The following is a 57,671-nucleotide window of genomic DNA, read 5'->3' as shown; positions in this document are numbered from 1 at the left end:
GCGGGTGTTGGCGCCGGGCGGGGTATGCCGCATCGTCGTCCCCGACATGGAAAGGATCGTCGCGCTCTACGATCCGGCAGCGCCGCAGGCCTTCCTCAAGGGCGTGTTCGAGATCGAGCGCCGCAAGGAGGCCGCCTTCGCGCATCACTGGGGCTTTACGCGCGCCTCGCTCGCGGCGCTGTTCCGCGATGCCGGCTGTTCCGAGACCCACACCCGGGCCTATCGCGAGGGCATCTGCCCCGACATCGACCGGCTCGACAACCGGCCGGACGAGTCGATCTTCTTTGAGGCGATCAAATGAGCGGAAGCAGAGAGCCGATATGCCGTTGCGTGAACAATTGCGCGTGCCGTGCTAGACCGACGCAACCGGTAGCAGGAGACTGACATTGCTGGGCGCAATTCAAGCCCGATTTTCCGGTGCAGCACGCAAGCGGCGCGGCGAGTTCCTCGTCCGCACGGTAAACCTGCCGCTCGACGCAAAGATCCTCGATCTCGGCGGCGGCACCGGCCGGCACATTCGCGCGATTCTGCCGCGCCATACCGACATCACGGTTTGCGATATATCGGCCGACGATTTGAAGGCTGCGCGCGAACGCTTCGGGTTCAAGACCGTCCTGCTGCAGGAGACCGAGCGTCTGCCGTTCGAGGATCAGGCGTTCGACTTCTGTTTCTGCTCGTCGGTGATCGAACATGTTACCGGGCCCAAGCAGGACGTCGTGACGATCGAGGATGACACGGCATTCCGGACTATCGCGCGCGAGCACCAGAATCGCTTTGCCGGCGAGATATCGCGGGTCGCGAAGTCGTTTTACGTGCAGACGCCGCACCGGTACTTTCCGATCGAGAGCCATACCTGGCTGCCCGGAATCATCGTCCTGTTGCCGAGGCGACAGCAAATCGCACTGATCGAAAGGTTCAACCGTTTCTGGTTCAAGCGGACCGCGCCCGACTGGCATCTATTTGACTGGCGCGAGATGACGGAGACGTTCCCGGACGCGAAGATCTATCGCGAACGATATCTCGGCATGACCAAGTCGCTGATGGCGATCAAGGCCTGAGGCGGGCATCTGCCGCCGTATCAATCGTCGCGGCGGGCGAGGATGTTGATCAGCGTGCCGACCGCGGACCGGCGGTCGAGCGCCGGCGGGAGCGGCGAGCCGCCAAAGCCGACGCCGAGCATTGTGAGACCATGTTGTCGCAACAGGCCTTGCATGACGGCCGGCGTGGTGTCGAATTTGGAAAAGGCGAGGTAGCGGAACAGCGGCCGCGCCGACACGCGCGACGAAGCCGCGCGCGCGAGCTTGTAGCCCTGGCGCAGCAGCGATCCGCGGTTGGGGATCGAGACCAGGAGCAGCCCGCCGGGCCTGAGCACGCGATGGATCTGGGCGAGGCATTGCGCCACGTCGGGGACATATTCCAGCACGCTCGCGCAGAGCACGCCGTCGAAGGATCGATCCGCAAACGGCAGGTTTGCGATGGTCGGAATCTGCCGGAATGTGAGCCGGTCGGCCGGCGGGCCGTCGGCGGGGCGGTCGCGCGCGGCCGCAATCATCTCCGATGAGGCGTCGACGCCGGTGACGTCGCAGCCGCGCGCGGCGAGCAGGCGGGAGAGCGTTCCGGTGCCGCAACCTGCATCCAGCCAGCGTTGGCCATTGAGGTCCGCGTTCCCGAGCAGATCGAACATCGCTGCGGTGCGCGCCTTGAAGGTGCGGCTCTGATGCAGCCTCTCCCACTCCGACGAGATCTCGTCGTGAAAGCGGATTTCAGGTCGGTCGCGGGTCTGGGCCATGGGAGCCATGGTGTTCCCTACCAGTGGAAGCCGCTCACTTTGGCGCGCACCCCTCGGGGCAGTCCAATGTCCGACAGTTCGAGCACGACCTGGTCGGGCCGGGTTGCCTTCAACGCCGCAACGAAGCACGGATCGGCCGTCGTCAGCACGATGATGTCGGCCCATTCGATCGTCGATGTCACATCGTCATGCAGCAAGCCGACCAGCTCAGGGTTGCGCATCAAGAATTCCCGGTTGGCGCCGATCAGTTGCGACAGCTGCACGTTCGGGTCGTAGATCCGGATGTCGCGCTGCTCACCGCGCAAGCTTTTGACCAACTCGACGAAGGGGCTGTCGCGGACATCGTCGGTGCCGGCCTTGAAGCTGATGCCGAGGAACGCGATGCGGCGGCCGTCATGCGACAGGATCCAGTCGGCGCCGCGCGACATGATCATGTCGTTGCTCGGCAGGATGCTTTCGAGCACCGGCGTCGACAGTCCACGGCTGTGCGCGAGGTGCTTCAGCGCCTTGACGTCCTTCGGCAGGCAGGAGCCGCCGAAGGCAAAACCCGGCCGCAAATAAGCCGGCGAGATGTTGAGCCGGGTGTCCTGCAGGAAGATGTTCATGACGTCGCGGCCGTCGATGCCGAGCGTCTTTGCGATGGTGCCGATCTCGTTGGCAAAGCTGACCTTCAGCGCATGCCAGCTGTTGTCGACATATTTGACCAGTTCGGCGGTCTCGACCGGCGGGGTGATCTTGGCGCCCGGCAGATCCTTGTAGAGCGCCATGACGCGGTCGGCAGTTTCCTGATTGAAGGCGCCGACCACGGTCTTGGACGGCACGTTGAAGTCCGCAATGGCGCTGCCTTCGCGCAGGAACTCGGGATTGAAGGCGAGGTCGAAATCGCGTCCGATCTTGTTGCCGGAGGCTTCCTCGATCAGCGGCCCGACGGTGTCGCGGGTGGTGCCGGGCAGCACGGTGGAGCGGATCGTCACGGTATGCGGCGCGTTCTTCGCGCGCAACCCGCGGCCGATCTCGATGGCGACCTGCCGGATCGCGGTCAGGTCGAGGTTGCCGTTGCCGGACGACGGCGTGCCGACGCAGACCATCGATATGTCGCTGTTGACGATCGCCTCGGTGGCGTCGGTGGTTGCGGTCAACTGACCCGTTGCAACCGCGTGCGCCACCTTGTCCGAGATGCCCGGCTCGATGACCGGCGATCGGCCCTCACGGATCAGGTCCACCTTCGCGATGCTCTTGTCGACGCCGATGATCTGGTGGCCGAGCTCGGTGAAACAGGCCGCGCAGACCGTTCCGACATAGCCGAGGCCGAAAATGCTGACGTTCATGCTTCGACCTTCGACAATCCTGCGACCTGCGCGTGGCCGCGTCGCGTTTCGCGTGAGTGAGGCGGCGGGGCGTTCAACGCGATGCTCGCCCGGCAGCTGCATTGGCGTTGACGCCGGGCGCCTGCGAGGTCGACCGCTCCGCGGTGGCGATCGCGCGTGGGACGCGGCTCTGCCAGGGAAGCTTCCTGGCGAACAACGCCTCATAGGCGGCGAGCAGCTTCGGCTCCTCGTGCGTCCAGGACAATTCGCGCTCGACGCGGCTGCGGCCGAATGCTCCCATTGTCCGCCGCAGTGCCGGATCATCGATCAGCGTGATGATCTTGCCGGCGAAGTCGTGCGGGTCGTTCTTCGCCGCATAGAGCGAGGCGTCGAGCGCGGAGCGCCGGCCTTCGCGAACCTCGAACTGAACGATCGGCCGTCCGAGCGCCATGTACTCCATGATCTTGTTCATGGTGGAGATGTCGTTCATCGGTGTGACGCGATCCGGATTGACGCAGACGTCCGCGGTCGAGAGCATCGTGAACAACGCTTCGTCGGCGATAGCGCCGGTGAAGTTCACGTAGTCGGAGAGCTGCATCTCTTCGCAGAGTGTGACGACCGCATTCCACTCCGGCCCGGTGCCGGCGATGTTGAACTGGATGTCGGTACGCCCGAGATCGTGCACGATGTGGCCGATCGATTGCAGCAGGAGATCGATGCCTTCCGACTGGCCGATCACGCCGACATAGCCGACGCTGTGGCGCCGGCCGCGGCGCCAAGCCGGATCGGCCGGGCGGGAGCGCACCCGTTCGAGATTGGGGCCGGACCGGACCACGAAGACCCGGTTGGCCGGCATCCGGCCACGGGTGATCGCGATCTCGCGATAGGATTCGTTGGTCGCGATCGAGAGGTTCGCGGTCTTGAAGGTGAGATACTCGACCAGCCGCAGCAGATGCCAGAAAAAGTCCCTGCGGCCGAATTTTGCTTCGTAGAGCTCGGGATTGACGTCGTGATGATCGAACACGAAGCGCTTGCCGCCGAGCTTGAACAGCAGGCCGATCAGGAAGATCAGGTCGGGCGGATTGCAGCCATGGATCACGTCGAATCCGTGCTTGCACGCCACCTTGATCGCAAGCCACGTCTCCCAGAACAGCGCGACCGGATATTCTATGAGATAGGCGGCGATCCCGCGCGCTTCGAGCGGCATCGGATGACGGTAAATGTGAATGCCGTCGAGGCACTCGTAGGATTCGTTATGGCCGCGGCCCTTCGGGCAGATCACCGAAACTTCATAGCCGGCCTTGCGCAGCGACGTTGCCTCGCACCACACCCTGCGATCGAAAGGAACCGGAAGGTTCTCGACGATGATCAGGATCCGCCGCGGTGATGGTTCAGCTCTCGACATCTGCGATGATCTATACCATTGACCTAACAACATCGCAATCCGACTAACATTTGCATTAACATGCGCAGCTTCCATTTTGCAATCCCGCCGCGGATGTGACGGCGACGAGACACGGACATGGCAGGTAGAGTGAGGGATTGGGCACAAAGGGCGTCGATCGCGCTGGTTTTGAGTGCGCTGGCGCCGCTGGCTCACAAATGGCCGCTGCAGTGGGCCGGTGCGGCGGCAAACGATGTGCTCAATGTGAGCCATGTGAACGTGGTGATCCCGCCGACGCTTTTCGGCATGACGATCAATGCGATCGGGCAGTCACAGCCGTGGCCGGCGCTCAAATTTGACGGCGTCCGCCTGTGGGGCGCGATCTACTGGGCGCAGATCAACCCGGCGCCCGGCATCTACAATTGGGCGCGCTTCGACGCCATTCTTGCGGCGGCGGAGCGCGAGCACGTCGAGATCGTCTTCAATCTCGCCTTCACGCCGCGTTGGGCCGCGTCGGTGAAGGATGCGCCGCCGGCATTCACGCCGGGCGCAAGCTCGCCGCCCGCCGATCTCACATCGTGGGACGAATGGGTGCGTGCGGCCGTTACGCGCGCCGCCGGCCGCATCAAATACTGGGAAATCTGGAACGAGCCCGAGGATCCCAAATATTACTCGGGCGATATCGCGACCATGGTCCAGATGCAGAAGCGGGCCTACGAGATCATCAAGGCCAGCGATCCCGCGCTAACCGTGCTGACGCCGTCGTCCAACGGCACGCCGGACGGCTATCGCTGGCAACAGGCCTTCATGGCGCAAGGCGGCGGACAATTTGCCGACGTCTTCGCCTTCCACGGCTATACGAGCGAACCCGAAGCGGTGATCGGAATCATCGCCCGCTTCAAGCAGATCCTCGCCGCGCACGATCTCTCCACAAGACCGATCTGGGACACCGAGGCCGGCTGGTCGTCCCGCGAGGACAACCCGGATGGCTTTCTGGCGCGCGCATATATCCTGAAATGGATCAGCGGTGTCGACCGGTTCTATTGGTACGAGTTCGCCGGCGGGGGCAGCGACTTCGGCAAATTGTGGGACCGGGCGCGCGGGCTGCTTCCGAGCGGAATTGCCTATCGCACGGTCCAGTCATGGCTGGTCGGCGCCAGCGTCGTGGCGGCAGGCAGGACGTCGCCGTCGACCTGGCGCGTCGAGCTCCGCATGCCGGATGGCCGCAACGGCCTGATCCTCTGGACCACCAGGGGGCGGTCCGTACATCGGGTCGACCCGCGTTTTAGCCGTTACCAGGGCCTGGACGGCGGCGAAGGAGCTGTCGCCAACGGTGAGGTCGAGATCTCGCCCAAACCGGTCCTGTTACTGGAATGATAACTATGTTAAGTCTCTGCGCCATGGGATAACAATCACGATGTTCTTATCTTCATTGCGGGCGGCGGGCGCGGTACAACGGGCACTGTTAACTCGAGGCGTTGACCGACTGTGAAGCAGATCGCGCAGAACTATAAGAGCGGCGAACTCAAGCTGATCGATGTGCCGGCGCCGCGCTGCCGCCCGGGCGGAGTCCTGGTGCGCACGGCGTTCTCGGCGGTGTCGACCGGCACCGAGATGATGAAATTCACTGAGGGCCGGCTGTCGCTGCTCGGCAAGGCGCGGGCACGCCCCGACCAGGTTGCCAAGGTGGCGCGCTCGGTCCGCCAGCAGGGATTGATTGCGACCTATCAGAAGGTGATGAACCGGCTAGATTCCTACACGCCGCTCGGTTATTCGCTGTCGGGCACCGTCGTGGAGGTGGGCGAGGGTGTCGGCGGCTTCGCGGTCGGAGCGCGGGTCTGCTGCGGCGGTAATCAATATGCAACCCATGCTGAATATAATTGGGTGCCGGTGAACCTCTGCGTGCCGCTGCCGGACGGTGCAGCGCTCGACCAGGCCGCGTTCACGACGATCGCCTCGATCGCATTGCAGGCGATGCGCCAGTCGGAAATCGGTTTCGGTGCGACCGCCTGCGTGATCGGCCTCGGCCTGATCGGGCAGATCATGGTGCGGCTGCTGCGCAGCGCCGGTGTCGTGGTCGTTGGGCTCGACAGGCTGGAGCCGCGCTGCCGTCAGGCGGAGGCGGCGGGCGCCGCAATCTGCGCGGTCGCATCTGACGATGCTGCGGCCGGGTTTCGCGCCCGGATCGACCGGCTGACCGCGGGCAACGGTGTCGATTGCGTGTTCATCACGGCGGGCAGCGACGATCCGGATCTCGCGTCGCGTTCGGCCGCGTTGCTGTGCGACCGCGGCCGCATCGTCGACATCGGCAAATGCGCGCTGAACCTGCCGTGGAACGAATTCTACGACAAGGAGCTCGACGTTCGATTCTCGCGCTCCTACGGCCCCGGCCGCTACGATCCGCTCTACGAGGAGGGCGGCATCGACTATCCGATCGGCCACGTGCGCTGGACCGAGAAACGCAACATGGAGGCGATCGTCGCCCTGCTCGCCGACGGACGGCTCGATTTTTCTGCGCTGATCTCCGACGTGGTGCCGCTGGAGCAGGCGACGTCGGCATTCGAGCGCATGAGCCGGGGCGAGGTTGGTCTCGGCATGGTGTTCGCCTATCCGGACGGCGCTCCCCGCGCGATGCAGATGGTCTATCGTCCGGCCGTTGCGCTGCGCAGCAGCCGGGTCCGGCTCGGCGTCATCGGCGCGGGCAATTATGCCTCAAGCATGCTGTTGCCGCAGCTTGCAAGTCACGCGCGCGTCGATCTCGTCGAGGTCGCCACCAACACCGGCTTGAGCGGCGCCACCGCGGTGCGCAAGTTCGGCTTCGCGCGTGCCTCGACGGATGCGGCCTCGGTGCTCGAGGCCGACGACATCGATGCCGTGCTGATCGCAACGCGCCATGCCTCCCACGCCGACCTCGCGGCGCAAGCGCTGCGTGCCGGCAAGGCGGTGTTTGTCGAAAAGCCGCTCGCGATCGACACAAGCTCGCTCGATCAATTGGAGCAGGTGATCCGCGAGACCGGCAACAACCGGCTGATGGTCGGCTTCAACCGCCGCTTCTCGTCCCTGCTGCAGGGCATGCGCGCGGCGTTCGCGCCGGTGGGACCGCAGGCGCTGCAATATCGCGTCATCGCCGGGCCGCTGGAGAAATCGTCCTGGTATCTGCAGGCCGAGAGCGAGGGCAGCCGCTTCGTCGGCGAGGGCGGCCATTTCATCGACGTATTGTCATGGTGGCTCGGCGCCGAGCCGGTGCGCGTCTCCGCGAGTGCAGCCGGCAAGGATATCGACAATCTCATCGCCACGTTCGACTTTGCCGACGGTTCGGTTGCGAGCCTCAGCTATCTCACCGGCGGCGATCCGCGTGTGCCCAAGGAGGCGCTTGAAATATCGGCAAGCATCGGCTTTGCCACCTTCGATAATTTCGTGGGCTTCGAGGTCTGGCATGCCGGACAGCGGACCGCTAAGAAAGCGCGGCTCGACAAGGGACAGCGGCCGATGCTGGATGCCTTCATCGCGTCGGTCGCATCGGGGGCCGCGATGCCGATCGGGCTCGAATCGCTGCTTGCGACCACCCGCGCAACGCTCGCGGTGCAGGAGAGCGCAGCCGCCGGGATGCCGGTCGATCTGACGATCGGCGCAGCAGAGCAGGGCGTCGCACGCGCCTTGACTGCGTTGAGATGAATCCGGCCTGGTATCTGCGCAGGCTGCAGCGCATGGAGCCGTCCGAGCTTGCGGGACGGGCGAACGATCAGCTGTTGCGCCTGCTCTGGCGCATCACGCCGCCCGATATCGCACGACACGCCAGCGCCACGCTTGCCCCGGGCCCGCGGCAGCCGCGGCTGAAGCCGCTGCCTTTGCCGGCGCACGCTCCGCAGCAGGCCACCGGGCGGCTGATCCGTGCTGCGGACCGGATTCTCGCCGGACATTGGCGGGTCTTCGCCAGAGATCACGATGCCCTGGGCGAACGGCCGGACTGGTTCGTCGATATCCGCAGCGGCAAGCGGGCGCCCGCTGACGTGTATGCGTTTGTGGTGCCCTATCGCGACGAAGCCGCGGTCGGGAACATCAAATACATCTGGGAGCCGTCGCGTCACCACCATCTCACGGTGCTCGCGTCGGCGTATTACTTGACCTCGGACGAACGCTACGCCAGGCGCGTGGCCGCGCATCTCACAAGCTGGTGGCGCGAGAATCCATTCCCGCGCGGCCCGCACTGGATCAGCGGCATCGAGCTCGGCGTGCGGTTGATCTCGTGGGCCTGGGTGCGCCAGCTGCTGCAGAACTGGCCCGGCGCGCCTGCGCTGTTCGAGGACAACGAGCAGTTCCTGACGCAGCTCTATGCGCATCAATACTGGTTGTCGCAGTTCCCGAGCCGAGGCTCCTCCGCCAACAACCACATTATCGCGGAGGCTGCCGGGCAGTTCGTGGCGGCCTGCGTGTTTCCGTTCTTTCGCGACAGCGCGCTGTGGCGCCAGAATGCCGCCAGGACGCTGGCAGATGAGGCTGTTGCGCAAACCTTCGCCTGCGGCACCAATCGTGAGCTCGCGACAGATTATCACGGCTTTGTCCTCGAACTGCTGCTGGCCGTGGCAGTGCAGGGCGAAGCGTCCGGGCACCAGCTCGGCGACGTGGTCTGGTCCACGATGTGCCGCATGAGCGACGTCATTGCCGCGATGCTCGACGATCGCGCCCATCCACCCCGTCAGGGTGATGGCGACGAGGGCATTGGCCTGCTGCTCGACGATCCGGCCGGCAATCGCTGGCTCGGTCTGCTCGCCACCGGCGCGCGCCTGTTCGGCGATCTGCCATGGTGGCCCAAACAGGCGGAGCCCGATCTGCGCACGTTTTTTCTGACCGACGGCATCAAGGCGCGTGCCATCGCTGCGCGGCCCGCGCGCCGCCCGCATTTGCTTGATGAGGCGGGGCAGACCTTTCTCATCGATGCCGACCGAGCGGTGTGGTGCCGCTGCGATCACGGCCCGCATGGCTTCGGCCGCATTGCGGGGCATGCCCATGCGGATGCGCTGTCGCTCGAATGCAGGATCGGCGGCGTCGATATCCTCGCCGACCCCGGCACCTATTGCTATCACGGCGATCCGCGATGGCGTGCCTATTTCCGTTCGACGCTGGCGCACAACACGCTCTGCCTGTTCGCGCGCGACCAGTCGGTGTCGGGCGGGCCGTTTCTGTGGACGCGGCATGCGCAGAGCCGGCTGATCGCTTCCAGCGGGCTCGACGATCGTGATGTGGACGCGAGCTGGGTCGCGGAGCATTCGGGATATCAGGACACAGCAGATCGTCTCGTGCATCGCCGTTCGGTGCAATTGCAGCGTCTGGCGACGCGGCTCGTCGTCACCGATATTGTGCTTGCCGATGAGGGGCTTGCGGTGCCGGCGAGCCTCAGCTGGCATCTTGGTCCCGACGTCGAATGCAAGCTCGAAGGGCGTCACGCGCGACTGTCATGGCCCGGCGGTCGCGGCGAGCTCGAGTTGCCGGCGGCGCTCAGCTGGACGGTGTATCGCGGCGACGAAACCGTGCCGGCCGGCTGGTATTCGCCGTCGTTCGATCTCAAGGTCCCGGCGACGACGCTGATCGGCTCCGGAACGCTCGCCGCCGGCCACAGCCTGGTGACGGAGCTGCGCTGGTTTCCTGAGCCGGCACGCCGATCATGAAGATCCTGGTTGCTCACAACAGGTATCAGGGACGCGGCGGCGAAGACGTCGTGTTCGAAGCGGAAGTCGACCTGTTGCGCGACGCTGGACACAGTGTTGAGACGCTCACGGTCAGCAACGAAGCGATCAATTCGCTTGCCGCGCGGATCGCGACGACGCTGTCGATCGCCGATAATGCGGAGGGAAAACGGGCCGTCGCGGAGGCGATCGACCGCTTTCGCCCCGACATCGTCCACGTCCACAATTTCTTCCCGCTGCTGTCGCCCGCCGTGTTCGATGTCTGCCGGCAGAAGCGCGTGCCTGCGGTGGTGACGCTGCACAATTATCGCACCATATGCACCGGCGGCATGCTGCTGCGCGACGGTCGCATCTGCCACAAATGCCTGGACCGCGGCCACCTCTGGGGCGCTGCCCATCGTTGCTACCGCGGATCGCTGCCGGGCTCGCTGGCATCGGCCTACATGATCGCGCGGCACCAGCGCCGCGGCACCTGGACGCGTCCCGGTGTGCGCCTGATCGCGCTGACGCAGTTTGCCCGAACACTGTTCGCGCAGGCAGGCTTCGATGCCGGTCGGATCGACGTGAAGCCGAACTTCATGGCCGATCCGGGGCCGCCCGATGCGGCGATACCGCGCGCCGGGCTGCTCTATGTCGGACGGCTGAGCCGCGAGAAGGGCGTTGGCGTGTTGCTGGATGCTGTTGCGGGGACCGGCATGCCCTTGCGGATCGTTGGTGAAGGACCGGAGCGCGCTGCGCTCGAAGCTCGGGCGCCCGCCAATGTCAGATTCCTCGGCGCGCTCTCGCGTGCAGACGTGCTTCGGCAAATGGCGAGTGCCCGGGCGCTGGTCGTGCCGTCGCTATGGTACGAGGGATTTCCGATGGTCGTGGTCGAAGCCTTCGCACAGGGGACGCCGGTGATCGCATCCGAGATCGGCGGACTTGCCGAGGTGGTGAGCGCCGGCAAGACCGGCGCATTGGTGCCGCCGGGCGATGCGGCAGGGCTCAGACAGCGCATTGTTGAGCTTCTGGGCGCCCCCGATCTCGCAACGGCATGGGGGCAGGCTGCCCGGACCGCCTATCTCGAGCGCTTCGCGCCGGATGAGAATCTGCGGCTGCTCGAGGCCATCTACCGGCGTGCCGCCGCTGGATGATCGCCGCAGACGGTGCTTCGCGTGTGATGCCGTTGCCGCGCTCTTGTCCCTAGCGGATTGCGGCGAATCTGATGTTAATTTGTTATGTCGGGCGCTTGATCTGGGTCCGCTCCGGCGTTAGCCGGACGGCCGAATTGCCGGATTCTGTGATCGATTCTCCCGTTTTCGCCCGCTTGGCGCTCGTAACCTGCAACCAGAACCCCGCATAACGCCGCTCGCGTGCCGGCCGGTTGTGACGTTTGACGCTTTTCTGAAAAAGCGCTCACGCGGCGCAGAAATATTTTTTCAGATCGGAAAATCGCGTCGAAGCGCGCGCAAAGGCTGCGAAATTCAGTGCCCTGGCGCATCCTGGGACCGGATGAAACCCCGTATAATCACTACCCTTTTTGCATTGCGGCTAACATTTGTGAGCTGCCTGCGCCGAATGTTACTCCGCGACCGAGGTGGTGCTAAGTCTCACATAAGTCTCAGGGAACCAGACGTTAATGGCACATTGCTGATTGACACTCCGGGATTGCGGACTTAACAATGGACTTAACAAGTTCGTAACCTGTGTCCACATTTGAGCTGCGGCGCAACAAACCAGTTGTGGATCAACAGCTTACGTGCGGGCGAGCGGCTTGAATCCTCGTATCCCAAGCAGGGGCTACATCGATGGCGACTTACAATCTCGACCAGACCGACCTCAAACACGCGATCCACTCCTCGATCGATCACGCGACCCAGCAACAGATTCTTGACTATCTGATCAACGCGGGCATCGGATATACCAGTCCGGATGACGGCACCGCGATCCCGGTGCAGGTGGGCGCCGGCATCAGCAATCCCGACCCGGAAGCCAACGTTCTCATCGAGACCAACCCGAATAACACTGTTAACACCGACGCCAATCTGAAGGCGATCATCGAAGACACCAGCAAGGACGTGACGCTGACAGTGAACGGTAGCACCCCGGTGCTGGTCGCGACCGGCAACGGCAATGATCAGGTCTTCCTCAACAACACCGGTGACACGACGGTTCTCACCGGCAACGGCAACGACACGGTGTTTGGTGGTGCCGGCCACGACTCGATCGACGGCGGCAACGGCAGCGACGTGCTGATCGACAACGTCTCCGGTCACAGCACGCTCGATGGCGGGAAGGGCAACGATCTGCTGTTCGGCACGGGTGCCGACACCTTGATCGGCGGCTCGGGCAACGACACGCTCTACGGCGGCAGCTCGTCCGAGCTGAATGGCGGTACCGGCAACGACGTGCTGGTGTCCGGCAGCACCGCTGGCAATTCCAGCACGTTGGATGGCGGCAAGGGCAACGATGCGCTGTACGGTGGTGCCGGCAATGATCGCCTGTTCGGTGGCGACGGCAACGACACGCTGACCGGCGGTTCGGGCAACCAGGTTCTCGACGGCGGCAAGGGCAACGACGTGCTGATTGGCGGCTCGGGCAACAACCAGCTCTACGGCGGTGCAGGCAACGACGCGCTCTACTCGAACTCGGATGCGTCGCACGGCTCGATCCTCGACGGCGGTGCCGGCAACGACTCGCTTTACGGCGGTGCGGGTGCCGACACGCTGTATGGCGGCGCCGGCAACGACCTGCTGGTCGGCGGTACCGGCACTGTTGCCGAGTATGGCGGCGCCGGCAAGGACGTGCTCTACTCGGGCAGCGATGCCTCGCATGCGACCTCGCTCTACGGCGGTGACGGCAACGACTCGCTCTATGGCGGCGCCGGCAACGACACGCTGTATGGCGGCTCCGGCAGCGACACGCTGGTCGCCGGTTCGGGCAACCAGACGCTGCTCGGCGGCGGCGGCAACGACTCGTTCGTTGGTTCCGCCTCCGGTACGGCCTCGATGGTCGGCGGCTCTGGTCAGGACTACTTCTACCTGTCCAACCTCCACAGCAGCGACACCATTGACGGTGGTGCCGGCAACAAGGACTCGCTGACCTTCCTGGATCACGCCTCGACCGATGTGACCGGCATCACCGCGGGCAAGGACGGTTCACTGGACGTCAACTTCAGCAATGGCCAGGTGACCCAGATCAGCAACATCGAATACCTGATCTTCAACGATGGTCACTCGACCAAGCTGTAAGATCCCAGGTCTGCACTAGCTAGCTCTGCACTAAGCGAAGGCGCCGCCTCAACCCAGATTGAGGCGGCGCTTTTTTGCTATTACAGGCGGTGTTCTGAAATGCTGTCTGATAATGTCGCAGGGTTGCAGCCTGCGCCAATTGTGAGTCATCGAGATCATTTGAGTATTTGCCTAGAGATGACGTAGCGCGTCGAAGCAGGGGCTCCATCGATGGTGACGCAAAACTTGAACCAGACGGGGCTCAAGCGCGCGATCAGCTCCACGATCGATCACGCAACCCGGCAACAGATTCTCGACTATCTGATCAGCGCGGGGATCGGTTACACCAGCCCGGATGACGGCGCGACCATCCCGGCGCAGGAAGGCGCCGGGAGTCGATCGTTTAGCGTCGGATCGGCCGAGCTCCGTCTCAAGTTCCGTTTAGGCATTCCGTCAACGGACGTTAGAATGTTAGTCCGTCACATTCGGACCACGTAGCTTTTGTAAAGGCGTGTAGCTCGCTTGATCGAACGGTGCTGTGGCCGATGGTTTTCCAGCGGCGCCGGCAACTTTGGTCAAGTCGAGCGATTGCTGCAGAATTCAGCCGCTTAATGCGCGAACCGCGGAGCTCTCGAATTGGCCAAGAAGAAAATGCTGAATGCCGGCGCTGGATCGACGGTGACCAAGCGCATCCAGCCGTTGATGACATCGCACGAGTGGGAAGAGATAAGGCTCGACGTCGACGGCGGCGTGAATCCGGACGTCGTCGGGTCGATTACCGATCTGTCTCGGCTGTTTCCGCTGGCCTCGTTCGACGCGATCTGGTGCTCGCATGTCATGGAGCATCTCTATGCCCATGAGATCCACCCCACATTCGTCCAGTTCCGCGAAGTGCTCAAGCCGGACGGCTTCGCGCTGATCATGTCTCCCGATCTCGAGGCGGTGGCTCAGCACATGCTGACCCAGGGCCTCGGTGCGGTCGCCTATGTCTCGCCGGCCGGTCCGATACGGCCACTTGATATGATCTACGGGCACTCCGGCGCGATCGAGCAGGGACGCCACCACATGGCGCACAAGACCGGGTTTTCGTGCGACCGGATGGGAAACCTGCTGCTCAGCGCCGGGTTTCCGACGGTGTCCGTTCGCAGCGGGAACTTCGAGATCTGCGCGTTGGCGCTCATGCCGGAGGCCGAGGAGAGCCGGATCCGGCCGCAGCTCGAGGCCTGCGGCTTCGACTTCCGGGAGACGGCGACCGCCTCCCCGTGATTGTCGATGTTAAATAATGTTATAAGGGTTCGCGGTTAAACCACCGGTAGCAATGGCCCGGAACTCGCTTCTGTGCTTGTTGCGACACATATCTTTTTGGAACGATGCGCTGAAAATGCTGCGTTAGCGAACTAACAGTGATAAGTTATATCTCGCTAGGGACCGGATCTTGCGCAGTCGAAACCTCGAGGCTTCCATGACCAAACACCTCTCGCTCGTCGGCGCGCCTTCGGTGGAGGCGCTGCCGCCCTCGGGTCTCGTCTGTCTCGTCATCGTGGCAAGACAGCATGGTTTGCACCTGACCCCGTCGCAACTCATCCATGACAATCTGCTGGGCGACCAGGAAGTCACGCTTGCCGAGCTTTTGAAGTGCGCGAATTCCTCGGGCATGACGGCAAAGGCCGTCACGCTGGACTGGAAGGGGCTGAGCCATCTCAAGCGGGCGCTGCCGGCAATCGTTCGCCTGCGCGATGGCAGCCACATGGTCTTGCTGCGCCTCGAAGGCGATGAAAACAGCACCCGGGTGGTCTTGCAAGATCCGAACGCGAGCGAGGATGCGCTGCTCGTCATCGATCAACCGCGCTTTGAGGACATCTGGTCGGGCGACGTCGTCATGGCCAAGCGCGATTACGAGATCTCAGACGAGACCCAGCCGTTCAGCTTCGGCTTTGTCACCGCATTGCTGTTCCGCGAGCGGCGGATCCTGCGCGACGTCGCGATCGCGGCGCTGATCCTGGGCTTCATGGGCCTGGCACCGATCATGTTCTGGCGGCTGCTCTCCGACAAGGTCATTTTCTACAAGGCCTACAACACGTTCTACGTGCTGTGTATCGCCATGTTCGTGGTCATCATGTTCGAGGCGTCGTTCACGTTTCTGCGGCAGTATCTGGTGCAGCGTCTGACAGCCCGCCTCGACGTCAAGTTGTCGACCTACGTGTTCGAGAAGGTGCTCAATCTGCCGATCGACTACTTCGAACAGAACGCCGTCGGCCTGATTTCGCGGGACATCCGCGAGGTGTTTCGAATTCGCGGCTTTCTGACCGGGCAGTTGTTCGGAACCGTTCTCGATTCGACGACGCTGTTCTTCTTCCTGCCGGTCATGTTCTTCTTCAGTCCCATCATGACGCTGATGGTTCTGGCCTTTGCCGGGGTGATCGTAACCTGGCTGATCCTGATGCTGCCGACCTACCGGAAGAAGTCCTCGGCAACCCTGGCGGCCGAAGGCGCCCAGGGCGCGTTTCTGATCCAGAGCCTGAACGGCATGCGGACCATCAAGTCGCTGGCGCTCGATACGCGGCAGCGCCACATGTGGGATGTGCTTGTGGCGCGCGTCGCCAAGGCCCGCCTTGCGGAAGGCTTGACCGGAACCGCCATCCAGACGGTGGTGCGTCCGTTGGAGCGGCTGGCGGTGAGCGCTCCCTATGCGTTCGGTGTCTACCTGGCGGTGTCAAGCGGCGATCCGGTCTATGTCGGCGCGCTGTTTGCCTTCCTGATGCTGTCGCAACGCGTTGCCGGCCCGCTGATGCAGATGGCCCAGCTCATCAACCAGTATGACGAGGCGCGCACCGCGGTGACGATCGTCGGCAGGCTGGTCAATCAGCCGCCCGAGGAGGGGCGTTCCGGCCATGGCGTGCGGGTCCCGCTGAAGGGCCATATCGAGTTCTCCGGCGTCACCTTCAAGTACAAGGGCGCGGTGTCGCCGGCGCTCAACAACATCTCCTTCGAGATTCCGCTCGGCACGACGCTGGGCGTGATGGGCAAGAGCGGCTCGGGCAAGACCACGATCACGCGGCTGTTGCAGCGCCTGCACTCCGACTACGGCGGGTTGATCAAGGTCGACGGTATCGATGTTCGCGAGTACGATGTCGACCATCTCCGGCGCAATGTCGGCGTCGTGCTGCAGGAGAACTTCCTGTTCAGTGGCACGATCCGCGAGAATATTACCGCCGCCAAGCCCGATGCGACCTTCGACGACGTCGTCCGGGCGGCCCGACTGGCCGGCGCCGAGGAGTTCATCGACAAGCTGCCGCGCGGCTACGAGACCTACATCTACGAGGGGTCCACCAACCTCTCCGGCGGTCAGCGTCAGCGCCTCGCGATCGCGCGGGCTCTGATCGTCAATCCGCCGATCCTGATCCTCGACGAAGCGACCAGCGCGCTCGATGCGGAGAGCGAGACGATCGTAAATGCGAACATTTCGCGGATCGCACATGGTCGCACGCTGATCATCATCTCGCACCGGCTGTCGTCGCTCACGAAGGCCGATGCGATCCTCGTGCTCAATCGCGGCGTGGTCAACGATATCGGGCGCCACGAGGAGCTTCTGGAACGAAACGACATCTATAGCTCGCTCTGGTACCAGCAAAATACGCATCTCGTGCCGGCGGGCCGCAACGAGAAGAACTTCAGGAGTCCGACCCTTGTCTCCTAATCAGGCTTCGCTCGCGACCGTTCGCCAGTTCCAGTCCGAAACCGATGCCATCCGCGAGGCGGCCGAGCCGTTGCTGGCTCGCGCGACGCTGTTCGTGCTGTCGGCGTTCCTGGTCTCCGTCGTGGCGATCATGTGCTTCACGCGCGTCGATCGGGTCATCACGAGCGTGGGCGGCAGGATCGTTCCGGTCGATCAGATCAACGTGCTGCAGGCCCTGGACGCATCGATCATCAAGACGATCGATGTTCGGGAAGGTGAGCAGGTTGAGACCGGTCAGCTGCTCGCGACGCTCGACTCGACCTTCACCGTGGCCGATGTCACGCAATACAAGCTGCAGATTGCCAGCCTTGACGCGCAGGCCGCTCGCGACGAGGCCGAATTGTCCGGAAAGCCGTTATCCTTCGGCCCGTCCAAGGATCCGGATGTCACCCGGTACAACGCCCTGCAAAAGGCGCTCTACGACCAGCGCGTCGCCCAGTACAACGCGCAGGTGAACAGCTACGATTCCAAGATCAGCCAGACCGAGGCGACGATCCAGAAGTCGAAGAAGGACGACGAGCGCTACAGTCAGCGCGCCGAGATCGCCGGCAAGATCGAGGACATGCGCTCGACGCTCGCCGAAAGCGGCAGCGGGTCCAAGCTGAACCTGTATCTGTCGCAGGACAATCGCCTGGAGCTGTTGCGCCAGATCGACAACACGCACAACACCCTGCTGGAAGCGCAACACCAGCTGGAATCGCTGAAGGCCGATCGCAAGGCCTTCACCGAGCAATGGAATGCGCAGCTGAGCCAAGATCTGGTCACGACGCGCAACAGCCTGGATACCGCCCGCTCGAACTACGACAAGGCCATCAAGCATCAGGACCTGGTGCGGTGGACGGCGGCCGAGCCCTCGGTGGTCTTGACCCTTGCCAAGCTCTCGGTCGGGTCGGTGCTGAAGCCGGGCGATCCCTTCATCACGCTGATGCCGCTCAAGACCCGGCTCGAGGCCGAGATCCAGATCCTGTCGCGCGATGTCGGCTTCGTCCGGCCGAACGACCCCTGCACGATGAAGGTCGACGCCTTCAACGCGGCGGAGCACGGCACGGCGCAGGGCAGGATTCGCTGGATAAGCGAAGGAGCCTTCACGACCGATGATGACGGAAAGCCGGTCGATGCCTACTACAAGGCGCGATGCTCGGTCGACGAGACCAACTTCAAGGATGTTCCGAAGAATTTCCGCCTCATTCCCGGCATGACGCTGCAGGGCGATGTCAATGTCGGCACGCGTTCGGTGGCGATGTATCTGCTCGGCGGCATGCTGCGCAGTGCAAAAGAAGCAATGCGCGAGCCATGATGGTATCGACGCGATCCCTTCTCGACCTGCTCCGGCCCGGTTCGTCCCGTTCAGACTCATCGCAGTTTGAACGGGGACTGGAGGCCTATGAGAACCGGCAATATCTCGAGGCGCTACGCTTGTGGCGGCTTGCGTCGCGCGCGGGCAATCCGGAGGCGGATTACCGGATCGGGCTGCTCTATGCGCGGAACGAGGGCGTTATCGGCAACATTCCGGACGCGGTTGCGTGGTATGAGCGCGCCGCCCTGAACGGACACACCGAAGCGCAATTCCAGCTCGGCTTGATCTACTTCCACGGGTTTCAGGCCGCGCTCGGACCAAACAGGCCCGAGATGTGGCGGCAATCCACGGCCGCGCGGCTGGGTGACAAGGCGACCAACCTGCACGATCTGGTGTTCCCGAACGGAATCGGCGTGCCCAGGGACCTCGACGCCGCCTTCCTCTGGATGTCGGTGGCGGCGGAGGCCGGCAAGGCGGACGCTCAGGCGCTCCTGGGCGACATGTACGCCAACGGGCAAGGCTGCACCAAGGATCACGCTGCTGCCCTGCGCTGGTACGAGGCCGCGGCCGAGCAGAAGGCGGCGGCCGGCGAATTCGCGCTCGGCGACGTTTACTATCAGGGGCGCGGCGTTCCCGTCGATTTTGCGCAGGCTGCGATCTGGTATCAAAAAGCCGCGGAGCGGGGGCATGTCCGCGCGCAGGTGGCGCTCGCTTTCATGTATCTCAAGGGCACCGGGCTTCCCGAAAATGTCGAGGAAGCCGCGCGGCTGTTCCAGAGCGCCGCTGCCCATGACGATACCATCGCGCTCTACAACATCGCGCTGTTGCGGCTGAGCGGCAAAGGGGTGGCCAAGGACCTCGACAAGGCCGAGACCGCGCTGCGCAAGGCGGCGCGGAAGGATTACCTGCCGGCGATCCAGGCGCTGGCCGAGTTCTATGCGCTCGGCACCGCCGCCGAGCCGGATCTGCGCGAGGCGGCGTACTGGTACGAGAAGGCGGCCGAGCGCGGCGACGTGCAGGCGCAGTTCTTTACCGGGCGCTTCTACGCCACCGGCACCGGCGTTCCGCCGAGCATCCGCCAGGCTGCCAAATGGTTTGAACGCGCCGCCGAGAGCGGCCATGCCACGGCGGCCCACAACATCGCGGTTTTCTATCTCAACGGCAACGGTGTGACGCGCGATGTCGCGGCCGCGATCAAGTGGTTCGAGCGCGCGTGCGAGGGAGGCATCAGCGCCGCAGGCGTGCAACTCGGCCGGCTCTACTCGGCGGGCAACGGCGTGCCGCGCGACCAGGTGCGCGCTGCCGAATGGCTCAGCAAGGCGGCCAAGGGCGGCGACGCCGATGCAAAGACGGCCTATGCGGTGTTTCTCATCCAGCAGAAGCCATCCGAAGCGGGTCTTGCGCAGGCGCGCACGCTGCTTACCGATGCTGCCGAGGTCGGGCATTCCGCCGCGGCATTCCAGTTGGGCGGGCTTCACATGGGAAGGTCCGGTGGCGCCGTCGATCTTGCGGCCGCGGCGCAATGGTTCAAGCGCGCGGCGAGTGCCGGCCATGTCGAGGCCCAGCACACATTGGCGTTGCTTTATTCCGATCCCAAGAGCGCCCTCAAGGATCCGCAGGCCGCCGCCGGCTGGATCGTCAAGGCTGCCGATGGCGGCAGCGCGGCAGCGCAGTTTAAGCTCGCGGTGATGTATTGCACCGGGCAGGGCATCGAGCAGGATCTTGCCCAGGGCGTGAAATGGTACGAGGCCGCGGCGCGTCAGGGCCATACCACCGCGCAATACAACCTTGCCGTGATGCTCGGGCGAGGTCAGGGCTGCGACGCCGATCCGGCGAAGGCGGCCGAGTGGTTCGCGGCAGCTGCGGAGCATGGCATGGCCGAAGCCCAACTCGCCATTGGCGATGCATTCCGTGCCGGCAACGGCGTCGCGCAGGATCGCGATCAGGCGCTGCGCTGGTATCGACTGGCGGCGCAACAGAACAACGAAGGTGCGCTACGTCGTCTGCAGGCGATGGGCGAGAGCGTCGGCTGAGATTGTTGGAGGCGGACATCACGTCGCGCGCAAGCAATGGCAGAGACGGTGACACGGCTTTGTTTTTGGGCGCGAAGGCACGGAAGCGTGCATGTCCGCGTGACAATCTAGGCAGAACTAACAATGGCTTTCATATCGACGATAGAGAGATTGCGTTAATGTGGGTTCGCGGAATAAATACTCATTGCACCTCTGGTTGTGTGAAGATGATCGATAAGAACCGAGTGGTCACGATCCGGAGCGTGTCAGGCAATGTGATCCCGGGATCGAACGTCCGCGTGACCGGGAAAGAAACTGGAGCCGGCGTTAAACGTTGGCAGGAGATTGAGTGGCAATGAACAAGATGGTCGAACGGAGCGTCAGGGATACGAAGGATATGTTGCCCGTTGCCAGTCCGGTTCAGCAGGAAGACCATCCGCAGAGCCTGTTCCTGGATCCCGACATCAGCGATCTTCAGTCGGGATCGCGGTTGCGTGGCGCGATCCTCGAATATTCGGGGCGGGGAATCTCGGGCTGGATTGTCGATGCCCAGTCGCCTGCTTCAACGGTTTCGATAGCGCTCTTTGTCGCTTCCCACTGTGTCGAAGAGGGACGCACCGGCCGATCCATGCCGCCCCGCATCGGTCCGCGGAGCGTGATCGGACGCCCCGGATTCCGGATCGATCTGTCCACGCCGGGTGTACGCCGTCGGCTGGCGCGCGCCCTTCGAAACACGCTCGTGGAGCCCAAGCATGCGCAGATCTATCTGCGCATCAGCCTGAACGATGGCGAATACTACGAGATACCGCTGTTCGAGAATTTTACGCCGAGCGAAGTGGTCGTTGCGCTGGGTTTCTCGATCGAGGACTACGATGACCTGCTGTTTCCGAACACCGACAACAGGATAATTGCCGGTCCGGCGGCCGCCGCGACCAAAGAGGTGCGCTACATTTGCTTCTACCTGCCGCAATTCCATTCATTTGAAGAAAATGACAGGTGGTGGGGGCCGGGGTTCTCCGAGTGGACCAACGTCGCGCGCATGCGTGCCCAGTTTCCGGCTCACGAATCGCCGTGGTTGCCGGCCGATCTTGGATTCTATGACGTTCGGCTGCCGGAAACGCGCCGCCAGCAGGGCGACCTCGCGCGCAAATACGGCATCGATGGATTTTGTTACTACGTCTACTGGTTTCAGGGGCGACGGTTGCTGGAAAAGCCGCTTCAGCTCCTGCTCGAGGACGGCGAGCCGAACCTGCCATTCTGCATCTGCTGGGCAAACGAGAACTGGTCCCGCCGGTGGGACGGCTCGGATGCCGAGCTCCTGTTGGGACAAAATCACTCGCTCGACGACGATGTCCGCTTTATCGACGACATGGCCGACCTGCTGCTCGATGAGCGTTACATCACTGTCGATGGTCGAAAGATCATCGTCGTCTACAGGCCGTCATTGTTGCCGGACAAGCAGCGTCTGTTCGAGATTTGGCGCGAGCGGGCCAGAGAGCTTGGAATCGGCGAACTGCTGATCTGCAATGCGATGACCTTCGGAGAGTTCGATCCGCGTGACGTCAATTGTGATGCTGCAATCGAGTTTCCGCCGCACACGGTCTCGACGCGGGAGGTGCCGCCGGCCGACGTCGATGCTCCGCCGACCTTCGCCGGAAAGGTGTACGACTATGTCGATGCGATGCGATCGTCGATCGGCAAGACCTACGATTTCCCGTTCTTTCCTGCCGTGATGCCGCGCTGGGACAATACGCCTCGCAAGGGCGCGCGCGGTCACATCTTCACCAGGTCCAGTCCGGAGGCGTTCGAGGTCTGGCTTCGCGACGCGACGTTGCGTGCCAAGGGCAACAGCTTCTCCGAATCATTGGTGTTCATCAATTCCTGGAACGAGTGGGCGGAGGGTGCTCATCTCGAGCCGGATTCGCGCCACGGACGAGCGTTTCTCGACGTCGTGCGAAGGGTGGCTTCGGCTGAGCCGATTTCGGCGCAGATCCGGAATAACCCGGATCTGCTCGATTGCCTGAGCAGGCAGGAGCTCGAGTGGGCGGTGAAGGAGGCCTCGACGCATGTCGAAGTGCTGGCAAACCTGCACCGGTCGGGTCTCACTCATTCGGGCGTGCAGCGTGTCAGGAGCGGCACGCCGGTCGAGGCAGAAGGTGCATCCGATAATCCGGCAGGTTCATTGCTGGTCATCGAGAACATCAATTCTCAGACCGGCGAGCGGGTGATCGTCGATCCGCGCTTCGAGATACTGGTGCGGGGATGGATCTGCGCGGGCAATACGTTCGAAGCAAGCCGGCAACGAACGGGGTTCCTGGTGCTGTCGGCGCTTGCGCCGGATCGCGCGGTCAACAGCGGGTATTGCCTGATCGTCGATTGGCACGAGCGCGTCGACGTGAAGGAATACATGAAGGCCGAAAGCAAGGACTGCTATTTTGGCTTCCAGCTGTCCTTCTCGATTCGGGATTTGCCGGATGGCGAATATCAGCTCGCGGTCCTGGAGGTCGGCGACGGTGCCAGTGCGCTGGTGCGGTCCCGCCATTCGATCATCGTGAGACGTTGAGGTCGCCGCCGATGCTCGCAAGTGTCGTCATCGCGTGCTACAAGCACGAGCAGTATCTTGAGGAATGCCTCGAGACTGTCTATCAGCAGACCTTTGCCGACATCGAGCTCGTCATCGTCGACGACCATTCGCCGGACAAGAGTTTCGAAGTCGCGCAGAAGGTGATCAAGAAGCGGTCGTTTGGAAAGCGCTTTGTCTCCTGCAAGCTGCTGAAGAACCCGCAAAACCTCGGCGCCCACTACACATGGAACAGGGCATTGTCGCTGACGAGCGGCGACATGATCTTCCTTTTGAACTCGGACGATGCCTTTTCGAAGGAGCGAGTCCGGCTGTTCGCGGATCAATATGCCAATGAGCGGCTGTTCTTCGGCTTCTCGGCCGTTGAGCCGATCGACGAACACGGCAAGTCGATCAGCAACTACCAGTTTCCCACGCGCCTACGCTATGCAATCGATCGGGCCCAGATCGCAGGTGCGCCGCTGTCATGGACATTCCTGGATTCCCAGATTGCCGCGTCGACCGGAAACTTCGTCTTCAGCCGTGAACTGCTGCGGCAGGTGGGCTGGCTCGCCGACCTCAAATACTGTCACGACTGGGACTTCGCCCTGCGCGCCGTCACCAAGGTCGAGCCGACCTATCTCGAGTCCGACCGCTATCTGTATCGACTTCACTCAACCAACAGCTTTCGAAGTCTGAGCAAGGTGGCGGAGAGCGAGACCAAGGCTTGCATGGAGTCGTATTGCCTGAATGCAATCTCGTCGCGGCCGCAAAACAAGACCTGCCTCAGCCCGTCCAATTTCGGCGATTCGTTCTATGACTTCGTGAAGCTGCACCCGAACTTCAATTATTGGGTCAAGCAGATCTACGCGCCCTATCATCCGGAACATCGGACGGTGGAGTCGAACGATCGGACCAGGCCGCTGCGTTGGCGCTGATCGGAGGCGTGAAGCCTGCCTTGACCGTTCCGATGCAATCGGAACGGAGCCCTGATTGAGAGTGCGGCGCGGCTTCACGCAAGCCGCGACACACATCTCTAAGGCCGACCTAGAGCGGGATGAATTTTGGTTGAATCGGCTTGCCGCGATTTCGGTTCACCTCTCCCCACTGGGGAGAGGTCGGATTGCTCTCGGCGATGCGAAGCATCGTCCGGTGCAATCCGGGTGAGGGCTCTTGCTCTCTCGATAGACCGCAACCCCTCACCCGATTTGTTGTGCAAATCGACCTCTCCCAAAGGGAGAGGTGAACTTTCGACGCCGTTCCAGCTCAACCTAACCTCATCATGCTTTAGCAGAGGTTTTTCGACGCCGTCTTTGCGGTCGCCTTGAGAACTTCGCGCAGCGCTTCCAGGCGATCGGTTTGGCAGGGCACGGTGGGGACCAGCCAGCCACCTTCGTCATTTTCGTTCCAGGCATAGATCAGCACCGCGGGGGCCCGGCGATCGGGCGCACGGCTGTTCACCCAGCTGATCGATTGCGCCAGATGGCTGGCCAATTCCTTCTTCGTCGGCGCGGCATAGAAATTGGTGACCCCGTCGCCGGGACGCTGCGACTTTTCCCAGGGCACGGGACGTTCGATGCGCGGGCGCCTGTCCCATCCGGTCATCACCGTGGGTACGACCGGGACCTGGCTCGCGGAAAGATCGTTCCAGCCCTTTTCGGCATACTTCGCAAGATCTGCAAAGCTTCCGCGGCCGTTGCCGGTTGTGATCGCATATGACCCGACCGCGTCGGCGCCCAGATTGGCGGCCTCCTGGCTCAGGAATTTTGTGTCTCCCGCCAGCACGATGTAGGGATCGGCAAGCCCGGCGCCGTTGGTGTCGGATTTGAACTTGCCGAGCTGGGTGCGCAGACCTTGCACGCCTCCCCAGCTTCGCTGCACGTCCGCCCCCTTGATGAAGCCCAGGAAGTACAGCGGCCGATCGTTCTGCACCCTCAGATAGTTCTTGTCCGCCATGAGGCCGATATGCTCCTGGGGCAGCGAGGACAGCTTGGCTGCCGATCCCCATCGCCCGAGCTCGGTGAACATGCAGTATCTCAGTTCGGCTGCCTTTGGCCGGGCTCTGAACGCGTACAGGGCTTTCGACATCGGGTGGTTTGCGCCGTAGGCGGCAAACGCCCAATAGTCCAGTCCTGCAAAGATGGCCTGGTCGATCTCCTTGTCCATCTCGGCCTCGATCGAAGCCGAAAAATCGAGTGCGTTGGGATCGCGGTTCATTTGCGTTCCGAAGAAGGGCGTTCGCCAGCGATATTTTTCGGGACCGAGCGATTGCTTCATGGCTTCCGTCGGCTGCGAGCCCGGCGAATACCAGGCGTCCCATCGGATCGCCCCGACCAGCGGCCGGGAGGGTGCCGCGGCCGCGGCAGGATGGCTGGAACCCAGCACGCTGAGCGAGCCGGGCAGGAGGCTTGCGGATAGCGATGTCAAGAACATCCGTCTCGTAAGCGCGAACGGCTGACGGACTGCTGCATTCTCATTGTTCATTGGCGACCTCCGATCGTTCCCGCCCCATGCGACGGTTTCGTGCAAATGACAGCGAGCCCTCTGCTTCTATTGTATTGATTTTCCTCGAAATAACCTTACAACAGTTAAATGTGAGCGCTACGTGTTATAGCCTTATTCTTGTAGGATAAGTGCGCTAATAGGGAATTCGTGGTGCGAACCAATGGTAATTGCTTGTTGATCTCGTGGGGAGCGGCTCAGGTTGGACATGGAAATTCCTGCATTGTCTAGTTTCAGCTCAGGCGTGAATCTCGATACGCTTCCAGCAAGTGAGATCGAGACAAGGCTTCGAGATTTCTTTTCCGGGCGGATCGCAAATCCGAAACCCGACGACCTCATCCAATCGGTCGAGCAGTTGGAGCAGCAATACGGCCACTACAAGGAATTCCAGTTTGCAAAGGCGGCGGCGCTTGTGCAGGCATGTGATTTCGCCGGAGCCCGTGCAATCCTTCTCGACCTCGTCAAGCAGCTGCCATCCGACTCGCGGGTGTTGCATCGCCTTGCGATCGCGGATCTCAACATGGGATCAGCCCAGGAAGCGCAGGACGTTTATCTCTCCGCGCTCGCCGCGGCCCCGAAGAGCGAAAATCTGCGGCGCGAGTTTGCCGGCCTGCTGCGCGTGATGGAGGCGAAGAAGCTCTATGTCGGGGTCGATCGGAAGAAGCATGGCCTGGCCGTCGTCTGCGCCATCAAGAACGAGGGCGACGACCTGCTGGAGTGGCTGCACTTTCACAGACTGGTCGGAGTGGATCACTTCTATCTTTACGACAACGGCAGCACCGACAACACGCGCGCCGTGATCGAATCCTTCCCGTGGCCCGAAATGATCACCTATCATTTCGTGGAGGGAGAATTTGGCCAGATGCGCGCGTTCTCTCATGCGATCGACAGCTATCGCAATTGCTCGGAATGGTGCGCCTTCATCGATGCCGATGAGTACCTGTTTCCAACCCAGGCCGGCAACATCAAGGACGTCCTGGCGGAGGTTGGATCAGCGCCGGCGGTGGCGGTGCATTGGTTGAACTTCGGATCGAACGGTCACGACGCGAAGCCGGCCGGCTTGTGCATCGAGTCGTTCACGCGTCGCGCTCCGGACGACTTCCCGGATCATTTCATCATGAAGTCGATCATTCGGCCGGACACCATCGTGTCGTACCTGCATCCCCATCAATCGCTCGTTCTGGGCTGCTACGTCCAGGAGGACGGCACGCCCGTTTTCCCGATCGGCGGGCGCTGTATCGCTCCCAAGCGGGACAAGCTCGTCATCAATCACTACTACACGAAGTCACGGCAGCAATTGCTGAAGAAGCGTGAGCGCGGCAGGCCGTTGGCCGATGGAGATCCCGAGAAGATCCGCGCGATGGAGTTCTTCACGTTGCGGGATCGCAACGATATCGAAGACGCGACGATCCAGCGGTTTCTTCCGGATTTGAAGAAACTGGTTCAGGCCTGAATCCGGGAACGGCGATCCTCGCCGAGGGAGGGCGCGCCAGGGCGGCGCGCCCGAACGGTGCGCTTGAAGCAAGCTTCGACCGCAGCGATCGGCTACAGAGGTTCTAGCCGGTATTTCGCGAGCAGCTGCTGTGCGGCGTCGCGGTCGATCTCCGCCGGCCTCTGAAAGACGGACATGTTGTTGGCGCGCGCGATTTCCCGCGCGACCGTCCGCACGCAATGGTAGTGGGGACGGTTCTCGAAGTCGTGAATAGCGATGAGGGCTCCGGGCGCGGCGTGAAGCACGCACTGCACGAAGCACGCCACGCGAAACCGGCCGTCGACGAAGTACAGGTCCGCCGTCTTGCTTTCGGGACGCTCCCAGATGCGTTCGTGATAGTCCGGCCAGGAGCTCTCCCTGTCCTTGTCCACCGGATAGCCCCACTCGCGCAGCTTGCCGATATCGACGTGCAGCAGCTGCGGTCTGGTGCTCGCACCGGTCGTGGCTTCGCCGACCTTGGAGAGCCATTCCGAGGAGGAATCGATCGAGATGACCCACTCCTTCTTCGTCTGACAGGCGAGCCAGGTGCTTCCGCCCGACCCGAACTCCAGATAGCGCATCGAGAGATCCACGAAGCTTTTGAACAATGTCTGTTCCTGACCGTCCATTGCGATGTTCATGGCGGGATCCCTTGGTTTCTCGATTTGTTGCCTGGCGGGCGGTTGCCAATCCACCGTCGGAAGGCGGTCGCGGCTCGTCGAGCCGCGATGAAATCCGGTTGAATCGTCATCGCGCTTCTCGGCTTCCGGTTGGCTATCCACGCCGACGGCTTGGAGAGAGCGGCGATTACTGGTTCAGCCCGACGCGCTCCACCTTGTAGCCGCGCTCCAGGATCGCGCGCCACCAGGGTTGCTCGTCGACATACCAGCGCACTGTCTTGGCGATGCCGGTCTCGAAATTCTCCTCGGCGCGCCAGCCGAGCTCGGTTTCCAGCTTCGTGGCGTCGATGGCGTAGCGGCGGTCGTGGCCGGGCCGGTCGGCGACGAAGTTGATCAGCTGGCGCCGCGGGCCTGCCGCAGCCGGCACGACCTCGTCGAGCAGATCGCAGATGCTTTCCACGACGTGCAGGTTGGTGCGCTCGTTGCGGCCGCCGACATTGTAGGTCTCGCCGACCTCGCCGCGCTCCAGCACCAGGGTCAGCGCCTTGGCGTGGTCCTCGACGAACAGCCAGTCGCGAATGTTCTGGCCGTCGCCATAGACCGGCAGCGGCTCGCCGGCGAGCCCCTTGATGATCATGTGCGGGATCAGCTTTTCCGGGAAGTGATAGGGGCCGTAGTTGTTGGAGCAGTTGGTCACTAGGGTCGGCAGCCCGTAGGTCTCGTGCCAGGCGCGTACCAGATGATCTGATGATGCCTTGCTGGCCGAATAGGGCGAGTTCGGCGCATAGGCCGTGGTCTCGGTGAACAGGCCTTCGTCGCCGAGCGACCCGAACACCTCGTCGGTCGAGATATGCAGGAAGCGGAACTGGTCGCGCTTCTCGGGCGAGAGCGTGCGCCAGTGCCGCAGCGTCTCCTGCAGGATCGTGAAAGTGCCGACGATGTTGGTCTGGATGAATTCGCCGGGGCCGTCGATCGAACGGTCGACATGGCTCTCCGCCGCAAGGTTCATCACCGCATCGGGCTGATATTTCTCGAACAGCCGGCGCAGCACCTGCGCCTCGCAGATGCAGGCCTTTTCGAAGGTGTAGTTCAGGCTCTCGGTCGAGCCGGGCAGGGAGGCCAGGTTCGCCGCATAGGTCAGCTTGTCGATATTGACGACGCGGGCGTGGGTGTCTCGCAGCAGGTGCCGGACCACGGCGGAGCCGATGAAGCCCGCGCCGCCGGTGACGAAGATCGTCGATCCCTTAAACCGCATGTTTGAATACCTCGGCAGTGCGGGGCTGGCCCTGGAACGAGCGGTAGACCGACAGCAGATATTCGCCATAGCTGCTCTTGGCGGTCTTCTGTGCCACCCTCGCGAAGGCTTCCAGCGAGATGTAACCCTGGCGCAGGGCGATCTCCTCGGGGCAGGCGATGCGCAGGCCCTGGCGCTGCTCGAGGATCTGGACGAAGTGGCTGGCCTCGACCAGAGAGGAATGGGTGCCTGTGTCGAGCCAGGCGAAGCCGCGGCCGAGCACCTCGACATAGAGGTCGCCGCGCTCGAGATAGGCCTTGTTGACGTCGGTGATCTCGATCTCGCCGCGCGGCGACGGCCTGATGCCGGCGGCGATATCGACCACGTCATTGTCGTAGAAGTAGAGGCCGGTGACCGCGACGTTGGACTTCGGCCGCTTCGGCTTCTCCTCGATCGACAGCGCCCGCCCGGTGCCGTCCAGCTCGATCACGCCGTACTGTTCGGGCGCGTTGACGACGTAGCCGAACACGGTGGCGCCCCTCTTGCGGACCGAGGCGGCCGACAGCATGCTCGGCAGGCCGTGGCCGTAGAAAATGTTATCACCTAACACAAGGGCGACCGAGTCATCGCCGATGAACTCGCGTCCCACGATGAAGGCGTCGGCGAGGCCCCGCGGGGTCTCCTGGGTGGCATAGGCGAACCGGACGCCCATCTCGCTGCCGTCGCCCAGCAGGCGCTGGAACAGCGGCTTGTCCTGCGGCGTGGAGATGATCAGGATATCGCGGATTCCGCCGAGCATCAGCGTCGACAGCGGATAGTAGATCATCGGCTTGTCGAAGACGGGCAGCAGCTGCTTGGAGACGACGGTCGTCACGGGGTAGAGACGCGAGCCGGTGCCACCGGCAAGGATAATGCCTTTCATGGTCCCTCACAGTTTGACTATCAAAACATAACATATAGCGTGCGCCGCACAAGTTTGTTATGAGATGGAAATTAACATTTCTGGCGCGTCAAACTGGAACAAATGTTAAATGAATGTCATCAAGACCGAGCTTCCTGAAGTTCTGATCGTCGAGCCGAAGCTGTTCGGCGACCAGCGCGGCTTCTTCCTCGAGACCTACCAGTCGCCCCGTTATGTCGAGCACGGCATCACGCGCCCCTTCGTCCAGGACAACATGTCCCGCTCTGCCTACGGCGTGCTGCGCGGGCTGCACCTGCAAAACCCTGTGACCCAGGGCAAGCTCGTCTCCGTGCTGCGCGGCAAGGTGCTGGACGTTGCCGTCGACGTGCGTGTCGGCAGCCCGAACTTCGGCAGGCATGTCGCGGTTGAGTTGAGCGAGGACAACCGCCGTCAGCTATGGGTGCCGCGCGGTTTTGCCCACGGCTTCGTGGTGCTCTCGGAAACTGCGGACTTCTTCTACAAATGCGATGACTTCTACAGCCCCAAGGACGAGCTCTCGATCCGGTGGAACGATCCGGCGATCGGGATCAAATGGGGCGTCGATAAGCCGCAACTGTCGGCCAAGGATGCGGATGCGCCGCTCCTCGCCGACGCCAGCAATCTCCCGACCTATGGACAAATCTGATGCGGATTCTTTTGACCGGAACGCGCGGCCAGGTCGGCAGTGCGCTCAAGCCTCTGCTGGAAAGCCACGGCACCATCATCGCGCCGCCGACCGCGGAGTTCGATCTGTCGAAGCCGGAGATGTTGACGGGCGAGCTTGAGAGACTGAAGCCCGATCTCATCATCAATCCGGCCGCCTATACGGCCGTCGACCGCGCCGAGGACGAGCGCGAGCTGGCGTTCCTGGTCAACGCCAGGGGACCCGAAGCGCTGGCGAAATGGGCGGCGGCGAACCGCGTGCCGCTGGTGCATTTCTCCACGGACTACGTGTTCAATGGTTCGGGCGAGGTGCCGTGGCGCGAGGACAGCCCGACCGAACCGTTGTCGGCTTACGGCGCGAGCAAGCTTGCCGGCGATCTCGCGATCCAGGCGGCCGGCGGGACGCATCTGATCGCCCGCACCTCCTGGGTCTATGCCGCAAAAGGCACGAATTTCCTGCGCACCATCGCGCGGCTCGCCGGCGAGCGTAAGGAATTGCGCATCGTCGCCGATCAAATCGGCGCGCCGACGACGGCACAAGCGATTGCGAGCGCGGTCGCCGGCATCGTCCTGCCGAACATCGCCACGCTGCACGATCAGCTCTCGCGTAGGGGCGGTGTCGTCAATCTCGTTTGCGCCGGCGAAACCAGCTGGCACGGCTTTGCAACCGCTATTGTCGGCGGGCTGAGGTCGCGTGGCGTCACGCTATCCGTCGACAACATCGTGCCGATTGCAACGGCCGATTTCCCGACCAAGGCGGTCCGTCCGGGCAATTCGCGATTGGATCTGACGCGGCTCAAGACGCAGTTCGGGGTCACGATGCCGACGTGGCAGGAGGCGCTCGCGCGCGAGTTGGACGCATTCGTCCAACTCGGCGCGCCCGCCCACGCCTAAAGCGGGATGAGTTTTGGTTGAAGCGGCTTGGCGCGGTCTCAGGTTCACCTCTCCCCGTTGGGGAGAGGTCGGATTGCTCTCGGCGATGCGAAGCATCGTCCGGTGCAATCCGGGTGAGGGCTCTTGCTCTCTCTCGGTCGACCGTAACCCCTCACCCGATTTGCTGCGCAAATCGACCTCTCCCAAGGGAAAGGTGAACTTGCGACGCCGTTCCAGCTCAACCTAATCTCATTGTGCTCTGGAGCTCAGAATGTGATGCGGCGTCCCCGCGCCAAACACGCGGCGTGTGCGCTGGGCCGATGCTGAGACGACAAGCAAAAAGCGCGATGAGGATTCAACCACATCGCGCTTCGGAATGAGACGGCGCCGGCACGGCCGCTTAGCGCGGCCGGCCGATGCTGTCGTAGGTGAAGCCGTGCGCGGCCATCTCGTCCGGTCGGTAGATGTTGCGCAGGTCGACCACGACCGGATGCTTCATTTCCTGCTTGATGCGCTTCAGATCGAGCGCGCGGAACTGGCGCCACTCGGTCACGATCACCAGCGCATCCGCCTGGCGGGCGCATTCATAGGCGTCCTTGCAGTACTCGATCTCGGGCAATTCCTTGCGGGCCTGCTCCATGCCGACCGGATCGTAGGCCCGAACCTTGGCACCGAAGTCGATCAGGCCGTTGATCAAGGGGATCGACGGTGCCTCGCGCATGTCGTCGGTGTCGGGTTTGAAGGTCAGGCCAAGCACGCCGATCGTCTTGCCGCGCAGCTCTCCGCCGAGCACGTTGGCGACCTTGCGCGCCATCGCGCGCTTGCGGTTGTCGTTCGCGGTCAGCGTGGCTTCGACGATCTTCAGCTGGACGTCGTGATCGAGCGCCGTCTTGAACAAGGCGCGGGTATCCTTCGGGAAACATGAGCCGCCATAGCCTGCGCCGGCATGCAGGAACTTGGTTCCGATCCGGTTGTCGAGCCCTATGCCGCGCGCTACTTCCTGCACGTTCGCCCCGACCTTTTCGGAGAGATCGGCGATTTCGTTGATGAAAGTGATCTTGGTGGCCAGGAAGGCATTTGCGGCGTATTTGATCAATTCCGCCGTGCGTCGTGCGGTATAGAGGATCGGCGCCTGGTTCAGGTAGAGTGGGCGATAGACTTCGCCCATCACCCTCTTGGCGCGATCGTCCTCGGTGCCGACGACGATCCGGTCAGGATGGCGAAAATCCTGGATCGCGGCGCCTTCGCGCAGGAATTCGGGGTTCGAGGCGACCGCGAAATCCGCGTCGGGACGGGTCTCGCGGATCAGGCGCTCCACCTCGTCGCCGGTGCCCACGGGCACGGTCGACTTCGTCACCACTACGGTGAACTTCTTGAGCGCTGCGCCGATCTCCTTGGCGGCAGCATAGACGTAGCTCAGGTCCGCATGGCCATCGCCGCGCCGCGAGGGCGTTCCCACCGCGATGAAGACGGCATCGGCGTCGCCGACGGCGCCCGCGAGCTCCGTCGTGAAGGTCAGTCGTCCGGCGGCCGCATTGGTCTCGACGAGCTTATCGAGGTCGGTTTCGTAGATCGGGATCTTGCCCCGCTTCAGGGCTTCGATCTTGCCGGCGTCCTTGTCGACACAAACGACCTGATGGCCGAAATCGGCAAAACACGCTCCGGATACGAGACCTACATATCCCGTTCCAACCATTGCAATCTTCATGAATCCGCTCGTCGATCAGTGTGGAGAGGAGGAGTTAGCACTAGCACAATTGGCGCCGATAACGCCAAGTTTTATAACGTATCGATTGTGTTGGAGCGCGACGGCTTTTTGTGCAAACGGTGATCGCCTCAGTGCGGTTGAGTGCCCGCTAATCACCTTGGGCGCGCCATGGACACATTCTCAACTTGAAATCGGCCGACAATCGAGCCGCCGTTTGAGGGGTGGACATGAGCACGAAGACGATTGGCAAGCAGAGGCCCTCAGGAGCTGAATACGCGTCGTTGCAGACGCAATTCTCCAGATACGATCGCACCACGTTTTCTGGATTTGTTTATGACCGCGCCGATCCGACCCGACGCTACGCCGTCGAACTGCTGGTCGACGGCGAGCCATACATGTCATCATTGTGTGACGAGTTTGTAACAGAGCTTGCCGATGCCGGAATCGGCGACGGTCGATTTGGCTTTACGTTCAACGTGCAGGACGAGATCAGCTCGAACGCTGCGATCATCGAGGCAAGACTGGCAAATATCGGAAGTCCCGTCGGTGCTCCGATTCGCTGCGATGTCGCTGCACCGCAAGCGCAGTGGCATCGAATCGGCGATATCAAATGGGCCGGAGGTTTGCGCTTCGAGGGCTGGCTCTCGCAGGACGTCGATGAGGACATCGAGATCCTGATCGCGCAACGGCCGGTCATGACCGTGAAGCCGACCGGGTGGACCAACGTTGCGCGGGGCAGCGAATTCGGCGTCGGCCGCCGGATCGACTTTCATCTGCCCGAGCATTTTGCCGACGGTCGCGTGCGCGGGCTGTCGGCGCGGACAATTTCGGGACGGAGCCTGATCACGGAGCCGGTTGCATTCGTTGCTTTCGAGCGCGGCCTGGAGCAGACCATCGCCGAACTCGGACGCTGGGATAGCGAGCGGCTGCGCGGACAATTGTTCGATCAGCTTTTGCCTGCCTCGGTGCCGTTTCACACCTATCGCAGCTGGAAAGAGCGCTTCTCGCCGTCAGCACCGTCTGACGTTCCATCCGAGGCCGCGGTCGTCCTGATCGGGGATGCCAGGGTGGACGAAAGCATCGAGAGCTTAGAGGCCCAGCGGCACGCGGCCTGGTCGGCGGTGTCTCTGCCGGCGCGGGGGGTCAGTCAGTTCGATTCCGGCGCTGCGCGCGAGTTCGTCGACGGCGATGCCGCCAACAGTGCGTTCTTCGTCTTCTGCCTGAGCGGGACGATCCTTGCGGAAGATGCCTTGCAGCGCTTCGCCGATGTGTTCGCGTCCGAGCCCGGCTGCGATCTCGTCTATGGCGACGTCGAGGTCGCGGCCGGCGCCGGCGCTGTCTGGCCGCTGGCGTTCTCGGCGTTCGACCTCGAACGTGCACTCGAGCAGGGCTATGGCGCGTATTGCTTTTCGGTGCGCCGGGAACGTGCGGTGGAAGCGCTGCGATCGGCGACGTCGCTCTACGACATCTTCATTGGCTGCGTGGATGCTGAGCGAACCTATCATCTGCCGGGATCGGTTGCGGCGTTGCCGCGAATTGATGCGTCCGTCGCAACCGCCGAACTGGTCGCCGCAAGCCAGGCGTATTTTGGCAGGACTGGCGTCGAGGCGAATGTCGAGCCGCGGAAAGCGGGGCTTCTTCCAGCTGTGCGGGTCAAGCGGGCGGTCGATTGGAACGAGCGCACCACCATCATCATCCCGACCAGAAACCGCGCCGAACTGCTCCAGCGCTGTATCGAGACGGTCCTGCCGGCCGCTCATGAGACCAACGCCCGGATTCTCGTCGTCGACAACAGCTCGAGCGAGCCGGAAACGCTGGACTATCTCGAGGATCTTTCAGCGGACGAAATCGACGTCATTTCGGTCGAGGGGCCCTTCAACTTCGCAGCCATCAACAACGCCGCCGTCGATTGCGTCGACACGGAGAACATCTGCTTCCTCAACAACGACGTCCAGGCGCTCGACGACGGCTGGCTGGCTGAGATGCTGTGGCGGCTCTCTGCTCCCGATGTCGGAGCCGTCGGCGCAAAGCTGCTCTGGCCGAGCAGCGTCGTGCAGCACGGCGGGGTGGTGCTGGGCGCCAATTTTTCCGCCGCGCACGCCTTCAACGACCGGATGGATGGTGATCCCGGCTACGGCGATCTGCTCCAGGTGGCGCACGAATGTTCGGCGGTGACGGCCGCGTGCCTCTTGATGCGCAAGCGCGATTTCGTGGCTGTCGGCGGCATGGATGAGGTCCGCTTTCCGATCAGTTTCAACGATATCGATCTGTGCCTGAAGCTGCGCCAGCTCGGAAAGCGGATCGTATTCACGCCGGACGCGAAACTCGTTCACCTGGAGTCGGCAAGCCGAGGCCGTGATTCCGCGCCGGACCGCAAGGCGCGCTTCGGGCGCGAGCTGGCGATGCTGCGCGCGAAGTGGGGCGAGGTGCTGCTCGACGATCCCTATTACAGCCCGCTGCTCGGGCTGGACTCGACGCCGTTCTCCTCGCTCGCATGGCCGCCGCGATCATGGAAGCCGCGCGCCAACCTCCCGCCTGTGCCGACTGCTCCTCCGATCGGAATGTAACTGCGCATCTTCGACCACCCAGTCGAAGACGGCGGCAACCGTTTCATCGGCGTCAAGGCCGGGCCGCAGCTTCAGGTCGGTCTTTCGGCTACGTCCCGGCGGTGTCGGAAGCCATTCCGTCGCCGCGGCCGGCAATCCGGTCGCCAGCAGCGCGTCGACCAGCGGATGCCCGAATGCCGGTTCGCCGATGTCGAGAACCAGTTTCGTGATGCCGTGACCTTCGATGAGTGTCGCGACGTCGTCGACGGCGATTTCGCCGGTGACCATGACATTCATCCGCTGCATCAGCTTGAGGTCGTCGAGGGTGGTGCCGAGCACGATGATCTCGGCGTCTGCATGGGCGTTGGCGATTTGATCGCTGAGGGCTCTCACGAAACGAAATTCCGCCGCGCTGCCGCGCAGGACAAGCAGGCCGAGACGCGCCGGGCCGCTCGCGGCAGGATGCCGCGCCGGCCGCACCAGTCGGTCGCTCGGCCTGACCACCTGCAGGCCGAGAACCGAGACCGAAAAGGCTGCTCCCGCTTCGCCGATCGCGATCACGCCCCGGGCCCCTTCGACGAGACCGGTCCAGTCCGGATGGAGGCCGGATCCAATCGCGGCGCGCTCGGCAAGTCTGGTGTCGGTGATCAGGAGCTCGTAGGCGAAATGTTGCGTGAGCTGCGCGAGACATGCCCTGGGGATGCGGTCCGGTTCCGAAATCTCGAGCGAGCGGATTCGGAGATCGGCGAGAAGCCTCAGGAGGGCCTCGCGGCCCTCAGCTGTCGCAACGTCGAGTGCGATCGACTGCGGGGCTCCGCCATCCGGAGCGAAGATGGCAGCCAGCTGGCGTCGTCCCTCGGCGCGGAAGTGAACGATCAGCCCGCGCTTCTCGTCCGCCGCGAGCTGCCTGCACCGCCTGATGGCAATCTCGCGGCCAACGGCGGAGCCGCAGAGGATGACATGCGGGCTGGCGGCGCGTGGTTCGTTGGACAGCAGCTTGAGCTCGAGCGCCGCGCGGCAATCGCGCAGCGGATCGGCAAGCAGGAACGCCGCGCACTCCGTCGCATAGCGCCGGTAACGGTGCTCGAGCACGCGAAGATTGCGCAGCACCAGCGAACGCTTCTCGCCAAGAAACGAGCGCGAACCTTCGTGTCCGACAAAGACCGAAGGGATGCACACATTGCGGAAGCCGGCCTCCGCGGCGCGCAGGCAGAAGTCGACGTCTTCAAGATAGCCGCGATAGAAGTCGTCGGAGAGCTCATGCACGGCGTCGAGGCATTCGCGGGTGATGTAGAGGCAGAACCCGATGCCGTTGGGAATGTCGATGGCGATCCCGGAATTTGCCGTGCCGGCGAGCTCGTCCAGCAATTCCAGCTCGTCGGGCGAGGGCAGGGGGTTCGACCGGTTCGGGACTGGAAAGCTGGTATATTCGCCGTTGTTCGAGAGCGGGGTCGCCGTGCCCACGCCCGGCGTCGATTGCACGGCGCTCCGCAAGCGTTGCAGCGCGTATTTCGGCACCGTCGTATCCGAGTTCAGCAGTACGACGTCGCCGGTATCAGTCTCGGCAAGCGCCCGGTTGACCGCGCCGACAAACCCCAGATTATGCGCGTTGGTCAGGAGCCGGATGCGCTGCTCGGAAGCCAGTTCGCCGAGCAGGCGCTTGATGTCGGGCTCGGGCGACGCGTCATCGACGGCAACGACGGTCGCGCCCGGCGTGCAGGCCACGGCCGTCAATGCGCTCTCGATGCAGGCACGCGTCGCGGCCAGATCCCGGTACACCGGGATGATGATGGTGAGCGGCGGAGTTTCGGCGCTCTCTGCGCGAAGCGGCCGTTGTGGCGCGTCGCGGCGATCCGGCGCGCGGTTGGCCGGGAGTTGGATGCTCGCGATGACGCGGCCAGCTTGAGCGATCTCGAGGCGCTGCGAGGTCGCGGACGCCGGCCGCATCAGACGAAAGCTCGCAGCACGTCGTCCATCGAGGGCAAACCTGTGACCGGGATCGGCGGGAAGCTGGACGGTGCTGGATTGATCTGCTTGCGCCAATGAAAGGTGTGGGTCGTCAGCGCCTCGCCACGTCACCCATCCCTTCACCTCCTCATCCAGGAAGTCGATACGGGCGCAGCTGTCCTGACCGCTCTGCTCGAGCAGCAGGAGAGCGCTCCTGACTGAATCCGGATCGTCATCGCGCCGCGTGACGCTTCGTGCGGCTTCGATCTGCGCAAGGCCGTCGCCCCAAGCCATCATTCGCCGTGCGGCGGCAAGATCGTCCGGTTCGAGCTCGAGCGCTTTGGCTACGCTGGCGACAGCCGCATCCCTGAGATCGAGGCGAAACAGCGCTTCCGCGCGCAGCAAATGGGCGCGGGCGCCCGGATGCGGCAGGATCCGGCAGCGGCGATCGGCGAGCGCGAATGCGCGACGGAAATCACGTGCCTCGAGCGCTCCAACTGCGGCTCGCTCGAGATCGACGTGGTGGAGCGCTCTCGACGTAAAGGCGATCCTGCGCGCGTCGGCGGTCAAATGTCGCCCTTGTCTGCCCGCATGGTCAGCCCGCCGTCTTGACGGCGTTCTGCCGGCTCCGGAACACGCGTACCCGTCCCTCGAGGCGCGGTGCCTCCTGGCGCGGCATCGGGGGAGCGGGTTCAGCGTGCCTTGGCTGCCGGGGGGCGAGGGGCGCCGCCTGCGCCCGGTGCTCTTCGAGACTGAGCTTGAGGCCCACCAGGGGTTCCCGGCCCGAAGGGCCCGATACCACAATCCGGTTCCCGGTCACGCGCAGGGCGGGAGCTCCGAGGAAGATGGTTTCGGCGGCGATGGCGTAGCGATCCGCGCCGGGGCCCGTGGCTTCCAGCGAGAACCCCGTGATGGCCAGTGCGCGTCCCCGGGTTCCGGCAAAGGTTCCGAGCGGAACGAACTGGTTGTCGCCGCGCTGCGGCCTGGCGAACTTGACCGCATATTGCAGGTTGAGATCGTACGGCTTGTTCGGCCATTCGAGGGAAATTCCCTCGATTCGGGCCGGCGCGGCCGGTCCGGCAATCCACGTATTCGGGCCCACCGTCACGTCACCCAAACCCGCGACATGCGCGAGCAGCTTGAGGTCGCTCAGCTCGTCGGGGCCGGACTCGGGCTCGTAGGTGTCGAACGGCCGGCTGGCCGGCTGGCCGATCGGCTGCACGGCCGGTTGGCCCTGGCTCAGCGGTTCGATCTTGATATTGGCGGCGGTCGAGCCGCCGGCGCGCCCCGCCGTGACCTCGACGATCAGGCGGCTTGGCCGGGCCACCGACACGACCAGCGCGGTCTCGGGCGCAAACAGGGTTCCATTGGCCGCGTCGGGCCCGGTAATAATGTTACAATTGTTAAGGCTCGCGCGATCCGCGTAGACGCGCACTACCGGAGGTGATGTCCTGTCTTCCGCGCTATTGTAGCGAACCAGGAAAAGACCCCGTGCCAGGTCAATGGTTTTCTGCTGAATCTGTTCGTTCATGGTCGCCTGCGAGCCTAACGGAATGGGTCGATATGTTTCTCACAGTGTGCCCCAAAAATTGGTGTGATAGAAGGGGGCTTAATGTTAATCCGATGAGATAGTTCGCACGTGCATATCGAAGACACCCTGCCGGTCATGATATCGAGCATGACCCCAATCGACGACCGCGCGGCCGGGGGGCGCGCCCGCCCGCCAATGAACGTCCTCTTCGTCCACAACAACTTTCCAGCCCAGTACCGCCACATTGCGCGTGCGCTCGCGGAGCAGCCCGGAAACAAGGTCGTTGCGGTCGGTTCATCGACCGCGAGCACGACGCGGGATATCCGGCTGCTGAAATATTCGACGACCAAGTCGGACTCCGCGATGGTCCATCCCTTTGCCCGCCGCTTCGATGTCGAAGCGCGGCGTGCCGAAGAGGTCCTGTATGCGCTGTCGTCGCTGTCGGGGCAGGGTTTCGTGCCCGACCTGATCTTCGCGCATCCCGGTTGGGGTGAGACGCTGCCGCTGCGCACGATGTTTCCGAAAGCGCGGATCATCCTCTATTGCGAATTCTACTACGGCGCCGAGGGCAGGGACGTCGGCTTCGATCCCGAGTTTCCGATGACGGGCCTCGACGGCAATGTCGCGCTGCATCTGAAGAACGCGACGACGCTGCTGGCGCTCACGGAATGCGATTCCGGCGTGTCGCCGACGCCATGGCAGAGGTCGACCTTTCCCCGCGAGTTTCAGAGCAAGATCGATGTCATCCACGAGGGCGTCGACACCGACGAGGTGAAGCCCAATCCCGTCGCCAGGTTTCAGCTTCCGAACGGCGCGACACTGTCGGCGGACGACGAGGTGATCACCTACGTCTCGCGCAATTTGGAGCCGGTGCGCGGATTCCATGTCTTCATGCGATCGCTGCCGAGGATATTGGCTGCGCGGCCGAATGCGCAGGTGGTGATCGTCGGCGGCAGCGGGACGTCCTACGGCGCGAATCCGCCGAAGGGCTCGAGCTGGAAGTCGATGTTCCTGGACGAAATCAGGTCGGACATCGACCTGCGCCGCGTGCATTTCCTCGGCCGGATTCCCCGGGAACAGTATCTCGCGCTGCTGCAGATCTCCTCGGTGCACGTCTATCTGACCTATCCCTTCGTGCTGTCATGGTCGCTGCTGGAGGCCATGAGTGCGGGATGTGCGGTGGTGGCATCCGACACGGCTCCGCTTCGCGATATCATCTCGGACGGCAACGGCCTGCTGGCGCCGTTCTTTGATACTGATGCGTTGTCGGATCAGGTGGTCTCGGTGCTGTCGCGGCCGAAAGCCTTCAAGAAGATGCGGATGAAGGCGAGGAGCTTTGTGCGAGACAATTACGACGCAAAGCGGGTCTGTCTGCCCCGGATGCTGACGCTCGTCGATGAAGGTGTCCTCCCGCGCACGCACGGGGGATAACGCCAGGAGCTAGCGATGCCGCTTGTCATCTCGGTTGCCCAGCGCAAGGGCGGGGTCGGAAAGACGACTCTTGCGGTCTTGCTGGCTGCAGAACTCGATCGGCGTACGGGCTTGGTGGGACTGGTCGACGCCGACTCGCAGGCGTCCGCCTGTCACTGGGCCGAGCCCGGCAATTTGTCGTTCCCCGTCTACCAGCTTGATCCGGAAACCCGCCCCGTTGCCGAATGGGCCAGGCTGATGCGCCAGATTCCGCATCAGATCATCGTCGTGGATTCCGCGCCCAACGACCGGGTGCTGGGCGCCGTGCTCGCGGTCGCCAATATCGTGCTGATGCCGTGTACGCCGTCGGGCCTCGACATCGAGGCCACCGCAAGGACGCTCGACATCGTGCGTGAGGTGCGCGCGACGCGGCGAACGGCGCTCCGTGCCATGATCGTGCCGAACCGCGTCGACCAGCGCACGCTCGAGGGTCAGCAGCTGATCGAGGAGCTGGATACGCTCGACGAGGAGATCGGGCCGATGATCGGAAGCCGCTCGGCCTATGTTCGCGCCGTCGCGCTGGGACAATCGGTTGCCGATTTCGCCAGCGGTACGCCCGCTGATATCGAGATCAAGACGCTCGCCGATCTCGTCATGAGCTGGTGCGGGATCGCACCGCGGCAGCACGTGACGGTCTAGCTCTAACAAGATGCGCCGGCCACGCCACTTCTCGTATAAGGGATGATGAAAATCGCACGTACACTGCGCCAACACTCCGGAACGATTGGAGGCGTCACCGATTGATGCCGGTCCAACCCATCGAGGCTTCGACGTGAAGCTGGCCGGCCTTTTCATGATCGCAACGCTGGTCGTCGCCGCAGCCGGTCCGCTGCTTGCACAGGGCACCGGTCGGACCACCCAGGACGCAACGCGCTACTCGATCGACGGTCCGGGCGGCGGTGTCCCGACATCGCGGCCGCAGGCGACCCGGCCGGTCCCGCCGGCAACACCGGTATACCCTTATGGAAGGCCACCACGGCACGCCGCGCCGGTCGGGCAGCAGACCAACATCCCGCTGCGGGCGCGTTAACCGTCGTTGCGCCGGTAAATCCGTTCGGTCTTAACGCTATTCCCGGCGTTATTTTGCTGCGCCGGACGGAATGTCGTACCCATGCGATCATTGCGTTGGTTGAGGCGCGGGATTGGTCCGCGCAGGGACGGCATTTTCGATGGCGAGCAGGGGTTCGATCCTCATCACGGGCGGCGCGGGATACATCGGATCCCATTGCGCCAAGGCGGTCGCCGAGGCCGGGTTTCTCCCCGTCGTCTACGACAACCTCTCCACCGGCCATCGCAATTTCGTGCAATGGGGACCGCTCGTGACCGGCGACGTCGCCGACCACGTCAAGATCGCCGCCACCATCCGCGAGCACGATGCGCTCGCCGTGATGCACTTCGCCGCGTTCAGCGCGGTCGGCGAGTCCGTCGCGGATCCGCAGAAATACTTTGGCAATAACGTTGCCGGCACGCTCGGTCTGCTGCGCGGCATGCGTGAGGCAGGCTGCGACCGCCTGGTGTTTTCCAGCACCGGCGCCGTCTATGGCAATGCCGGCCGCGATCCCATTCCCGAAAGCGCCGCGGGGCCGACCGTCAATCCCTACGGCCGCTCCAAGTTCATGATCGAGCAGATGCTCGATGACTATCGCGCCGCCTATCAGTTCAAATCGGTCTGCCTGCGCTACTTCAACGCCTGCGGCGCCGATGCATCCGGCACTATCGGCGAGCTCCGCGATCCCGAGACGCATTTGATTCCGCGCGCGCTGATGGCGCTGCTCGGGCACGTGCCGGATTTCGCGATCTTCGGCGAGGATTATGAGACGCCTGACGGCACCGCGGTGCGCGACTACATCCATGTCGACGACCTCGCCGCCGCCCATATCGCGGCGCTCGAGCTGTTGTTGAAGGGGGGCGCCGGCGGTGTGTTCAACCTCGGCACCGGCACCGGCTATTCGGTGCGCGAGGTGCTCGACGCGATCCGCGCCGAGACCGGCGAAGCGGTGCCGAGCGTGGTACGCGAACGCAGGGCCGGCGATCCGCCGATCCTGGTCGCCGATCCCTCCAGGTCGCAAGTCGGCCTCGGCTTCAAGGCGGGCCGGTCGGATCTCGGCTACATCATTCGCTCGGCCTGGGCGTGGCACCAGAAGGCGCATCCGCGCCGGCGATAGGGCATGATCCGGAAAGTGCGAAGCGGTTTTCCGCCGCGACGAACGCGGGACGCGTTTGCGCGGAGATCATGCCCAAAATGGCGGACGACTAGGCCGTGTCCGCGCGCGACCTCAGCCGGCCGAACTGGCTGCGCAGCATCAGCAGGAAGAGGTGACCCGCGCCGACGCCGGCAAGACCTCCCGCCACCTTGACGATCGCGTCAAGCAGGCGGCCGTGACGGTCCGGTGTCAGCAATTGCATCGCTTCGAGTGTGAACGAGCTGAAGAGGACAAAGAGCACGATCAGCGCGGTACGCCGCGGGTAACCCAACACAAAGGCCATTGCCATCACTGCAAACGCGGCGAAGCGCTCGGTCTGAGGGGGAAAAAACGACGGACGGTCCTGGATCGGCGACAGCGTCACGAACGCGATAAAGGCAAGCGCAAGCCAGCCCGCAATCACGCCGAACCTCCGTATCTGTGAAATGTGCAACAAAGTATTCCCGGTCCTGTACCGCAGGCGACCCCGGGCTGGATTAGCGCATCACCCGTGTCAGCGACATGGAAATGGTCGCCGAAGGTTAACTTGCCCGCCGACTGTGACCGACATGACATCGGTATCAAAATACCCGATACTGAAACCCAATCCCGCTCGGCGCGCATCTCTTAGCGGGAACCGGTCGCGCTTGCGCGGGTTCCCGGGATGGTGCACCTGACGAAAAAATAAGGTTTCGCCTGTGGCTCCATTCATAGGCCGTTCACGGCCGGGAGCCTCATTTGATGCCGGAATATCGCAATGCTCACTCTCGGAGGCCAAAGTGCGTCTGCTCGTCGTTGAGGATGACCCGGATCTGAACCGCCAGCTCACCACCGCGCTGACGGACGCCGGCTATGTGGTCGATCGCGCGTTCGACGGCGAGGAGGGGCATTTCCTTGGCGACAGCGAGCCCTACGACGCGGTCGTGCTGGATATCGGCCTGCCTAAGATGGACGGTATCTCGGTGCTCGAGGCCTGGCGGCGGAACAAGCGGGTGATGCCGGTGCTGATTCTCACCGCGCGCGATCGCTGGAGCGACAAGGTTCAGGGGTTCGATGCCGGCGCCGACGACTATGTCGCAAAGCCCTTCCATCTGGAGGAGGTGCTGGCGCGGATCCGCGCGCTGCTGCGCCGCGCCACCGGGCATGCCCAGGTCGAGCTGACCTGCGGGCCGGTGGCGCTGAATACCCGGACCAAGCGGGTCACCGTCAACGGCAACCCGATCAAGCTGACCTCGCACGAGTACAACCTGCTCGACTATCTGATGCACCACACCGGGCGGGTGGTCTCGCGCACCGAGCTGGTCGAGCATCTCTACGACCAGGACTTCGACCGCGACTCCAACACCATCGAGGTGTTCGTCGGCCGCATCCGCAAGAAGCTGGAAGTCGATATCATTCAGACTGTTCGGGGCCTCGGCTACATGCTGTCGCCGCCGACCTAAAGCGTTTTCGAGCGAAGTGGATACCGGTTCGCTCGCGGGAAGAAAACGCGACCAAACAAAAGGATGAGGGCATATCCTGTTCAATCGGATCATGCTCCTAGAGTGCTTGATCGGCGTATACGGGCATTGGCATGATCCGCGCTGAGAGAACTGGATTCGCCAATGTTTGAATCCCTGATGTCTGTTGCCGCTGACACGCTGTTCGAGCCCGTGCTCTGATGGGCGGCAGCTCGCTTGCGACTCGCCTGTTCGTCTCGGCGACCGCCTGGGTGGTGGTGATCCTGGCGATCACCGGCGTCATCCTGTCGTCGGTCTATCGCGACGCGACCGAGCGCGCCTTCGATCGGCGGCTCAATCTCTATTTGCGCACCCTGATCGCCGAGGTGGCGACGCCGGACGAGCCGGCGGACCGCCAGTTCCAGTCGCTCGGCGAGCCGCTGTTCGACCTGCCGCTGTCGGGCTGGTACTGGCAGATCACCCGCACCGATACCGAAAAGGGCGAGACCCGCGCCTCGCGCTCGCTGTGGGACAAGAAGCTGCCGAAGCTCGAAGAGCACGGCGCCGAGCTGACTGCCGCCGGCGTGCGGCTCGGCTATGTCGACGGACCCGAAGGCCAGAGCCTGCGCGTGGTCGAGCGCCCGGTCGACCTCGGTGCCGACGGCAAGTTCCTGGTCAGCGTCGCTGGCGACGCCACCGAGATCTTCGATGAGACGCGCAGCTTCGACTATTATCTCGGCGGCACCTTCGCAGCCCTCGGCATCGTGCTGCTGCTGACCACGATCTTCCAGGTGCGCTACGGCCTCGCGCCGCTCAAGCGCATATCGGATGCGATCGCCGACATCCGCTCCGGCCGCGCCGAGCGGCTGGAGGGCCGGTTTCCGGTCGAGATCGCGCCGCTCGCGCGCGAGACCAACGCGCTGATCGACGCCAACCGGGAGATCGTCGAGCGCTCGCGCACCCATGTCGGCAATCTCGCCCATGCGATCAAGACGCCGCTGTCGGTGATCGTGAACGAAGCCGGCGCGCATGCCGGCGATCCCTTTGCCAGCAAGGTGCTCGAGCAGGCCGACCTGATGCGCGACCAGGTCGCCCATCACCTCGAGCGCGCGCGGATCGCCGCCCGGGCCACCATCGTCAGCACCATCACCGACGTCGCCCCCGTCATCGAAGCGCTGCGCCGGACCATGGAGAAGATCCACAGGGATCGCGACCTCGCGATCGAGGCGAAGGCCGACCCGGCAGCGCGGTTTCGCGGCGAGCGGCAGGACCTCGAGGAGATGGTCGGCAATCTCGTCGACAACGCCTGCAAATGGGCGGCTTCTCAGGTTTTCATCGAGGTCAGCGTGGTCCCGCCGGAGGCCTCGGGCGCCGGGCCCAGGCTGCGCATTGTGGTCGACGACGACGGACGCGGCCTGTCGGAGGCCGAGCGCGCCCAGGTGTTGCGGCGCGGCCAGCGGCTCGACGAATCGAAGCCCGGCTCGGGGCTCGGCCTGTCGATCGTGACCGATCTCGCCGGCCTCTATGGCGGCAAGCTCGCCCTGAGTGACGCGCCGATCGGCGGCCTGCGGGCAGAGCTCGTGCTGCCGGCGGTGTAGACCGGGATGAAATTAGATTGAAGCACTACGGCCACGAACACTTTCACCTCTCCCCGACGGGGAGAGGTCGATTTGCGCAGCAAATCGGGTGAGGGGCCGGGTAGGACGCCCGAGGCTGAATGTCCTACCCATCAATTGCTAAAGCCGGAAAGGCTCGCGCCGGAACAATGCTAAGCCATGTTGGTTAGCAGGCAGTCTGGGGCAACGGTGCCATGTGCGAGAAATGCGACGAACTTGACGAGAAGATCGCACATGTGAGGAGGCTATCCCAACCCGCCCTGGACCCGCTCACATTGGACCGCTTCGCAGCCCTCTTGGATCAATACGAGAGCGAGAAGAAAGCTCTCCATCCGGAAGAAAATGAGTAAAGGCCGCCTCACTTGGCGGCCTCTTTCTTTTTGATCTCGATCTCGGCTTCGTTCCCGCCCATCATGGCGTGATCGCAAAGACCTACAGCATAACGAACCTGGCCGTAAAAGAAGCCGCGCGCCGCGACAGCCCCGCCGAAAGGCGCCCACGGAACGAGACCAACTGATGTGGCTAAGGCCCCGAGGGCACCAGGTATTACGGCGCAAACCTCACGGGGATTAGTGGCGGGTCGAAGAGGCAGCCGAGCCGATGATATTCCACTCTCTCCAATGGGTCGGATGAACCAGCACGGGTCGATTTGAATCGGCCTTCACCCAACCGCCGAGAACTCGGCAACAGGGGAAGATAAGCGCGTGCAGGCCGTCCGAGTCCACTACGGCCAATTCCAGCACGCGGTTGAACGGCGCGGTTTCAATATGGTGCCAGATCATAAAAGAGAGAATAGAGCAGCCGGTTGCGTTGGATGTTGACGCCGATCAACTGACTGATGCTTGTCCCAATTTCATTTTGCGAGCGTCCCAATTAGCACTACTTTGGCAGAATGTCGGTTTTGCCTTGCTTTATAGGATTCCCGAATCAATTTTTCAATGATTCATGGGTGGTCGGCTCTTGGAGGGCTGACCATGGCGGGATGGGAAGACGAACTCGAACGTTGGCTGATGCCGTTCTTGGACCGGCTGGGTCATAAGACTCGGCAGCGGATGTGTCCTCTGTATGTTGCGGGACTAATCGGTCCTGGCGATCGCAAGAGCGTTCAGCCGATGGCGGAGCGCCTTGCCTCGGGCAACTACGATCAGCTGCACCATTTCATTGCGGACGGTGTCTGGGACGCGACGCCGCTGGAGACGGAGTTGCTCAACCAGGCGGACCGACTTGTCGGCGGCAGGGACGCGGTGCTGGTTATTGATGACACCTCACTGCCGAAGAAGGGCGAACGCTCGGTTGGTGTTGCGCCTCAATACGCATCGGCTCTCGGCAAAACGGCAAATTGCCAAACGCTGGTGTCTTTGACGCTTGCGCGCGGCGAAGTGCCAGTGATGGTCGCGTTACGTCTCTTTCTGCCTGACAGTTGGACAAGCGACGTATCTCGTTTGAAGCGCGCTCGCGTGCCAGTCGAACACCGAACGCCACGGTCCAAGCCGGAAATTGCGTTGGCCGAGATTGACCGCGCGATGGCAGCCAACGTGCGCTTCGGATGTGTGCTGGCGGATGCAGGATACGGACTTAGCGCACCATTTCGACAAGGGCTAACAGAGCGCGGGCTGGCCTGGGCTGTCGGCATCCCTCGGCACCTGAAGGTGTATCCGGTCGACGTGAAGCTCATTTGGCCGATTACCAAAGTCCGCGGGAAACCACGAAAGCACCACGTGCCCGATATCTTATCGATTGCGGCAGAACAAATGTTGGCCAGCGCCAAATGGAAAGCCGTGAGTTGGCGCAGCGGGACGAAAGGTCGGCTGAAAGCCCGATTTGCTGCTCTCCGTGTCCGCACCGCCGACGGCCCTCCGCAGCGGATATGGGATAAGGGTCAGCAGCATCTCCCGGGCGACGAAGCTTGGCTCATTGGCGAGCAACGTGCCTCGGGGGAAAAGAAATACTATCTCGCCAATCTCCCTGCGACGACGGATCTGCGCACACTGGCCGCCACCATTAAGGCAAGATGGATTTGTGAGCAGGCGCATCAGCAGTTGAAGGAGGAGCTCGGACTTGATCACTTCGAAGGGCGATCCTGGCAGGGTCTTCATCGCCATGCCCTGATGACAATGATTGCTTACGCCTTCCTGCAACATCGTCGCCTCGCATACGCGGGGCGGAAAAAAAAGAATCAACGGGCCTCCGCCTCAGCCAACCATGCCCGCCGTACGTCACGCCATCGTTGATCTCATCCTTCGACCCCCGCCTCAGCAGTGCCCATATTGCCGAAAGAAAATCCGTGAAAAACAGTGGCGCAAACACATTCTGCCAAAGTAGTGTTAGGGCGTGGACTCATAAGCGCGCCGCCACCCGACCTGCCGACAATCCCGACGAAACCGTCGAAAATGACCCGTGGAGGACGGCCTCGAACTGATCAGAGGCGGTCTGTCCCTATCTTCCAAACGCACGCCCTTTGTCTGTACGATGGAGGAACAGGTTGATTGGATCGGTGGAAGATGGGCAAAGGCAATTCGCACAGCGTGCGATCAGCACGTCAACGGCTGGTGCTTTGTCGCTTGATGATTGACATCATGAGGAGCTTGCACGGAGCTTACTCCCCGCCAACTGAGCCGTTCGGCACCCGGCTGGAGACGTTTTTCATAGGACTGTGTGTAGCTCTTGGGCAGTTCGAGGAGAAACCATTTTCCGTCGCAAAGATTGCAGCCTACATGCGAGTGCCACGCACGACGGTCATACGCAGATTAAGTCGGCTGCAAAGCTGGGGTCTCATCCATCGTGAGGGACGCCACTATTATATGGATCAGAAGGCCCTCAATTCTCTTCTGGGACTGCGAAGCTATCGGCACATACGCCGCCTCCTTGATAAATCTGCCCGGCAACTGTCCGTTTTGGACACTTTGCCGGATTGACGGTGGCACGCCGTTCATCGAACATCGGCCACACGGGCTTGATGTGCGTATTGGCGCCGAAGCCGTTTCCCTAATTAAACCCTTTCGCACGTCGCGATTTGAACGCGTCACGGAGCCAGCGATGCTGTTTGCCCATGCCTTCGACAGACCCGACCTGCTTGGCAGAATTCGCCGCTTTCGGAAAAATCCCGGTCACGTATACGGCGCTGCGTTCGGGCTGGTTTCTGCCGCGACCTTGATAAGGTTAGGCTTGCATCAAGAGCTTTCCAGCGCGTCGCCGTTTACGGTGTACAGTCTGGCGACGCTCTGTATGGCTCTTGCCGGTGGGTTCTACCCCGGCATGGTGACCTTGGCGGCATCGCTTGTGACAGGCGCAATCCTGTTTCTTCCGCCCGCGTTCAGTTTTACGCTCGCGGAGGGAGCCGGTTGGCCACTGGTCATGTTCGCGCTGTTCGGTGGTATCCAGGTTATTCTGGTTTCGGGATTAATTGCGTCCATCTTGTTGCACGACGAGCATCAACAATTTCTGTTTGGAGAATTGCGCCATAGGTCTCGGAACCTGTTCGCAGTCGTGCAGGGAATCGCTTCCAGAACGTTGATGGAAAGCCAATCGCTTTCGGAGGCCAAACAGGCCATCGAAATGCGGCTGGCAGCCCTGGCGCGTACCCATGCGATGCTTGCGGATAGCGGATGGACCGGGGCGCCCCTAGAACAGATCGTTTCGGAAGAACTGACGAGCTTTGCCCGTCAGGTTAGTTGCATCGGCTGCGGCTTGATGCTGAACACGCCAGCGGCACAAACCTTTTCGCTCATCATCCATGAGCTTGCCACGAACGCAGTTAAGCACGGGGCGCTCTCACGGCCGGAAGGGCGGATCACCATACAAGGCAGCATTCGATCCTGTGAAGGAGGTGAGCTGTTTGAATTCTCCTGGATCGAAAGTGGGGGACCTCCGGTGCAACGACCGCAGCGCGTAGGATTTGGAAGCTCAATTCTGAACGGAATGGCGAAGCGGTTCGCCCAACAGGTGGAAGCATCCTATCGTTCGGAAGGACTTGTGTACGAACTTCAGGTGCTGCTCGGGACTGTCCAAGGTTCTCTCAAACCAATCTTGGCCCGCCAGTCTCCGAAAGCAGCTGATGCGGAATTAGGCCAAACCAGCATGTCTCTGCAATGACACATAAGTCCGCTGTGGCCCATCGCGGCATATTGCATTGCCGCACGAGCTTGGTCGAGTCACGCCGACGATTTTATGGGTGCGCGGCCTGGAACGCACCCTCCGCTCGCAGGTGCTGTCCGTTTTGAATCCCTCGTGCGGTACGCAATCTGTTCTTGCCCATGATCTAGATCGAAGGATTTAGATCCGATCCCGGGTTTTCCGTGGGTGAACGAAGTTCCAGAAGTCTATTGCGCGGCCTGTTCCCCGTGCAATCATCCCCCGATCTCGGGAGACGGCCCATGAAGGACATGCAGGCGCACTTGGAGAAGCTTCGTGTCGAGGCGGAAGAGTGTGAGCTGATCAGCAAGCTGGCAACCAATAAGACCAAGAAAGAACTGTTCGCCAGGTTGGCCGCACATCACCGGACGCTGGCCGATGAGGTCGAGCGGACCATGAAGGAAGCCCGATAGGAACTTTGCGTTCCCATGTGGATTTACAGCTCCGTTCCCGTAAGGAACTGAGCGAGGAAAAAGGGTCACATGGGCCAAATTCGACGTCGGGTCAGACATACCAATTCACTTGAAGCGCGCCTTATTGAGAGAGCTAGAGAGCTACGCGAACAGGCCGCAGCGCTCGCCCCAGGTATCGAGAGAGAAGCGCTCCTTAAGCTGGCCCGGCAAGCTGAGGCTGGAGCTAGCATGACCGAATGGCTGCGCGCTGGGGGCTTCAAACATCCACGACCTAAGAGCTCTTTGCCGGCGTCACCATCAATCGCGTCGTAGACAAACAACATAATATACTTGCCCCAACGGAGCAGGCGGGATCGCGCTGAATAGTGGACGCGACGAAAAAGTGCTTGCCCGCCTCACCAGCAGCGCGCGTGACGCGCAAGTTCACTGTAATTGATGGTGGAAAGCCGGGATGGCGCAAATTGCAAGTCAGCTTGAACTACGAGGCCCGGCGAAGGCCGAACCTTTCTTGTTCACCCCAAAGAAACGGCCCCAGCGCCGGGGGAACGCTGAGGCCGTGTCCAAGTGCTGTCCGTCTTGAGCACCGGACCACGCGACAACGGAACGTCACCGGGGCTGTTCCTAACCGTGAAAAAGAACCGGCCCCAGCGAGGGGTGCAAGCCGGGGCCGAGTTTGCATACGTCATCCGACGCAACCGGCGGCGACGCCGGACGTAAAACAACCGCCAGCCGATACGCCTCGTTCCAGTGGCGCGCAGAGAAACGGCCCCAGCACCCTTGGAGGTGATGCTGGAGCCGTTCCTTATTCCCATTCTCACGCCGAGCCGTCGGTTGCCGATAATTGGCGGCCCCTTCTGGGCTTGTAATTTGATCTTAATGAAACGCGCTGCCCAGTCCTGAAAGCATCGAATCAGCTGGCTGTTCCAGAAATCACCTGTGTGAATCGAACGCAAATAAAACGCGAATAAACTGCCACTTCTTCCCGGGTGCGTGACAAGTGTCCTGGTTCCCGGAGCAAGTGTCCGAATTAGGACAGCACCGCTTGCGGGAGAGGCGAGGGGCGCTCGCGCACAATTTTCGCAGACATCATATGCGATTTGCCCTGCGGAGCCGGCGCAGCCTTTTGGGCGGCGTTGCCGTCAGTATTCCTAAACGGCTTCTTAACGCGCCCACCTCTATCATCCCGGGCGGACGGGCTGCGGCGGTTGCCGGGCACCTAGCTTTCACGACCGGGCATGAGCCAGAAATCGACCGAGCGGCTGAGGGATTATCTCGCGCAGCTTCCGCCGCAATCGCAGGCGCTGCTGATGCGGGAGCTGGAGCGCGCCGTCGAACGCGGCGATGATGTAGCGATCGCCAATCTGGTCCTGGAGCAGCTGCGCAAGATCGTGCGTGGGGTCGAGCAGGACGAGCAGATCCAGCCGCGCAGCGACGATCCAGCGCGGCTCCTGTTCCGGCCGCTCGAGCCGTTCCTGGCCGAGACCAATTTCCCGACCCGACCGGGTCAGCTCCGGCGCGCCTCGCTGCTGCCGATCTGGCAGTGGCTCGCCCGCGAGGGCGCGCCCGAGGCCGCCCGCGAATTCGAGACGGCACTGGCGGCTGCCTCGGAGAGCGGCCCGATGGAGATCGCCGCGCGCAAGTTCCAGCTGGCGGCCGCGGAAGCCATCCTCAAGATCGCGGGGCCGACCCAGGACGACCGTCAGCGCGCGCTGGCGCGCGTCGGCCCGCCGACCGTTGTCGAGGACCTGCTGCCGATCGGCCTCGTCTTGCAGGCCCGCGAGGCCCTGGAAACCCTGGGCAGCCGGCTGCCGAGCCAGATCAGGGTGTTTTCCGATTCCCAGATCGCCTCGGCGATGGAGGCGCTCAAGCTGCCGTCGCTGCAGACGCCGCAACTGCTGCCGTTCGCATTGTCATTGATCGCGCAGCGGCTCGCCGCGCCATGGCAGATCATCCGCCTCGCGATCAAGATGGCGGCCTCCGACGACGAGCTGCGGGTCGCGGCAACGCCGTACGGCATCGCCGTCACCATCGCGCTGCATGACCTGTCGTTCGTCGCGGCCTGCCTGCGCACCGATATCAAGCGCGGACATTTCGATTATGTCGGCGAGCAGCTCAAGACCCTGCATGACGGTGTCCGCGGCCTGCGCACCGAGCTCGACCTGCGCAACGATTCCACCTGGGGCCGCCAGCTCACCTCGGTTCGCGCCGATACCTCCAACGCGCTGCAATCGGAGATCGACAGCGTGCCGGGCCGGGTCCGCCGCATCCTGCGCCAGCGCGCCGACAAGGACATCACGGCCGGCGCCAAGATCGATGCATCCGAGGTCGAGGACGCCGCCGCCCTGATCGATTTCGTCGCGGTGTGCCGCACCTATGCCAGCGAGCTCGCCATCAACGAGGTCACGCTGCGGACCTTCTCGGACCTGCAACATTATGTCGAGCAATCGACCGAGGGGCTGGTGCAGTCGCTGCGCGGCGGCGATGCCCGGGTCCGGGCGTTCCGGCAGCAGCAGGTCAAGGCCGCGATCCGCTTCTGTGAGGTGCTGTTCGGCCATGACTACGCTTCCTTGATGAACAGGGCGGCTGAGAATGCCGTGACCGGCGAGCGCAAGTCGTCCCGCGCAGGGTAGGGAGATCGCGGGCATTCTCGACGGCAAACCGACGGCCGCCAGGTCGGGACGGCAAGCGCTTGCGCAATTTCGGAATAATGGAAGTGTGGCGCTGATTTGCCCGACGTGTCAAGTCGGCATTCGAGCGCCGGCGGCCGCCCGCCGGCGCCTTTGCATGGGGTTGTTTTCGATATTTTGGTAGCGCGCGCCTTCGCCCCGAAAACGCCGTTGCAATACCGCTGGAGCGGCGCCGGAAGTCGCCCGATTCCGACCTTCGGTCGATCCAGTAATTGTCAATTGCCGCGCTTGGCGCCGGTAGTGTAAAGCGCTTCCCAGGCGGCTTGCCGGAAAGCCGCCGTTCCATCCGGGAACCGCTTGATGACGCTGTGGTTTGTGTTCGCGCTGATGACGGTCGCGGCGATCTTTGCCGTGCTGTGGCCGCTCAGCCGCCGCGGACGGGCGGATACCGGCGGCAGTGAAGTCGTGGTCTACCGGGACCAGCTCGCCGAAATCGACCGCGACATGGCCGCCGGGATCATCGGCGCTGCCGAGGCCGACGCAGCGCGGATCGAGATCAGCCGCCGGCTGCTGGCCGCCGCCGACCAGAGCGGGCGCGAAGCCCCGGTGCAGGGCAGTCTCAGCCTGCGGCGCACTGCTGCGATCGTGGCCCTGGTCGGGCTGCCGGTCATCGCCTCGGGCTTCTATCTCGCGCTCGGCTCGCCGCGCCTTGGCGACTTTCCGCTCGCCGAGCGGAGCCGGGTGGCCGATGCCAACCAGCCGCTCACCAATCTGGTCGCGCAGGTCGAGGCCCATCTGGAGAAGAACCCGACCGACGGCCGCGGCTGGACGGTGCTGGCGCCGGTGCTGTCGCGCCTCGGCCGCTACGACGACGCGGTGCGCGCCTATCGCAATGCCATCACCTATGCCGGCGACAGCGCCGATCGCCGCCGCCGATCTCGGCGAGGCGTTGATGGGGAGCGCCGGCGGCGTCGTCACCGCGGACGCCAAGGCGGAGTTCGAGCGCTCGGTCGCGCTGAATGGCGACGACGCCAAGGCGAACTATTTTCTCGGCCTTGCCGCCGAGCAGGACGGCCGCAAGGCCGATGCCGCCGCGATCTGGCAGAAGTTGCTGGCGAAGGCACCGTCCGACGCGCCATGGCGGCCGCTGGTGCAGGCCGCGCTGGTGCGGGTCGGCGGCGTCAGCGCACCCGGCGGCGCTAGCTCGCCCGGTGGCGCCAGCGCGCCAGCATTGCCGGACAGCGCGGTGGCTGCGGCCAGGGACATGAGCGAGGCCGATCGCGGCACCATGATCCAGGGGATGGTCGATCGGCTGGCGACGCGGCTGAAGACGAACGGCGATGACGTCGAGGGCTGGCTGCGGCTGGTCCGCGCCTATCTCGTGATGGGACAGCGCGACAAGGCGATGAGCGCGCTTGCGGATGCCCGCCAGGCCGTGGCCAATGATGCGGACCGGTTGCGCCAGCTCAATGAGGGGCTGAAGAGTCTCGGGCTTGATGGATAGACCATGACCAGGAAGCAACGGCGTTTGACACTGATCGGCTGCGCGCTCGTCGTGCTGGCGATCGCCGCGGGCCTAGTGCTGAACGCGCTGCGCGATTCCATCGTGTTCTTCTCGACGCCCTCGATGGTCGCCGAAAAGCACCTTGGTGCGGGCAAGCGTTTCCGGCTCGGCGGCCTGGTCGAGCCGGGCTCGCTGAAGCGCGGCGATAATCTCGCCGTGACCTTCACCGTCGGTGATGGCGGCGCGACGCTGCCGGTTGCCTACAAGGGCATCCTGCCGGACCTGTTCCGCGAAGGGCAGGGCGTCGTCGCGGAAGGCGCGCTCGATGCGTCAGGTGTGTTCCGCGCCGACACCGTGCTCGCCAAGCATGACGAGACCTACATGCCGAAGGACGTCGCCGATGCCCTGAAGAAGCAGGGCCACTGGAAGGACGATTACGGCAAATCAAGCAACATGCCGAGCGCCTCTGCGGCGCCGACCCAGGGGGCCATGCGGTGATCGCCGAAAGCGGACATTATGCCCTGGTGCTCGCGCTTGCCCTCGCGTTGATCCAGTCCATCGTGCCGATCGTCGGCGCGCGCTGGCGCGATGCGGCGCTGATGAACGTCGCGCGCTCGACCGCGCTCGCTCAATTGCTGTTCGTCGCGGCGTCGTTCGCGGCGCTGGTGACGCTGCACGTCACCTCGGATTTCTCGGTCGCCAATGTCTACGAGAATTCGCACTCGCTGAAGCCGCTGCTCTACAAGATCACCGGCGTGTGGGGAAATCATGAAGGCTCGATGCTGCTGTGGGTGTCGATCCTGGCGCTGTTCGGCGGCCTCGTCGCGGCCTTCGGCAACAATTTGCCGCTGTCGCTGCGCGCGCATGTGCTGGCGGTGCAGGCCTGGGTCGCCAGCGCCTTCTACCTGTTCATCCTGATCACCTCGAACCCGTTCCTGCGCATCGCCAATCCGCCGATCGAGGGACGCGACCTCAATCCGGTGCTGCAGGATATCGGCCTCGCGGTGCATCCGCCGATGCTCTATCTCGGCTATGTCGGCTTCTCGATCTCGTTCTCGTTCGCGGTGGCGGCGCTGCTGGAAGGGCGGATCGACGCCGCCTGGGCGCGCTGGGTGCGGCCGTGGACGCTGATGGCGTGGATCTTCCTGACGCTCGGCATCGCGATGGGCTCCTACTGGGCCTATTACGAGCTCGGCTGGGGCGGCTGGTGGTTCTGGGATCCGGTCGAGAACGCCTCGCTGATGCCCTGGCTTGCCGGCACCGCGCTGTTGCATTCGGCGCTGGTGATGGAGAAGCGCAACGCGCTGAAGGTCTGGACCGTCCTGCTGTCGATCCTGACGTTTTCGCTGTCGCTGCTCGGCACCTTCCTGGTGCGCTCCGGCGTGCTGACGTCGGTCCACGCCTTCGCCACCGATCCGACGCGCGGCTGCGTCTTTATCCTGCTGATCCTGTTCGTCTTCATCGGCGGCAGCCTGTCGCTTTATGCCTGGCGCGCGCCGGCGCTGAAGCAGGGCGGGCTGTTCGCGCCGATCTCGCGCGAAGGCGCGCTGGTGCTCAACAATCTGCTGCTCACCACCGCCTGCGCGACGGTGTTCATCGGCACGCTGTATCCGCTGGCGCTCGAGGTCCTGACCGGCGAGAAGATCTCGGTCGGCGCGCCGTTCTTCAATTTCACCTTCGCGCCGCTGTTCGTGCCGCTGCTGCTCGCGGTGCCGTTCGGGCCGCTGCTGGCCTGGAAGCGCGGCGACCTGCTCGGCGCCGCGCAGCGGCTGATGGTCGCCGGCATCGCCGCGCTGGTTGCGATCGCGCTGGTGCTTGCGTGGACCTATGGCGGCGCGACGCTGGCGCCGCTCGCGATCGGGCTTGCGGCCTTCGTGATCATGGGCGCGCTGTGCGACCTCGGCGAACGCATCGCGCTGTTCCGGATTCCGCTGTCGCTCTCGCTGCGCCGCGCACGCGGCTTGCCGCGCGCGACCTGGGGCACGGCCTTCGCGCATGCCGGCCTCGGCGTCGCACTGATCGGGATCGTCTGCGAGACCACCTGGAACAGCGAATATATCGGCTCCATGAAGCCGGACGACGTCGCCCGCGTCGCCGGCTACGAGCTGCGGCTCGACGGCCTGAACCCGCGGCAGGGGCCGAACTTCCGCGAGATGGTCGCGCAATTCACCGTGACGCGGGACGGCGAGAAGGTCAGCGAGATGACGCCGTCGAAGCGCAACTTCACCACCCGCGGCGCCTCGACGACCGAGGCCGCTCTGCTGACGCGCGGCGCCAGCCAGCTCTATATCTCGCTCGGCGACACCTCGGCCGACGGCGCGATCGCGGTGCGGATCTATCACAAGCCGCTGGTGCTGATGATCTGGTGGGGCCCGGTGCTGATGGCCTTCGGCGGCATGCTGTCGCTATCCGACCGCCGCTTGCGGGTCGGCGCGCCGAAACCGGCGGCGAAAGCGGCGCGCGCATTGCAGGCGGCCGAGTGATGCGGTCGCGCGCCCTTGCAGCCGCCGCGCTTGCGGCGACCCTGGTGCTCGGTGCGATGCCCGCCCGGGCCGTGCTGCCCGACGAGATCATGGCGGACCCGGCGAAGGAGGCGAGGGCGCGCGAGCTCTCCAAGGAACTGCGCTGCATGGTCTGCCAGAACCAGTCGATCGACGATTCCGAGGCGCCGCTGGCGCGCGACCTCCGCCTGCTGGTGCGTGAACGGATCTCGGCCGGCGACAGCGACCGCCAGGTGATCGATTTCCTGGTGGCCCGCTACGGCGAATTCGTGCTGCTGAAGCCGCGCCTCAACGAGCACACGCTGGTGCTGTGGCTGACCCCGCCGCTGGCGCTTTTGCTGGGCGGTTTCGCACTCTGGCGGCTCGGCCGGCGCAAGGCAAATCCGGCCGCCGGCGGGGGCGATCCCACCCCCGGGTTGACGTCCGACGAAGAGGCCCGCCTGCAACGGCTGCTGGCGGCCGAATCCGCGCCGGACAAGCCGCTTTAGTTCCTTTCTAAACCCTTAATTTGCATGCGCTATTCTGCCGCAGCACCGGCCGGCTCAATTACCAAAGTTTAATTCCGCAGCCAGCGCGCCGTAAGGCTGATGACCCCATGTTCAGACGCATCAGGTGCTCGCCCCGGCACCGACTGATTCTGGCCCTGGAGACATCAAGACATGACCGACCGTCCCGACCTCTCGACCCTTCCGTCCTACAAGGCGCCGAAGCGCTCGCTTTTCTCTGCCCGCAAGCTCGCGCTGATGGCGTCGGTCGTGGCCGGCCTCGGTGCCG

Annotated in this window: 43 protein-coding genes and 1 pseudogene (2 of these 44 cut by a window edge); 33 read left to right on the top strand and 11 right to left on the bottom strand. The window is 63.3% G+C overall.

The window, feature by feature from the left end; all coding sequences use genetic code 11:
* Window positions 1-301, top strand: partial view of a class I SAM-dependent methyltransferase gene (locus ACVW1C_RS06385; RefSeq protein ID WP_456757678.1) — the final stretch only. Its footprint begins 326 nt before the window's first position; 301 of the gene's 627 nt are visible here — the last part of the coding sequence; its start codon lies beyond the left edge, outside the window; it ends in the stop codon at window positions 299-301.
* Between the two features lie 85 nt (window positions 302-386).
* On the top strand, window positions 387-1,058 hold the full coding sequence (locus ACVW1C_RS06380; RefSeq protein WP_092125221.1) for a class I SAM-dependent methyltransferase: 672 nt from the start codon (window positions 387-389) through the stop codon (window positions 1,056-1,058).
* A 20-nt stretch (window positions 1,059-1,078) separates the two neighbouring features.
* Here the strand turns inward: ACVW1C_RS06380 and ACVW1C_RS06375 are convergent, their stop codons facing one another.
* The 3 genes from ACVW1C_RS06375 to ACVW1C_RS06365 form a co-directional block, all read right to left on the bottom strand.
* Entirely contained in the window at window positions 1,079-1,798 is a 720-nt protein-coding gene (locus ACVW1C_RS06375) for a class I SAM-dependent methyltransferase (RefSeq protein WP_456757677.1), read from the bottom strand.
* 8 nt (window positions 1,799-1,806) lie between these two features.
* Complete coding sequence (locus ACVW1C_RS06370) at window positions 1,807-3,117, bottom strand: nucleotide sugar dehydrogenase (RefSeq protein ID WP_456757676.1); 1,311 nt, start codon at window positions 3,115-3,117, stop codon at window positions 1,807-1,809.
* Between the two features lie 73 nt (window positions 3,118-3,190).
* Window positions 3,191-4,501 (bottom strand): glycosyltransferase family 4 protein, encoded by a 1,311-nt coding sequence (locus ACVW1C_RS06365; RefSeq protein WP_456757675.1) that lies wholly within the window; start codon window positions 4,499-4,501, stop codon window positions 3,191-3,193.
* Between the two features lie 117 nt (window positions 4,502-4,618).
* On the opposite strand from ACVW1C_RS06365, the gene ACVW1C_RS06360 reads away from it, so the two are divergent.
* The 12 genes from ACVW1C_RS06360 (at window position 4,619) to ACVW1C_RS06305 (ending at window position 23,916) form a co-directional block, all read left to right on the top strand.
* Window positions 4,619-5,857 carry a glycosyl hydrolase gene (locus tag ACVW1C_RS06360; protein ID WP_456757674.1) on the top strand — a complete coding sequence of 413 codons (1,239 nt, stop codon included), beginning with the start codon at window positions 4,619-4,621 and terminating at the stop codon, window positions 5,855-5,857.
* A gap of 111 nt (window positions 5,858-5,968) precedes the next feature.
* Window positions 5,969-8,155, top strand: coding sequence for a bi-domain-containing oxidoreductase (locus ACVW1C_RS06355; protein ID WP_456757673.1), 2,187 nt, complete (start codon window positions 5,969-5,971; stop codon window positions 8,153-8,155).
* Window positions 8,152-10,146, top strand: a complete 1,995-nt coding sequence (locus ACVW1C_RS06350; protein WP_456757672.1) for an alginate lyase family protein — start codon at window positions 8,152-8,154, stop codon at window positions 10,144-10,146. Before ACVW1C_RS06355 ends, ACVW1C_RS06350 begins: the two co-directional genes overlap by 4 nt.
* Window positions 10,143-11,297, top strand: a complete 1,155-nt coding sequence (locus ACVW1C_RS06345) for a glycosyltransferase family 4 protein (protein ID WP_456757671.1) — start codon at window positions 10,143-10,145, stop codon at window positions 11,295-11,297. The genes ACVW1C_RS06350 and ACVW1C_RS06345 overlap by 4 nt, the downstream gene beginning before the upstream one ends.
* A 654-nt stretch (window positions 11,298-11,951) precedes the next feature.
* Window positions 11,952-13,394, top strand: coding sequence for a calcium-binding protein (locus ACVW1C_RS06340; protein ID WP_456757670.1), 1,443 nt, complete (start codon window positions 11,952-11,954; stop codon window positions 13,392-13,394).
* A gap of 210 nt (window positions 13,395-13,604) precedes the next feature.
* Window positions 13,605-13,871 (top strand): hypothetical protein, encoded by a 267-nt coding sequence (locus ACVW1C_RS06335; protein ID WP_456757669.1) that lies wholly within the window; start codon window positions 13,605-13,607, stop codon window positions 13,869-13,871.
* A 153-nt stretch (window positions 13,872-14,024) separates the two neighbouring features.
* Window positions 14,025-14,639: a class I SAM-dependent methyltransferase gene (locus ACVW1C_RS06330; protein ID WP_456763004.1), complete on the top strand. Its 615-nt coding sequence runs from the start codon at window positions 14,025-14,027 to the stop codon at window positions 14,637-14,639.
* A gap of 196 nt (window positions 14,640-14,835) precedes the next feature.
* On the top strand, window positions 14,836-17,070 hold the full coding sequence (locus ACVW1C_RS06325) for a peptidase domain-containing ABC transporter (protein ID WP_456757668.1): 2,235 nt from the start codon (window positions 14,836-14,838) through the stop codon (window positions 17,068-17,070).
* Window positions 17,060-18,406 (top strand): HlyD family type I secretion periplasmic adaptor subunit, encoded by a 1,347-nt coding sequence (locus ACVW1C_RS06320; protein WP_456757667.1) that lies wholly within the window; start codon window positions 17,060-17,062, stop codon window positions 18,404-18,406. The genes ACVW1C_RS06325 and ACVW1C_RS06320 overlap by 11 nt, the downstream gene beginning before the upstream one ends.
* Window positions 18,406-20,439, top strand: coding sequence for a tetratricopeptide repeat protein (locus ACVW1C_RS06315; protein ID WP_456763003.1), 2,034 nt, complete (start codon window positions 18,406-18,408; stop codon window positions 20,437-20,439). The genes ACVW1C_RS06320 and ACVW1C_RS06315 overlap by 1 nt, the downstream gene beginning before the upstream one ends.
* 334 nt (window positions 20,440-20,773) lie before the next feature.
* Window positions 20,774-22,981, top strand: coding sequence for a glycosyltransferase WbsX family protein (locus ACVW1C_RS06310; RefSeq protein ID WP_456757666.1), 2,208 nt, complete (start codon window positions 20,774-20,776; stop codon window positions 22,979-22,981).
* 11 nt (window positions 22,982-22,992) lie between these two features.
* Window positions 22,993-23,916, top strand: coding sequence for a glycosyltransferase family 2 protein (locus ACVW1C_RS06305; protein ID WP_092125235.1), 924 nt, complete (start codon window positions 22,993-22,995; stop codon window positions 23,914-23,916).
* A gap of 349 nt (window positions 23,917-24,265) precedes the next feature.
* Here ACVW1C_RS06305 and ACVW1C_RS06300 read toward each other — a convergent pair whose 3' ends face one another.
* Window positions 24,266-25,462 carry a hypothetical protein gene (locus tag ACVW1C_RS06300; RefSeq protein WP_456757665.1) on the bottom strand — a complete coding sequence of 399 codons (1,197 nt, stop codon included), beginning with the start codon at window positions 25,460-25,462 and terminating at the stop codon, window positions 24,266-24,268.
* A 241-nt stretch (window positions 25,463-25,703) separates the two neighbouring features.
* Here ACVW1C_RS06300 and ACVW1C_RS06295 point away from each other — a divergent pair, with 241 nt between their 5' ends.
* Entirely contained in the window at window positions 25,704-26,933 is a 1,230-nt protein-coding gene (locus ACVW1C_RS06295; RefSeq protein WP_456757664.1) for a glycosyltransferase family 92 protein, read from the top strand.
* A gap of 92 nt (window positions 26,934-27,025) precedes the next feature.
* Here the strand turns inward: ACVW1C_RS06295 and ACVW1C_RS06290 are convergent, their stop codons facing one another.
* From ACVW1C_RS06290 to rfbA, 3 genes are read right to left on the bottom strand one after another with little or no spacing between them, the layout of a single operon-like run.
* Window positions 27,026-27,733 carry a hypothetical protein gene (locus ACVW1C_RS06290; RefSeq protein ID WP_456757663.1) on the bottom strand — a complete coding sequence of 236 codons (708 nt, stop codon included), beginning with the start codon at window positions 27,731-27,733 and terminating at the stop codon, window positions 27,026-27,028.
* A 25-nt stretch (window positions 27,734-27,758) separates the two neighbouring features.
* Window positions 27,759-28,826, bottom strand: coding sequence for a dTDP-glucose 4,6-dehydratase (gene rfbB / locus ACVW1C_RS06285; RefSeq protein ID WP_456757662.1), 1,068 nt, complete (start codon window positions 28,824-28,826; stop codon window positions 27,759-27,761).
* On the bottom strand, window positions 28,816-29,727 hold the full coding sequence (rfbA, locus tag ACVW1C_RS06280; RefSeq protein WP_456757661.1) for a glucose-1-phosphate thymidylyltransferase RfbA: 912 nt from the start codon (window positions 29,725-29,727) through the stop codon (window positions 28,816-28,818). The genes rfbB and rfbA overlap by 11 nt, the downstream gene beginning before the upstream one ends.
* A 109-nt stretch (window positions 29,728-29,836) precedes the next feature.
* Here rfbA and rfbC point away from each other — a divergent pair, with 109 nt between their 5' ends.
* Window positions 29,837-30,391: a dTDP-4-dehydrorhamnose 3,5-epimerase gene (rfbC, locus tag ACVW1C_RS06275; protein ID WP_456757660.1), complete on the top strand. Its 555-nt coding sequence runs from the start codon at window positions 29,837-29,839 to the stop codon at window positions 30,389-30,391.
* Window positions 30,391-31,302: a dTDP-4-dehydrorhamnose reductase gene (gene rfbD, locus ACVW1C_RS06270; protein ID WP_456757659.1), complete on the top strand. Its 912-nt coding sequence runs from the start codon at window positions 30,391-30,393 to the stop codon at window positions 31,300-31,302. The genes rfbC and rfbD overlap by 1 nt, the downstream gene beginning before the upstream one ends.
* 379 nt (window positions 31,303-31,681) lie before the next feature.
* Here the strand turns inward: rfbD and ACVW1C_RS06265 are convergent, their stop codons facing one another.
* Complete coding sequence (locus tag ACVW1C_RS06265; RefSeq protein ID WP_456757658.1) at window positions 31,682-32,989, bottom strand: UDP-glucose dehydrogenase family protein; 1,308 nt, start codon at window positions 32,987-32,989, stop codon at window positions 31,682-31,684.
* Between the two features lie 227 nt (window positions 32,990-33,216).
* Between ACVW1C_RS06265 and ACVW1C_RS06260 the strand changes: the two genes are divergently transcribed.
* A complete protein-coding gene (locus tag ACVW1C_RS06260) occupies window positions 33,217-35,556 on the top strand; it encodes a glycosyltransferase family 2 protein (RefSeq protein WP_456757657.1) in 2,340 nt (779 codons plus the stop codon).
* On the opposite strand, the gene ACVW1C_RS06255 is transcribed toward ACVW1C_RS06260, so the two are convergent.
* Window positions 35,497-38,052, bottom strand: a complete 2,556-nt coding sequence (locus ACVW1C_RS06255; RefSeq protein ID WP_456757656.1) for a glycosyltransferase — start codon at window positions 38,050-38,052, stop codon at window positions 35,497-35,499. The genes ACVW1C_RS06260 and ACVW1C_RS06255 overlap by 60 nt on opposite strands.
* A 25-nt stretch (window positions 38,053-38,077) precedes the next feature.
* A complete protein-coding gene (locus tag ACVW1C_RS06250) occupies window positions 38,078-39,013 on the bottom strand; it encodes a hypothetical protein (protein ID WP_456757655.1) in 936 nt (311 codons plus the stop codon).
* Between the two features lie 195 nt (window positions 39,014-39,208).
* Here ACVW1C_RS06250 and ACVW1C_RS06245 point away from each other — a divergent pair, with 195 nt between their 5' ends.
* From ACVW1C_RS06245 to galE, 4 genes are all read left to right on the top strand, one after another.
* Complete coding sequence (locus tag ACVW1C_RS06245) at window positions 39,209-40,444, top strand: glycosyltransferase family 4 protein (protein WP_207840830.1); 1,236 nt, start codon at window positions 39,209-39,211, stop codon at window positions 40,442-40,444.
* 15 nt (window positions 40,445-40,459) lie between these two features.
* Window positions 40,460-41,122: a nucleotide-binding protein gene (locus ACVW1C_RS06240; RefSeq protein WP_456757654.1), complete on the top strand. Its 663-nt coding sequence runs from the start codon at window positions 40,460-40,462 to the stop codon at window positions 41,120-41,122.
* Between the two features lie 133 nt (window positions 41,123-41,255).
* Window positions 41,256-41,513 (top strand): hypothetical protein, encoded by a 258-nt coding sequence (locus ACVW1C_RS06235; RefSeq protein WP_456757653.1) that lies wholly within the window; start codon window positions 41,256-41,258, stop codon window positions 41,511-41,513.
* Window positions 41,514-41,652: 139 nt separating this feature from the next.
* Window positions 41,653-42,648, top strand: a complete 996-nt coding sequence (gene galE / locus ACVW1C_RS06230) for a UDP-glucose 4-epimerase GalE (protein WP_456757652.1) — start codon at window positions 41,653-41,655, stop codon at window positions 42,646-42,648.
* Window positions 42,649-42,736: 88 nt separating this feature from the next.
* On the opposite strand, the gene ACVW1C_RS06225 is transcribed toward galE, so the two are convergent.
* Window positions 42,737-43,090, bottom strand: a complete 354-nt coding sequence (locus tag ACVW1C_RS06225; RefSeq protein ID WP_456757651.1) for a VanZ family protein — start codon at window positions 43,088-43,090, stop codon at window positions 42,737-42,739.
* A 355-nt stretch (window positions 43,091-43,445) separates the two neighbouring features.
* On the opposite strand from ACVW1C_RS06225, the gene ACVW1C_RS06220 reads away from it, so the two are divergent.
* The 11 genes and pseudogenes from ACVW1C_RS06220 to ACVW1C_RS06170 form a co-directional block, all read left to right on the top strand.
* Entirely contained in the window at window positions 43,446-44,108 is a 663-nt protein-coding gene (locus ACVW1C_RS06220) for a response regulator transcription factor (RefSeq protein ID WP_092125249.1), read from the top strand.
* Between the two features lie 218 nt (window positions 44,109-44,326).
* Complete coding sequence (locus ACVW1C_RS06215) at window positions 44,327-45,703, top strand: ATP-binding protein (RefSeq protein WP_456757650.1); 1,377 nt, start codon at window positions 44,327-44,329, stop codon at window positions 45,701-45,703.
* 956 nt (window positions 45,704-46,659) lie between these two features.
* The gene (locus ACVW1C_RS06210) at window positions 46,660-47,952 is read left to right on the top strand and encodes an IS701 family transposase (RefSeq protein ID WP_456756671.1); all 1,293 of its coding nucleotides are present in this window, start codon (window positions 46,660-46,662) and stop codon (window positions 47,950-47,952) included.
* A gap of 634 nt (window positions 47,953-48,586) precedes the next feature.
* Window positions 48,587-49,813 (top strand): HWE histidine kinase domain-containing protein, encoded by a 1,227-nt coding sequence (locus tag ACVW1C_RS06205; RefSeq protein ID WP_456757649.1) that lies wholly within the window; start codon window positions 48,587-48,589, stop codon window positions 49,811-49,813.
* Window positions 49,814-50,094: 281 nt separating this feature from the next.
* Window positions 50,095-50,265, top strand: coding sequence for a hypothetical protein (locus ACVW1C_RS06200; protein WP_456757648.1), 171 nt, complete (start codon window positions 50,095-50,097; stop codon window positions 50,263-50,265).
* 1,235 nt (window positions 50,266-51,500) lie between these two features.
* Window positions 51,501-52,895 carry a hypothetical protein gene (locus ACVW1C_RS06195; protein ID WP_456757647.1) on the top strand — a complete coding sequence of 465 codons (1,395 nt, stop codon included), beginning with the start codon at window positions 51,501-51,503 and terminating at the stop codon, window positions 52,893-52,895.
* 357 nt (window positions 52,896-53,252) lie between these two features.
* A pseudogene (gene ccmI, locus ACVW1C_RS06190) lies at window positions 53,253-54,396 on the top strand (c-type cytochrome biogenesis protein CcmI).
* A 3-nt stretch (window positions 54,397-54,399) separates the two neighbouring features.
* Window positions 54,400-54,894 carry a cytochrome c maturation protein CcmE gene (gene ccmE, locus ACVW1C_RS06185; protein WP_456757646.1) on the top strand — a complete coding sequence of 165 codons (495 nt, stop codon included), beginning with the start codon at window positions 54,400-54,402 and terminating at the stop codon, window positions 54,892-54,894.
* Window positions 54,891-56,879, top strand: a complete 1,989-nt coding sequence (locus tag ACVW1C_RS06180; protein ID WP_456757645.1) for a heme lyase CcmF/NrfE family subunit — start codon at window positions 54,891-54,893, stop codon at window positions 56,877-56,879. Before ccmE ends, ACVW1C_RS06180 begins: the two co-directional genes overlap by 4 nt.
* The gene (locus ACVW1C_RS06175) at window positions 56,879-57,385 is read left to right on the top strand and encodes a cytochrome c-type biogenesis protein (RefSeq protein WP_456757644.1); all 507 of its coding nucleotides are present in this window, start codon (window positions 56,879-56,881) and stop codon (window positions 57,383-57,385) included. Before ACVW1C_RS06180 ends, ACVW1C_RS06175 begins: the two co-directional genes overlap by 1 nt.
* Window positions 57,386-57,556: 171 nt before the next feature.
* On the top strand, window positions 57,557-57,671 hold the 5' portion of the coding sequence (locus ACVW1C_RS06170) for a Do family serine endopeptidase (RefSeq protein ID WP_456757643.1). 1,469 nt of this gene lie beyond the right edge of the window; 115 of the gene's 1,584 nt are visible here — the first part of the coding sequence; its start codon is at window positions 57,557-57,559; the stop codon falls past the right edge of the window.

This window comes from Bradyrhizobium sp. USDA 4011 (assembly GCF_054063415.1).
This window is presented reverse-complemented; position numbering and strand designations above follow the sequence as displayed.

Excerpts from the sequence above, each read along its gene's own strand:
- ACVW1C_RS06350 (WP_456757672.1), top strand. The coding sequence starts at position 8,152 with ATGAATCCGGCCTGGTATCTGCGCAGGCTGCAGCGCATGGAGCCGTCC.
- ACVW1C_RS06310 (WP_456757666.1), top strand. The coding sequence starts at position 20,774 with ATGAACAAGATGGTCGAACGGAGCGTCAGGGATACGAAGGATATGTTG.
- rfbC (WP_456757660.1), top strand. The coding sequence starts at position 29,837 with ATGAATGTCATCAAGACCGAGCTTCCTGAAGTTCTGATCGTCGAGCCG.
- ACVW1C_RS06260 (WP_456757657.1), top strand. The coding sequence starts at position 33,217 with ATGAGCACGAAGACGATTGGCAAGCAGAGGCCCTCAGGAGCTGAATAC.
- ACVW1C_RS06365 (WP_456757675.1), bottom strand. The coding sequence starts at position 4,501 with ATGTCGAGAGCTGAACCATCACCGCGGCGGATCCTGATCATCGTCGAG.
- ACVW1C_RS06210 (WP_456756671.1), top strand. The coding sequence starts at position 46,660 with ATGATTCATGGGTGGTCGGCTCTTGGAGGGCTGACCATGGCGGGATGG.
- ACVW1C_RS06300 (WP_456757665.1), bottom strand. The coding sequence starts at position 25,462 with ATGAACAATGAGAATGCAGCAGTCCGTCAGCCGTTCGCGCTTACGAGA.
- ACVW1C_RS06375 (WP_456757677.1), bottom strand. The coding sequence starts at position 1,798 with ATGGCTCCCATGGCCCAGACCCGCGACCGACCTGAAATCCGCTTTCAC.
- ACVW1C_RS06215 (WP_456757650.1), top strand. The coding sequence starts at position 44,327 with ATGGGCGGCAGCTCGCTTGCGACTCGCCTGTTCGTCTCGGCGACCGCC.
- rfbA (WP_456757661.1), bottom strand. The coding sequence starts at position 29,727 with ATGAAAGGCATTATCCTTGCCGGTGGCACCGGCTCGCGTCTCTACCCC.
- ACVW1C_RS06335 (WP_456757669.1), top strand. The coding sequence starts at position 13,605 with ATGGTGACGCAAAACTTGAACCAGACGGGGCTCAAGCGCGCGATCAGC.
- ACVW1C_RS06265 (WP_456757658.1), bottom strand. The coding sequence starts at position 32,989 with ATGAAGATTGCAATGGTTGGAACGGGATATGTAGGTCTCGTATCCGGA.
- rfbB (WP_456757662.1), bottom strand. The coding sequence starts at position 28,826 with ATGCGGTTTAAGGGATCGACGATCTTCGTCACCGGCGGCGCGGGCTTC.
- galE (WP_456757652.1), top strand. The coding sequence starts at position 41,653 with ATGGCGAGCAGGGGTTCGATCCTCATCACGGGCGGCGCGGGATACATC.
- ACVW1C_RS06305 (WP_092125235.1), top strand. The coding sequence starts at position 22,993 with ATGCTCGCAAGTGTCGTCATCGCGTGCTACAAGCACGAGCAGTATCTT.
- ACVW1C_RS06325 (WP_456757668.1), top strand. The coding sequence starts at position 14,836 with ATGACCAAACACCTCTCGCTCGTCGGCGCGCCTTCGGTGGAGGCGCTG.
- ACVW1C_RS06330 (WP_456763004.1), top strand. The coding sequence starts at position 14,025 with ATGCTGAATGCCGGCGCTGGATCGACGGTGACCAAGCGCATCCAGCCG.
- ACVW1C_RS06250 (WP_456757655.1), bottom strand. The coding sequence starts at position 39,013 with ATGAACGAACAGATTCAGCAGAAAACCATTGACCTGGCACGGGGTCTT.
- ccmE (WP_456757646.1), top strand. The coding sequence starts at position 54,400 with ATGACCAGGAAGCAACGGCGTTTGACACTGATCGGCTGCGCGCTCGTC.
- ACVW1C_RS06245 (WP_207840830.1), top strand. The coding sequence starts at position 39,209 with ATGAACGTCCTCTTCGTCCACAACAACTTTCCAGCCCAGTACCGCCAC.
- ACVW1C_RS06175 (WP_456757644.1), top strand. The coding sequence starts at position 56,879 with ATGCGGTCGCGCGCCCTTGCAGCCGCCGCGCTTGCGGCGACCCTGGTG.
- ACVW1C_RS06345 (WP_456757671.1), top strand. The coding sequence starts at position 10,143 with ATGAAGATCCTGGTTGCTCACAACAGGTATCAGGGACGCGGCGGCGAA.
- ACVW1C_RS06315 (WP_456763003.1), top strand. The coding sequence starts at position 18,406 with ATGGTATCGACGCGATCCCTTCTCGACCTGCTCCGGCCCGGTTCGTCC.
- ACVW1C_RS06370 (WP_456757676.1), bottom strand. The coding sequence starts at position 3,117 with ATGAACGTCAGCATTTTCGGCCTCGGCTATGTCGGAACGGTCTGCGCG.
- rfbD (WP_456757659.1), top strand. The coding sequence starts at position 30,391 with ATGCGGATTCTTTTGACCGGAACGCGCGGCCAGGTCGGCAGTGCGCTC.
- ACVW1C_RS06195 (WP_456757647.1), top strand. The coding sequence starts at position 51,501 with ATGAGCCAGAAATCGACCGAGCGGCTGAGGGATTATCTCGCGCAGCTT.
- ACVW1C_RS06240 (WP_456757654.1), top strand. The coding sequence starts at position 40,460 with ATGCCGCTTGTCATCTCGGTTGCCCAGCGCAAGGGCGGGGTCGGAAAG.
- ACVW1C_RS06360 (WP_456757674.1), top strand. The coding sequence starts at position 4,619 with ATGGCAGGTAGAGTGAGGGATTGGGCACAAAGGGCGTCGATCGCGCTG.
- ACVW1C_RS06200 (WP_456757648.1), top strand. The coding sequence starts at position 50,095 with ATGAAGGACATGCAGGCGCACTTGGAGAAGCTTCGTGTCGAGGCGGAA.
- ACVW1C_RS06340 (WP_456757670.1), top strand. The coding sequence starts at position 11,952 with ATGGCGACTTACAATCTCGACCAGACCGACCTCAAACACGCGATCCAC.